Consider the following 56,904-nt stretch of genomic DNA (forward strand, 5'->3'; position numbering starts at 1 on the left):
CTTTGCCTGGCGGATCGGGATGATCGTGATGCTGCTGATCGGTCTGGCCGTGGCGCTGGTTTATTCGACCCTGCCTGACGTGACCGCATTGCTGGACGGACGGGCGCGCGGGTCGGTCACACTCCTCGACCGCGAGGGAGATGTTTTTGCCTGGCGCGGCGACCAGTTCGGCGGGGTAATCACCACAGATACCGTCTCGCCACATCTCAAGAACGCGGTCGTCGCGACCGAGGACAAGCGGTTCTACTACCATGTCGGCATCAGCCCCCGCGGGGTGGCCAGCGCCGTTCGCATCAACCTGCGCGAAGGGCGCGGTCCGCTGTCTGGGCATGGCGGATCGACCATCACCCAACAGACCGCGAAACTTCTGTGCCTGGGGGTGCCTTTTGATCCCGACGAATGGAAATCCGAAGCGGAGTACGAATCCGACTGCCGTCGCGGTTCGCTGTGGCGCAAGGTCAAGGAGGCCGTTTATGCCCTCGCGATGGAGGCCAAGTACAGCAAGGACGAGATCCTCAACATCTATCTGAACCGTGCCTTCCTGGGTGCTGGCGCGCGTGGTTTCGAGGCCGCCAGCCAGCGTTACTTCGGTAAATCATCGGCCCAGGTGGACCCGGCGGAGGCGGCTATGCTGGCCGGGCTTCTGGTGGCGCCGACCCGTTATGCGCCCACCAACAGCCTCACGCGCTCGCAGGAGCGGGCACGCGTCGTCGTGGCACTGATGGAAGAGCAGGGATACCTGACCTCGGCTCAGGCCGATGACGCCCGCGCCAATCCGGCCCGCCTGTCCGAGGCCGCCGCCGCCCAGGCGGGGGGCTATTTCGCCGACTGGGTGATGAGCGAGCTGCCCGACTATTTCGGCGGCAACACAACCGAAGACGTGATCATCCGCACCACGCTTGATCAACGTATCCAGACCTCGGCTGAAGAGGCGATGCGTTTCGTGTTCCAGGAAAAGGTGCGCGACGGGTCCAAGGCACAGGCCGCAATCGTGGTGATGTCTGCCGACGGGGCGGTGCGCGCCATGGTCGGTGGGCGCGATACCAGGGTAACGGGCGCGTTCAACCGCGCCACCCAGGCCGCACGGCAGACCGGTTCTTCGTTCAAGCCGTTCGTCTATGCGACGGCGCTGGAACTTGGGCATTCACCGCTCGATACCGTTGTGGACGAACCCTATTGCATCAACATTCCGGGATCGGGGCAATGGTGCCCCAAGAACTATACCAACAAGCATTATGGCCGGGTCACGCTGGCCGATGCGCTCAAGGACTCGCTGAACGTGCCCGCGGTCAAGGTGGCCGAGGCGATGGGGCTGGACAATGTGCGCAAGGTGGCCAGTGATTTCGGTATCGAAAGCGATCTGGCGGCGGGGCCGGCGCTGGCGCTGGGCGCCTCGGAAAGCTCGCTGATCGAGATGACAGGCGCCTATGCCGGCATCCTGAACGGCGGTTCGTCGGTCGAGCCCTATGGCCTGACCGAGTTGCGCCTTCAGGGCGAGAACGAGGTGCTGATGGCGACCGGAACCGGCATCGGTGAACGGGTGATCAACAAGGACGCCGCCGCGCAGCTGATCTGGATGATGGAAAAGGTGATCTCCGAAGGCTCGGGCCGTCGCGCCGCGTTGCCGGGGCGTCCCGCTGCGGGCAAGACCGGCACCACCCAGGCCGCCCGCGATGCCTGGTTCATCGGCTTTACTGCCGACTACGTGGCCGGTGTTTGGATGGGATATGACGACAACACGCCGCTCAAGGGGGTTACCGGCGGCGGATTGCCGGCCGAGATCTGGCACGAGACCATGATCCGTGTACACGAGGGCACCCCTGTGAATCCGCTGCCGATGCAGGCGCCACGCCAGCCCAAGCCGATTGCCCAACCCAAACCGCAAGAGCCCAAGGGTGGGTTTGGTCAGGCGGTGGATCAGCTGTTGCGGGATCTGTTCGGGAACTGACCGGTCCGGGCCGGGCGCGGGGTTACCCCGCGCTGGCCAGATCGCGGATCAGCGCGTTCAGGTCGCCCTTGCGTCGATCCAGCATCGAGCCGATCTCGGTACGCTCGGTCAACAACAGGTTCACCCCTTCGATGAACATGTTGAAGAACTTGTCCTTGCCGGATTTGTCCGAAACCAGAAAGGTCACGTCAAACGGTGCCTGACCTTGCAGCTTGACCGAGGTCTTGACCTCGTAACCTGCCTTGATCTTGCGCGCGGTCTTGACGGTCACCTCACCGCCGATGAACTCGCGGAACCGTTTGCCATATTTGCGCGAGATGTACCCCTGAAACGCCTGGGTAAAGGACCGCAGCTGTGCAGGAGAGGCTGTGCGTGCGTCCGGCCCCAACGCATAGCGCGCCATGATCGGCACATCGCCGTAGCGAACAAACAGTTTCTCGAAATCGCGGATCATCGCACTCTCGGATTTGCCCGACGCGATCACTCGGTTGATTTCTGTCACCACCTCGTTGACCAGCGATGCCGCGCGTGCCTCGGTCAATGCAAAGGCCGGCAAAGGCAGTGCCAGAGAAGTCAGGCCAGCACAGACGGTAGTGACGAAGGAGCGGCGGGAGAAGAGCTTACTCGGCATAAGGGTCCTCGTAGGGGTCGGTCGCAGCGGCAGAGCCGGGATCCGCATAGGGGTCGGTGTAGAGACCCAGATAGGCATCCTCGTCGTCGCCTGCCAGTTCAAATCGGCGGTTTTGCAGATAGATCAGGCGAAGCTGGGCGTAACTGTCAGAGCTGCCATAGAGAATCGAATCGACTGTGTCAGAGTACAGGCCGCGGTCACCCAGGCGCCGGACGATTTCGGCATAAAGACCAAGGTTGTTGATCGGGCGCGTCGGGGCAAAGTCCACGGGATTGGTGAACAGATTGACAAAAACGCCGACTGCATCGCGTGTGGTGGACGGGCCATAGAGCGGCAGTTCCAGATAGGGGCCTTCGGCAAAGCCCCAGGCATGCAGGGTTTCGCCGAAATCGGTATCGGCGCGCGGGATCTCGAAATCGCTGGCCGGATCGGCCAGGCCGGCAAAACCGACGGTCGAATTCACCAGAAAACGGGCCAGGGTCGTGCCCATTTCCTTGGGCTTTCCCTGCAACAGATAGTCCACCGCCTGTCCGGGCAGCGACAGGTTTTCCGCGAACATGTTGAATGAATTCACCATCGGACGGGGCACAACCGTGACATAGCCTTTGGCCGCTGGGCGGAAAAACGCCTTGTCGACCCCCCGGTTGAAGTTGTGTATCGCTCGGTTTGTGTTTTCATAAGGGTCGTGGACCCGCCCGCCGCCGTTCGAATCCGGGGCCGGCCCGGCACAGGCGGTCAGGACCGCAAGCAAAGGGACAAGGCTGAACCGAAAGATGGAGATTGAGAGTTTGGGCATGGCGGTCTCGGTGCGTAACCTGCGAGCTGATATTCGATTCGGGCTTGAAATGAACGTGGCTAGGATGTGTTTCTACGGATGCATTGGAGACACATAGTTTATCTTCCCGGGATTTGAAACAGGGTCGGTTCTATCCCGCCCTGTGGATATCGTAATTGTGTCCCAGTCTAGGATGCGCAAAGTTGGAACCAAGGTGACATGAAACCAAAATCATATCTTCACGGTGCCGAGGAGCTGCGCGCCGCGCGCCGGCAAAGCCGAGGACTCTATTGGTTCGTTGCCTTGTTCAGCTTCTTTGCCAACCTTCTGATGCTGACCGGGCCGCTCTATATGTTGCAGGTCTACGACCGCGTGCTGGGCAGTCGGTCGGAACAGACCTTGGTGGCGCTGTCGCTGCTGGTGGTATTTCTCTATGGCGTCATGGGCATACTGGATTACACGCGGGGCCGGGTGATGTCGCGCGCCGGCGCCCGGTTTCAGGAGGCGCTGGACCAGCGCGTGTTCGACGCCATGGTGCGGCGGTCAGCGGTGGCACAGGATCCGGTGGCGCAAACCGGGCTGGCCGATCTCGAATCGGTGCAGCGGTTCATTGCCTCGCCGGTGGCGATGGCGATATTCGACATGCCATGGACACCGATCTTTTTGTTCGCGATCGCGATTTTTCATCCCTGGCTTGGCCTGTTGGCCGTCGTCGGCGGAGCGTTGCTGATCGCGATTACGGGATTCAATCAGCTGTTCTCGCGCAAGCCCGCCCTGCACGCCGCCATTGCGAACAATCGCGCCAGCAAGATGGGAGACGAGATTCGTACCGAGGCTGAGACGATCCAATCCATGGGCATGCGCGGTGCGGCGTTTGGCAGGTGGCGCAAGGCCCGCTTGGCATCGCTGAACGACGGGCTCACTGCTGGCGATGTCATGGGGCGGTTTTCGACCCTGACCAAGACGCTGCGCCTGTTTCTGCAATCGGCGATGCTGGGGCTTGGGGCCTATCTCGTCTTGCAGGGAGAGGTGACACCGGGGGCGATGATCGCCGCCTCGATTCTGATGGGTCGGGCGTTGGCGCCGGTCGAGATGATGGTGAACCAATGGCAGGTGGTTCAGCGCGCGCTCAAGGGCTGGTCGGGCCTGAGCGAGTTGCTGGAAAAGGTACCGCCAGAGAACAAGCGCATGGACCTGCCGAAGCCCAAGGCGAAACTGGACGTGCAGTCGCTGACCGTGGTGCCGCCGGGGGACACGCGGGCGCAGTTGAAGACGGTCAGTTTCACGGTACAGCCGGGACAGGCGGTCGGGGTGATCGGTCCGTCGGGATCGGGCAAGTCGACGCTCGCCCGTGCGTTGACCGGCGTTTGGCGGCCTGCGGGTGGTACGGTGCGGCTCGATGGTGCCGCGCTCGACCAGTACGACGCCGATGTTCTGGGCCAGCATATCGGATATCTGCCGCAACGGGTGCAGCTGTTCGAAGGAACGATCGCCGAGAACATCGCCCGGCTCAGCGGGACGCCGGACCCCGAAAAGGTGGTCGCTGCCGCGACCAAGGCCGCCGTGCATGAAATGATCCTGCAACTGCCGGATGGCTATGACACGCATATCACCGCCGGGGGCGGGCGTCTGTCGGGCGGCCAGATGCAACGGGTCGGCCTGGCCCGTGCGCTTTATGATGATCCGGTGATCGTCATTCTGGACGAGCCCAATTCGAACCTCGACAACGAAGGTTCGGTCGCCTTGAACAAGGCGATCAGATCCCTCAAAGAGGCCGGAAAATCCGTATTGATCATGGCCCACCGTCCCGCCGCTATTGCGGAATGCGACATGCTTTTGGTTCTCGATCACGGTACGCGCGTGGCCTTTGGTCCCAAGGACAAGGTGCTGCGTGAGATGGTGACCAACCATCAGGTTATTCAGCAGAACAAGACGATGGGGGGCGTCCGATGAGCGCGCAAGACTTCTCGGCCCGTAAACCCATCATTCTGGGCCTGATCGGGCTGCTGGTGCTGGTCGGCGGGTTCGGCACCTGGGCGGTGCTCAGCCAGATCGCAGGTGCCGTGGTTGCCGGTGGTCGCATCGAGGTCGATCGTAACCGGCAGGTGGTGCAGCATCTCGATGGCGGTGTGGTGGCCGAGATTCTTGTGGACGAGGGCGACACCGTCGCCGAGGGGCAAACGCTGATCCGGCTCGACGCCAATCTGCTGACCTCGCAATTGCTGATCACCGAGGGCCAGTTGTTCGAACTGATGGCCCGGCGTGGCCGTCTTGAGGCCGAGCGCGATGGCAACACCGAGATCGTGTTCGACGAGGAACTGCTGGAGGCGGCGCGCGGTCGCGCCGAAGTGGCCGAACTGATCGATGGTCAGGAACGTCTGTTCCGGGCGCGGCAGGAATCGGTCACCAAGGAAACCGAACAGCTTGAAAAGCGGCGCGGCCAGATCGGTAATCAGATCGAGGGGATCGTGGCGCAACAACGCTCGCGCCGGTCGCAGCTGGAACTGATCGAACAGGAACTGATCAGCCAGCAATCGCTGCTGGACAAGGGTTTGGCACAGGCGGGGCGTGTTCTCAGCCTCGAAAGGACCAAGGCCGAGCTTGAAGGGGAGCTGGGCGAGTTGATTGCCTCGCAGGCGCAGCAAGAGGGGCGCATCACCGAGATCGACATCGAGATCCTGAAGCTGGGCACGACCCGGCGCGAGGAGGCGATCACCCAGCTGCGCGATCTGCAATATCGCGAGCTGGAAGTGGCCGAACAGCGCCGCTCGATGCGGGAACAGCTGTCGCGGCTGGATATCAAGGCCCCGGTCTCGGGTATCGTATATGGCTTGCAGGTGCATACGCCGCGCTCGGTCATCCGACCGGCCGATCCGGTGCTGTTTCTGGTGCCGCAGGACCGGCCGCTGGTCATCGCGGCGCGGGTCGAAACCATCCATATCGACCAGATTCACGTGGGCCAGCCGGTGACCTTGCGGTTTTCCGCGCTGGATCAGCGCCTGACGCCCGAGTTGATCGGGACCGTGACGCAGGTTTCGGCCGATGCCTTTGTCGACGAGGCCAGCCAGGCGTCTTACTATCGCACCGAAATCCAGCTGAACGAGGGGGAGGCGGACAAACTGCCCGAGGGGGCCGTGCTGATCCCCGGCATGCCGGTCGAGGCCTTTATTCGCACTGCGGACCAATCGCCGATCTACTATCTGGTCAAGCCGCTGGCGGATTATTTTACCAAGGCGTTCCGGGAAACCTGATCTTTGGCCCTTTTCGTGGCGGACGTTCCCGGCTAGCGTCCGCCCGTCAATGCGAACAGGAGGACGCACGCCATGGGATATGAGGACAAGCTGGCCAGCCTGGGGGTGACCCTGCCCAACGCGCCGGCACCGGCGGCCAACTATGTGCCTTTCGTCAAGGTCGGCAATATCGTCTATGTCTCGGGTCAGATCTCGAATGACGAGAATGGCCTGATCACCGGCAAGCTGGGCGACGACATGGAAGTCGATGCCGGTGCCGCCGCCGCGCGTCGTTGCGCGATCAATCTGCTGGCGCAGGTCAAGGCGGCCTGTGGTGGAGACCTCGACGAACTGGTGCGGGTGATCAAACTGACAGGTTTCGTCAACTCGACCGCCGATTTCACCGCGCAGCCGCAGGTGATCAACGGCGCCTCAGATTTCCTGGTCGAGGCGCTGGGCGAAGCCGGGCGGCATTCACGTTCCGCCGTCAGCGCCGCTGCGCTGCCGCTGGGCGTTGCGGTCGAAATCGAAGGTATCTTCGAGGTCAAATGACGCCAGCACTGCCCGCCGCCCTGCTGGGGCGGCCCATCGCGCATCGCGGATATCACGACATCGCCGCCGGACGGCCCGAGAACAGCCGCGCGGCCATCCGCGCGGCAATCGGGGTTGGCTATGGGATCGAGATCGACCTTCAGTTGACAGGCGACGGGCAGGCGATGGTGTTCCACGATTATGACATGGGTCGGCTGACGGGCCGGCCCGGCCCGATCCGTCAGATCTCCGCTGCCGAGGCCGCTGGAATTGCGCTGTTGCATGGCGATGGCGAGGGCATCCCGACGTTGACCGAAATCCTCGACCTGGTGGCGGGTCGGGTGCCGCTGCTGATCGAACTCAAGGATCAGGATGGCGGCATGGGGCCGGATGTGGGGCCGCTGGAACAAGCCACCGCCGAGGCGTTGAGTGGATATCACGGTCCGGTTGCGGTCATGTCCTTCAACCCGCACAGTATCGCGGCCATGGCGCGGTTCGCCCCCGATCTGCCGCGCGGGTTGGTGACCAGCGCCTACGATCCCGCCGAATGGCCGCTGTCGCTGGCGACCTGCGAGCGGCTGCGCGACATCCCTGATTACGACCGGGTTGGCGCCAGCTTCATCAGCCACGAGGTCGAGGACCTTGCCCGCCCGCGCTTGGCCGAGTTGAAGTCTCGTGGTGTGCCGGTTCTGTGCTGGACGGTACGCTCGGCAGAGCAAGAGGCCGAGGCGCGCCGGGTCGCCGACAATGTCACCTTCGAGGGCTACGCGGCTTGATCCCTTCGCGCGCCAGCACAGATTAACCGGCAAGGAGGCCGGCATGGATCAGGCGCAGATCGAGGTTCAGATAGTGCCGTCGCTGACAGCGATCGCGGCGGCGGACTGGGATGCCTGCGCCTGTCCCGAAAGTGCCGATGGTGGCCCGCCGCATGACCCGTTCACCACCCACCGCTTCCTGAGCGCGCTGGAGGAGAGCGGATCGGTCGGACGCGGCACCGGATGGCAGCCGCAATATCTGACCGCCCATCTGGACGGCATGATGATCGCCGTCGCGCCGATGTATGTGAAATCCCACAGCCAGGGCGAATACATCTTCGACCACAGCTGGGCCCATGCCTATGAACGGGCAGGCGGGCACTATTACCCCAAGCTGCAGATTACGGTTCCGTTCACACCCGCGACCGGCCGGCGCCTGCTGGTGCGTCCGGGATATGAAGGTATCGGCCAATCGGCGCTGGTGCAGGGCGCGGTACAACTGGCGACCAACAACAATGTCTCCAGCCTGCATGTCACTTTTTGCACCGAGGCAGAGGCCGAAGCAGGCGCCGAAATGGGGCTGATGCACCGGGTCTCGCAACAGTTTCACTGGGTCAATGACGGCTATGCCGATTTCGACGGTTTTCTGGCGGCCTTGTCGTCGCGCAAACGCAAGGCAATCCGCAAGGAACGCGCCCAGGCGCAGGGCTTCGGTGGCCAGATCCGTGCGTTGACCGGCAGTGATCTCAGACCTGAACACTGGGATGCGTTCTGGCGCTTTTACCAGGATACCGGCGCGCGCAAATGGGGCTCGCCCTATCTGACGCGGGCGTTTTTCGACATCGCGCATCAGACCATGGCCGATGACATGGTGCTGGTGCTGGCCGAACGCGATGGGGTTCCGGTGGCGGGCGCGCTGAACTTCATCGGGCGCGAGGCGCTTTTCGGCCGTTATTGGGGCTGCGTCGAATATCACCCCTGCCTGCATTTCGAACTGTGCTATTATCGCGCCATCGACTGGGCCATCGCCCATGGTCTGGCCCGGGTCGAGGCCGGGGCGCAGGGCGAGCACAAGCTGGCGCGCGGCTATCTGCCGGCGGTGACGCACAGCCTGCATTGGGTTGGCGACCCGGGCTTTGCCGATGCGGTGGCCCGGTATCTGGAGGCGGAGCGCGCGGCAGTGGATGAAGAGATCGAGATCTTGACCGATTACGGCCCATTCAGACGGGCACAAGTAGAGGAGCGGGAATGACCGAACGTTTGTCCGAAGAAACCCGGGGGCCGCTGTTGGGGCCGCTCTTTGCCAATGGCTGGACCATGGTCGATGGCCGCGATGCGATCACCAAGACCTTTGCCTTTGACAATTTCGTCGAGGCGATGGGCTGGATGATGCGGGTGGCGATCTGGGCCGAGAAATGGAACCACCATCCCGAATGGTCCAATGTCTATGGCCGGGTCGCGGTGGTGCTGACCACCCATGATGTCGACGGGCTGAGCGCGCTGGACGCCAAGCTGGCACGCAAGATGGACAGCCTCTGCTAGCGCGTCGCGTGTTTCCCACCCCGCGCTGCCGTCCGCTCGGCCTGGCGAATCAGCTTCTGAAAACTGCGACAGTCCAGATGTGACGGCGCCGGGCAGTCGGCGACGTGTCTGAGTGTATCCTGTAACAGTTGCAGGCGCCGGATTTGGCGGCCGAGATCGTCGGCGCGCGCGTGCAATTCGTCGCGGGGCAGGTCGGGGCGCCCGTCCGGGCCCAGCATCTGTGCAATCTCGGGCAGGCTGAACCCGGCCGCCTTGCCCATCGAGATCAGGGTCAGCCGCAGCAGGGTCTGTGGTCCGTATTGCCGCCGCAGTCCCTTGCGCCCGATGGGTGCAATCAGCCCCTGTTCCTCGTAATAGCGCAGCGTCGAGGGCGGCACGCCCGATTGCGCGGCAACCTCGCCGATATCCAGGATTTTCACGCTTGACCTCAAGTTGGCTTGAATTCGCAGAGTGCGCGCCTGATGCGAATGGATCAAGAGGTCGATCATGAAATCCCCTATCGAAATCCCCCCTGCCCAAGCGATCTGGCACGACCGGCGCGCGCAGGCGCTGCTGTTGGCGGCGACGCTGACCATCATGGCAAACGCCACCATCAGCCCGGCGCTGCCCGGTCTGGCGCGCGAGTTTGCGGCTCATCCACGAGTCGATTTGTTGACCCGCCTGCTGGTGCCTGCGCCCTCGCTTGCGGTGGTGTTCGTCGCGCCGCTGGTTGGGGTGCTGTCCGACCGCATCGGGCGGCGCGGCTTGCTTGTCTGGGGCATCGCCCTCTTTGTTCTTGCGGGCAGTGCCGGGTTGGTGCTGCCGAGCTTGGAGAGCATGCTGGTAAGCCGCTTGATTCTGGGTATCGCGGTGGCCGCGATCATGACCACCCAGACCGCGCTGATAGGGGACTACTTCAGCGGCCCGGCGCGGGCGGCGCTGACCGGTTTGCAGACCTCGGCGCGCAATTTTGGCGGCTTTGTCTTCATCTCGACTGCCGGGGTGTTGGCGGCGCTGTCGCCGCGGTTGCCCTTTGCCATCTATGCCTTGCCGCTGTTGGTCCTGCCCTTTGTCCTGCAATCCTTGCCGCGTGCGGTCCGCCTGGTCGCCGCGCAGGTCGGTAAGGCCTCGGCGACAGACGGGCACCGAAGCTGGCTGTTGATCCTGACTGGCCTCTTGCTGCTCCAGATGGTCACGAACATGACCTTCTTCATCATGCCGACGCAGATCCCGTTCTATCTGGACGCTATCGGCCATGACAGCGCGGTAATGACCGGCACGGTGCTGGGCCTGCTGACGCTGGCCGGGGGGCTGGCTGCGCTGGTCTATGGCCGACTGGCCGCCCGGGTGGGTGTGAGCGGGAGCTGGGCGCTGGGATATGGTGCCATGGCGACGGGCATGGCCTCCATCGGGGCCCAGGCAGGGCTTCCCGCTATGCTGGCCGGGGCGGTGTGCATCGGGATCGGCTTTGCCTGGGTGCTGCCCGCATTTGTGACTGTGATGCTGGCGATTGCCCCGGCACGGCGTCGGGGGGCCGCCGGTGGTCTGCTGACCACGGCCATCTTCCTGGGCCAGGTCCTGTCACCTTTCCTGAGCCTGCCCATCATCGCCGCCATAGGCTTTGACGGGCTCTACCTGGGGGCCGGAGTGCTGCTGGCAACGATCAGCGCGCTGGCGCTGATCGCGGGTATCTTGCAGCGCAGGCGCATTCGCGGCCACGCGGTCTGAGATGTCAGATCTGCTCCAGCAGTTCTTCGCCCACGGTCAGCTTGCAGGCGCCGGCCTCGGTTTCGAGGTTCAGCACCTTGATCACGCCGTCCTCGGCCATCAGGGCAAAGCGCTGGCAGCGGTCGTAGAGGCCGACCACCGGCGCGCTGAATGCCAGCCCGATGGCCTTGGTGAACTCGGCAGTCGGGTCGGCCAGCATGGTGATACCGGCCTCGGCCGCGCCGCTTTGCTGGCCCCAGGCCGTCATCACGAACGGGTCGTTCACGGAAACGCAGATCACCTCGTCCACGCCCTTGTCGGCCAGGGCCTGACGGGTACGGATGAAGCTGGGCAGATGCGTCATGGAACAGCCACGGGTAAAGGCGCCCGGCAGGCCGAACATCACCACCTTGCGGCCCTTGAGCTTGGCTCCGAGATCGACCGTCTCGGGGCCCTTGTCACTGAAGACCATGAATGTGGCGTCCGGCAGCGTATCTCCGACTGAAATCATCCTCGTGAACCTCTCTGTTGGATTTGCGGAACTCGTCCCTCCGGCATATAGCTGTCAGCTATGACAAGGCCATGGGAAAAAGCGGGGCGGGCAGAGTGATGAGCCATATCGTTGTGATCGGTGCAGGACAGGCGGGGGCGTCTCTGGTCGCGCGGCTGCGCAAGGACGGGTTTGCCGGAGAGATCACCCTGATCGGCGCCGAAGCGGTGCCACCCTATCAGCGCCCGCCGCTTAGCAAGGCCTATCTGCTGGGCGAGATGGAAAAAGAGCGGCTGTTCCTGCGGCCCGAGAGTTTCTATGCCGAGCAGAACATCACACTCCGGTTGGGCACGCGGGTAAGCGCAATTGATCCTGCGGCCAAGACCGTTTCGCTGGGTGACGAGGTCATCTCTTACGACCAGCTGGCGCTGACCACCGGGTCCGAACCGCGGCGCCTGCCCGCCGCCATTGGTGGCGATCTGGCGGGTGTGCATGTGGTGCGCGATCTGGCCGATATCGACGCCATGGCGCCTTCGGTGACCGAAGGCGCCCGCGCCCTGATCGTGGGCGGCGGGTATATCGGGCTTGAGGCCGCTGCTGTCTGCGCCAAGCGCGGCGTGAAGGTGACGCTGGTCGAAATGGCCGACCGCATCCTGCAACGGGTGGCGGCACCCGAAACCAGCGCCTATTTCCGCGCGCTTCATACCGGCCACGGCGTCGATATCCGCGAGGGCGTGGGCCTGACCCGACTGACCGGAGCGCAAGGCAGTGTAACCGGCGCGGTGCTGACCGATGGAAGCGAATTGCCGGTCGATTTTGTGGTGGTTGGCGTCGGTATCGCGCCCGCCACTGCCCTGGCCGAAGCGGCAGGGCTGGAAATCGAAAACGGCATCCGCACCGATGCGCAGGGCCGCACCTCGGACCCGTCGATCTGGGCGGCGGGTGATTGCGCCTCTTTCCCGTACAAGGGCGGGCGCATCCGGCTGGAAAGCGTACCCAACGCCATCGACCAGGCCGAAACCGTGGCACAGAACATGCTGGGCGCGGGCAGGGACTATGTCGCGCAACCGTGGTTCTGGTCCGACCAATATGACGTCAAGTTGCAGATCGCCGGGCTAAACACCGGGTATGACCGGGTGGTAACCCGTCCAGGCGAAGGGCAGACGGTGTCTTTCTGGTATTACACCGGTGACCAGCTGGTGGCGGTCGACGCCATGAACGACCCGCGCGCCTATATGGTGGGCAAGCGGCTGATCGACAGCGGCAAGACCGCCGATCCAGCCGTCGTGGCCGACCCGTCGGCGGACCTGAAGCCGCTGCTCAAGGCGTGAGGATCATCGCAGGCGCATTCCGGGGCCGGGCGCTGGCCTCGGTCGGCAAGGGTGATGCGGGCGCGCATCTGCGCCCCACCACCGACCGCGTCCGCGAAAGCCTGTTCAGCGTGCTCACCCATCTGGATGTTATCGAGGGCGCGCAGGTGCTCGACCTGTTTGCGGGTACCGGCGCGCTGGGGCTCGAGGCGCTGTCGCGCGGGGCCCCGCATGTCACATTCGTCGATGACGGACGGATGGCGCAGGGGCTGATCACCAAGAACATCTCGCTGACCGGCAGCGGTGACAGCACCACGCTGATCCGCCGCGATGCCACCCGCCTTGGCCCCAATCCCGGTGCGCCCTGCGGCCTGATCTTTCTCGACCCGCCCTATGGCAAGGGAATCGGCGCGCGCGCCCTTGCGGCAGCGTTGGCTGGCGGCTGGGTGGCTGATGACGCCCTGATCGTGTGGGAGGAAAGCGCCCCCATGCCCGCGCCCCAAGGGTTCACCCTTCATGATACCCGCAAATATGGCGATACCCACATATCTCTGATGTGGAGGGATGTTTCAGGGTGAAACAGGATCGGCATGCCGTCGCTTGCTGCTGATTTGCCCCTACGCCCTGGCCGCGATAGACCTCGTTTGGATAACTCGGAGCACCTCATGCGACATGAACTGGTGATATTCGATTGTGACGGGGTTCTGGTAGACAGCGAGCCAACGTCCAACCGGATAATGGCGGAAAACCTGACGCGGCATGGGCTGCCGCTGACCGCGGAACAGTCGATGGAACTGTTCGTTGGCTGTTCCATGGCCGGGGTAAAGGAAAGGGCGATCAGCCTGGGTGCAGAACTGCCAGACGATTGGGTGGAGCAGGTCTATTCCGAGGAATACGCCTGTCTTCGAAAGGGCGTGCCGCTGGTGTCCGGTATCCCGGAATTGCTAAAAAGGTTGGATACCGCTGGCATCCGATGTTGCGTGGCCTCCAACGGCAGCGAAGGCAAAATGCGCATCACCCTTGGCCAAAACGGGTTGTGGGAGCGGTTCCATCCCAATGCCATGTTTTCAGCGCATGAACTAGGTGTTTCCAAGCCCGATCCGGGTCTGTTCCAGACCGCTGCCAGACAATTCCAGGTGCAGGCAAGGGATTGCGTGGTGATCGAGGACAGCACCAGCGGTGTGACCGCCGCAATTCGGGCTGGAATGCGCTGCCTTGGCTATGCTGCCCATGACGACGGCGCGCGGCTGCGCGAACTCGGGGCCGAGGTGTTTCACGAAATGGCCGAGGTTCCGGCGTTGCTGGGGCTCTGACAGGTCCGAGCGCGCACCCTTCCAGCGGCTTCGCGCCTTGTTTTTCCTCTTGCCAAAAATATCCCGGGGGTCCGGGGGCTGGCCCCCGGTTCCGCCCTGGTCAGGCATAGGTCGGATGGAATTTGCCGCCCGGCGACAGGGTAAAGATTTCAACCCCGTCTGCCGTCACGCCCACCGAATGCTCGAACTGTGCCGAAAGCGACTTGTCGCGGGTGACCGCGGTCCAGTCATCGGCCAGGGTCTTGGTCTCGGGACGGCCCAGATTCACCATCGGTTCGATGGTAAAGAACATACCCTCTTCCAGCACCGCGCCGGTACCGGGACGGCCGTAATGCAGCACGTTGGGTGGGGCATGGAACACCTGGCCCAGCCCGTGCCCGCAGAAATCGCGGACCACCGACATGCGATGGGCCTCGACATAGGCCTGGATCGCGTGGCCGATGTCGCCGAACGTGTTGCCCGGCTTGACCATCTCGATGCCTTTGAACAGCGCGTCATGGGTGACCTGGATCAGTCGCTCGGCCTTGCGCGGCAATTTGCCCGCCACATACATCCGGCTTGTGTCGCCGAACCAGCCGTCGACGATCACGGTCACGTCGATGTTCAGGATGTCGCCATCGCCCAGACGCTTGTCGCCGGGAATACCGTGGCAGACCACATGGTTGACCGAGATGCAGCTGGCGTGCTGATAGCCCTTGTAGCCGATGGTCGCCGATATCGCACCGGCCGCTTCGACCATCTCGGTGATGATCCGGTCGATCTCGCCGGTGGTCTGTCCCGGAAAGACATGTTCCGCGATATCGTCCAGGATGCGCGCCGCAACCGCTCCTGCGGCATGCATGCCGGCAAAGTCCGCGGGTTCGTAGATGCGGATGCCATCCTTGGTCAGGCGGCCACGATGTTCTTTCATCGGTGCGGGGCTCCATTTGTTGCGCGCGGACCTTTGTTTACGCTGCTTGCGCAGAAAGTGCCAGAGGGCGCAGGGTCGCAATATGTCAAAGCATATCGGCGATTTCGACCTCTTCGGGCGAGATATGGGTGGTAAGGATCAGTTTTTCCACACCCTGCGCATGGGCCGTATCAAAGGCACGTGCATAGGTCGGGTCGATATCGGCGGCCAGCGCGAACCGGTCGCAATCGGTGCGCTGCACCAGATACAGCATGATCGCCCGATGCCCCTGCTGTGCCATCATGGCCAGTTCCGCCAGATGTTTGGCGCCGCGCGCGGTCATGCTGTCGGGAAACTCGGCCAGGCCGGGCTGTCGGCTGAGTGTCACGCTTTTGACTTCGACATAGGCATCCGGCAGGCCCGGCTGGCTGAGCAGAAAGTCGATGCGGCTGTTCTGGCCGTATTTCACCTCGGGTCGGACCGTTTCGTAGGCGGCCAGCGCTGGAAGCGCGCGACGTTCCAGCGCAGCCTTCAGCGCCCGGTTCGGAACCGAAGTGTCGACACCGGTGAAATGGCCGTTTTCGTGATCGACCAGCCGCCATCCGAATTTCAGCTTTTTCTTCGGATCGTCATTCGGCTCCAGCCAGATCTTCATCCCCGGTTCGGCCAGCCCCATCATGGAGCCGGGATTGGCGCAATGGGCGGTCACCTCGCGCCCGTCCTCCAGCCGGCAATCGGCCAGAAAGCGTTTGTAGCGGCGGATCAGGCGGGCGGGGACAAGCGGGGTCGCAAACTGCATGACCCCTCGCATATCGCAGCCCCGCCCGCTTGCAAAGGGTCAGGCCACGCCCGCCATCACCCCGCCATCGACATCCCAGATCGCGCCGGTGACCCAGGCGGTATTGTCCGACAGCAGATGCTGAATGGTGGCTGCCACATCTGCCGGTCGGCCGACACGCCCAATGGGGTGAAAGCCGTCGAAGCCACCGGTCAGCGTTGCCTCGATCTGTTCGGGCTCGATGAAGGCGCCATAGATCGGCGTGACCACCACCGCCGGAGAGACCGCGTTTACCCGGATGCCATGCGGCGCCAGTTCCATCGCCAGGTGCTGGGTCAGCGCGTGCAGGCCGGCCTTGGCCATGAAATAGGCCGAGGACGGCGTGGCGCGTACGGCCTGTTTGGCCCACATAGAGCCGATATTCACGATCGCGCCGCCGCCATGGGCCACCATGTTGCGCGCCACCGCCTGGGTCAGCAGAAATGTCGCCCGGTTCAGGCTCATGTAGCGGTCATAATCGGCGGCCTCATGCTCCAGAAAGGGTTTCGGTGCAAAGACACCGGCGGTGTTGACGAGGCCGTGGATATGGCGCGGCTCGGCGCCGATGCGGGTGATCAATGCCTCGACAGCGTCGGTGTCGGTCAGATCGGTGCGGATGATATCCGCCGCCGCGCCAAGCTCGGCCTTGGCCGCCTCCAGCTTGGCCGCCGAGGATCCGACCAGCGTGACATGGCCGCCCTGGGCCACGATACGCCGGGCGGTTTCCAGGCCCATACCGCTGCTGCCGCCGATGATCAGGGTGGTTTTGTTGTTCATGAGATGAATCCCTATCTACTGATAGGTAGGTAAATTGACATTGGCACGGGTAATTGCAACCCCTATCTATAGGTAGGTAAAAATATTCCGATCACGAGAGCGTGGGCAGATGAGCCAACCCGACACGGTGACCCGCATTCTGGACAGTGCCGAGCGACTGGCGCGGCAGGGCGGCTATAACGCGTTCAGCTTTCGTCAGATCGCCGCCGAGATCGGCGTGAAGCCGGCCAGCATCCACTATCACTTTGCCACCAAGGAGGATCTGGGGGCCGCCCTGGCGGAACGCTATGCCAACAGGTTCCTCAAGGCGCTGGGCGACCCCGAGGAGGGGGAGCCGCCGCAATTGCTGCTGCGCTATATCGACGCCTATCGCGCGGCCCTGGTCACGGACGAACTGATGTGTCTGTGCGGTATGTTCGGGGCCGAGATCGGGTCGCTGCCGAACCCCGTGGCGAGGCAGACGCGCGGGTTCTTTGAACGCAATCTGGCATGGCTGACACGCGTTTTTACCCGTGCGAACAGGGTCGATCCGGACAGCTGCGCCGCCCGCACCATCGCCACGCTCGAAGGCGGGATGATCCTGGCGCGCGCCATGGGGGACATGGCGCTGTTCGACAAAAGTGTTCGCGCGCTGAGCGCGGAAATGCCGGTGGCGTGACGCTGCTCTCTTGCAGGCGGGCACAGGACCGATATTTTCGGTTCAGAACTCAGGGAAGGGGCCCATCATGCCAAACCCAACTGCCGCCATGCTTGTCATCGGGGACGAGATCCTGTCGGGCCGCACCCGCGACGCCAACATGTACCATCTGGCCGGGGAACTGACCAAGCACGGGATCGACCTGAAAGAGGTGCGGGTCGTCAGCGACGACGCTCCCGCCATCGAGGCGGCGGTGAGGGCGCTGTCCGACGGGTTCGACCACGTGTTCACCAGCGGTGGCATCGGCCCCACCCATGACGACATCACCGCCGATTGCATCGCCCGCGCCTTTGGCGATCATATCGACATCCGCGCCGATGCGCGCGCCCTTCTCGAGGCGCATTATGCCAAGACCGGGCTGGAGTTGAACGCGGCCCGCCTGCGCATGGCCCGTATCCCTGATAGTGCCACGCTGATCGACAACCCGGTCAGCACGGCGCCCGGTTTCACCATCCGAAATGTGCATGTCATGGCCGGTGTCCCCAGCGTGTTTCAGGCGATGGTCGCCAGTATCCTGCCGACACTGACCGGCGGTGAGCCGTTGTTGTCGCAGACCCTGCGCATCGACCGGGGCGAGGGCGACATCGCCGCCACCCTGACGCAGCTTGCTGCGGATTTTCCCGATCTGACGATCGGGTGCTACCCGTTCCAGATCAACGGCGCGTTTGGCGCCAACGTGGTGGTGCGGGGCACCGATGGCGCGCAGATCGACGCCGCGGTCACCCGGCTTGCTCGGGAGACCGCGCAATGACGCCTGACTGGTTCGCGGTGGTCGATGCGACCTGGCCCGCCGCCGAACGCCGAACCGCAGGCAATCTGACCTTGCGCGAGGGGCGCGGTGGCGGCAAGCGGGTCTCGGCCGCCTCTGCCCTGGACCTTGTTTCCGAAGGCGAGATCGACGCCGCCGAGGCCGCGATGCGGCAAATGGACCAATCGCCGCTGTTTCAGCTGCGTCCCGGTGACGAGGCGCTGGATATGGCACTGGAAGAACGCGGTTACACTATAATCGACCCGGTCAATATCTATGCTTGTCCCGTCACCCAATTGACCGATATCCCGATCCCGCGTGTGACCGTCTTTGCCCTGTGGGAGCCGCTGGCCATCATGCGAGAGCTATGGGCGCAGGGCGGCATCGGACCCGCCCGCCTCGCCGTGATGGACCGGGTCACCGGGCCAAAGACCGGCCTTCTGATGCGGCATCGGGACAAGCCGGGCGGTGTGGCGTTTGTCGCCATCCATGACGGTGTCGCCATGTTGCATGCGCTGGAGATTCCGCCGCATCAGCGCCGTCAGGGCTTGGGCCAATGGGCGATGCGCGGCGCGGCCTTTTGGGCGATGGACAACGGCGCCCATACCCTTAGCGTGATCTGCACCAAGGCGAACGAGGGCGCCAACGCGCTCTACCGCTCTCTCGGCATGCAGTTGGTCGGAGGGTATCATTATCGCCTGCTGGAGGAGAAAGAGACCGTATGACCGACCAGACCCGCCCCACCGCGCTGGACCTGCCGATGGTGGACCCGTTGCCGCCCGAGACGCAGAAGTATTTCGACATCTGCGTGGAAAAGCTGGGCATGGTGCCCAATGTGCTGAAGGCGAACGCGTTCGACATTGCCAAGCTCAATGCCTTTACCGCGATGTATAACGACCTGATGCTGGCACCCAGCGGCCTGAGCAAGCTGGAACGCGAGATGATCGCGGTTGTGGTTTCGTCGATCAACAAGTGTTTCTATTGCCTGGTCGCGCATGGCGCTGCCGTGCGGCAGTTGTCGGGCGATCCGAAACTGGGTGAGATGCTGGTGATGAACTATCGCGTGGCGCCGCTGGATGCGCGTCAGCGCGCGATGCTGGATTTCGCCGCCAAGATGACAACCGCCAGCGCCGAGATCGAGGAGGAGCATCGCCAGGCCCTGCGCGATGTGGGGTTCAGCGACCGCGACATCTGGGACATCGCCAATGTCGCCGGTTTTTATAACATGTCGAACCGGGTCGCCAGCGCCACGGCGATGGTGCCCAATGACGAGTATCATTCACAATTCCGATGATCGTCAGGCTTGCCCTCTGCGCCGCACTGGCGGCGACACCTGCACTGGCGCAGGAGTTGAGCCTGACCTTGCCGCAGGGTAGCCGGCAACTGACCGAGCGTATTCGCGCGCTTGACAGCTATGCCTTGCCGACCGGTGTACACGGGGCCGAGGGGGTGCCCTCGGTTCAGCTCGAGGGGCGGATCGAAAAGCGCACCTGGCGGATCAGCATCGGCTCCAAGACCACCTTGCAGGTCTTCGCCCCGCTGCGCGACCAGATACTTGAGGCCGGATACGAGATCCTCCTCGATTGCCCGGCCGAGAACTGCGGCGGCTTCGATTTCCGCTTTGCGACCGAGGTGGTGCCCAGCCCTGACATGTATGTGGCGGTGCGTGACTATCGGTTTTTGTCGGCGATGCGCGGGGACGAGGCGCTGAGCCTTTTGGTCAGCCGCAATCCGCCCGATGCATATGTCCAGCTGATCCAGGTGTTTCCAGCCGGGTCGGTGGCAACCGATCCGGTCACGGTCGAGAAACCCGCTGCGGCGACGGTGCCGCTCGATCTTGCCGGGAGGTTGCAGACTCGGGGCAGGGTGATCCTGTCGGGGCTCGACTTTGCCACCGGGTCGGATGCGCTGGGCGCCGGGCCTTTCGATACGCTGGCCGAACTGGCGCAGTTGCTTCTGCGGAATGGTGACCTGCGGCTGGTTCTGGTCGGGCACACCGATACGGTCGGCGGGTTGGAACCCAATATCGAGTTGAGTCGAAAACGTGCTGTGGCGGTGCGCGCGCGGCTCATTGAGGAATACGGCATCCCTGCCGCACAGCTTGCCGCTGACGGGGTGGGCTATCTCGCCCCGATTGCCAGCAACCTCACGCCCGAGGGCCGCGAGGCCAACCGCCGGGTCGAGGCGGTACTGCTGTCGCGATAGCCTGTCTCGGGACACCAACCCATCGACTGACCGGGCTCGTTTGCGCCCGGAGCGATATCAGTGCCGTGGATGCAGCGAACCGGGCAGATCATCCTTGCCCCGAGGCGCCCTCATCTGTGCGGCAAGCCAGTTAGGACCGGCCAGAAACGGTTTCAGCAGCGGGTTCTTCTGCACATCCGCCTTAAATTTTTCGAACTGCATCACATTGTCGATGCGCCGGTCGAGGAATTCCCAAGTCGCCTCGTGCGCCGGGCTCTCATCCCCCAACCAATAGAGCACGGTCGCCGAATAGACCGCCGATAGCGTGGCACGTTTGGTATACCAGTTCACGTCGTCCGAGGTATCGCCCAACGCGGTCCAGATCGCATCGCAGGTCTGCCAGATCGCCTTTGCCCCTTCGCCCGCATGGGCGGGCAGGGCAAACAGGGTCACACCACGGCGCACCGCCTCTTTGTCCTCGACCGCCTCAAGCCGGAACCGCACCGCCGCCGCAATCCGGTCGCGGAATCGGAGGTCCGAGAGATCCTCCGCAGCGAGCCGTTCCAGCATCGCCGCATCGCCCCGCGCATGATAGGCCAGCGCCAGATCGACCGCCCCACGCGGGCAGATGGCGCGGGCGAAATCCATGTCCAGCCCGGCATCGGCGACCGCCGCACGAAAGGTTTCCTCGGTCCAGCCGTCAAAGGCGACATGGGCCAGCGCCGCATCCAGCAGGCGGTTCCGGGCCTCTTCATAGGTCAGGGACATGGGCGATCTCCTTGTTCTGATCCCTATCTAGACAACTTGGTCCCGCTTTGCTATACGGCGGGCTCCTGCAAATCCTTGCAACTCAACTTAGAAAGGTGGTGAAAACCACATGCAGGTTAGTGTTCGCGACAACAACGTCGATCAGGCGCTTCGTGCCCTGAAGAAAAAGCTGCAGCGTGAGGGTGTCTTCCGCGAGATGAAGCTCAAGCAACATTTCGAGAAGCCGTCCGAGAAAAAAGCGCGCGAGAAGGCTGAAGCGATCCGCCGTGCCCGTAAACTGGCACGCAAGAAAGCACAGCGCGAAGGCATGCTCTAAGGCATTCGCTCTCGTCCGGCTTTGGATGACACTATTTGACGACCCCCGTGGCCCGGCCTCGGGGGTTTGTCGTTTTTTGGGGTTTTGACCGTTTTGTACAGGCTCCGGCATCACATTTCAGCCGCTCTTGCCGCGTCGTCGCTGGTGCAAAAGACCTGACGCGCCGCGCGAGATTGGGCTAGGCTGGGCGCATTCGATCAAGGAGGCGCCGGATTTGGCGGAGGTTCAACCCGAGTTCACATCGCGATTGCCGCGCTGGCTGGCGTGGTATCTTGAGTATGGGCTGGAGGGGGAAGGAAAGCGTCAGCGGCGCAAACACTTTGCTCTGAACGTTATTTCACTTACCGCAGGTTTAAATACATCGGCCTTCGTAGCCGGTTATTTGCTTTTTGACTGGCGTCTCTGGCCAGCTGCTTTCGTCGCCAGCCTTGTTACAATTTTTTACCTCAGTTTGCCCGCTGTTTTTCATGCTCTGCCTAAAACACTGACCTTGCTTTACGTCGTATTGGGGTCGTGCGGCTTTTTCTTTTGGCTCACCTATCTTCTTGGATCGGGGTCTGGCCTATACTTTTTTCTCTTGATCGTTCCCGGCGCAATACTTGTGGTTCTCGGACCAGCGTGGCGCACGCACCTAACCACAGCTGTAGTCATTTGCTCTGGCACTATTGTAGCGATTCTTCTCATCAATGGGGAACCGGCACTTGCAGCAGGCAATTCAAAGAGCCTGCAGACCACATTGATCATTCTTTCTGTTTTTGGGACGTGCATACTTTCAATAGCGGTCGCTTATGTCGCTTTTCTTCAAGCCGAAACCGCCGAAGACGCGCTCGAAGCCGAACATGCCCGCTCCGAGGCCCTGCTCTACAACCTGCTCCCCACCGAGATCGCCGCCCGGCTCAAGGACGCGCCCGATCAGACCATCGCCGACAGCCTCGACCACACCGCGATCCTGTTTGCCGATATCGTCGATTTCACCCCGCGCTCGGCCCGGATGACGCCCGAGGAACTGGTGAGCTTTCTCAACCGCATCTTTTCCACCTTCGACGAGCTGGCCGCCAAACACGGGCTGGAGAAGATCAAGACCATCGGCGATGCCTATATGGTGGCCGCCGGTCTGCCCCAGCCCGTCGACCGTCCCGTCCATCGCGTCGCCGAGATGGCCTTCGACATGCTCGCCGCCCTGCGCGCCCTATCGGACGAGATCGACGAGGCGATCGAGATACGCATCGGACTGCACGCCGGCCCCGTGGTTGCGGGCGTGATCGGGCACCAGAAGCTGTTCTACGACGTCTGGGGCGACACGGTAAACACCGCCTCCCGAATGGAAAGCCACGGAGCCGCAGGTCGCATCCAGGTCACCGCCGCCGCACGCGAGGCGTTGCAGGACGCCTATGATTTCGAGCCGCGCGGGGCGGTTGAGATCAAGGGGATCGGCAGGCTGGAGACATGGTGGCTGGCGCAAAGGACCTGACTTGCAAAGCGAGACTGGGGTAGGCTGGACGCATTCAATCAAGGAGGCGCCGGATTTGGCGGAGGTTCAACCCGAGTTCACAACCCGATTGCCGCGCTGGCTGGCGTGGTATTTGAGCTATGATTTGGCAGGCAAGGAAAAGAGGGAAAGACGACAGCAGCGGGCTTTGAATTTCGTGGCTTTGGGCGGAAGCCTGTCCGCATCGTCCTATGTCATCGTTTACTTGCTTTTTGATTGGGGGCTCTGGCCAAGTGCCTTGGGCGCCGCGATCAATGCGCTCATCTTGATCAGCCTGCCTTTCATTCGCAAACGCAGTAGGACGTGGACCTTTTTTGCGGGCGCGATTGTGGTAAGCCTCAACCTCGTTTTTCTTACCTATCTTATCGGTATCTCATCAGGAATCTACCTGCTGTTGTTTATTGTCCCTGGGGCGGTCATGCTGATTTTCGGCCCAGCGAGCACCGATCTTCTCGCAATCGCATTCGCCACGAGCTTGGCTGGCGCGATTTTTTGCACCGTGTTCGTCTCTGAGCCAGCTCTAAGTGCTGCAAACCATGATGGCTTACAAAAGGGCCTCATGATTACTTCCATTGTCAGCGTATTGGCACTCGTTGTCTTTCCTGCCTACCTAGGCTTCCTGCGCGCCGAGCGCGCCGAATCCGCCCTCGAAGCCGAGCACGCGCGCTCCGAGGCCCTGCTCTACAACCTGCTCCCCACCGAGATCGCCGCGCGGCTCAAGGACGCGCCCGACCAGACCATCGCCGACAGCCTAGATCACACCGCGATCCTGTTTGCCGATATCGTCGATTTCACCCCGCGCTCGGCCCGGATGGCGCCCGAGGACTTGGTGAGCTTCCTCAACCGCATCTTCTCTACCTTCGACGAACTGGCCGCGAAACACGGGCTGGAGAAGATCAAGACCATCGGCGACGCCTACATGGTCGCTGCCGGTCTGCCCCAGCCGGTCGACCGCCCCGTTCATCGGGTGGCCGAAATGGCGTTCGACATGCTGGATGCCCTGCGCGATCTCTCCGCCGAACTGAACGACCCCATCGACATCCGCATCGGCATCCACGCCGGCCCGGTGGTGGCCGGGGTGATCGGCCACCAGAAGCTCTTCTACGACGTCTGGGGCGACACCGTGAACACCGCCAGCCGGATGGAAAGCCACGGCCAGCCTGGCCGTATCCAGGTCACCGCTGCCGCGCGTGAGGCGCTGAAGGACGCCTATGACTTCGAACCGCGCAGGGCGGTCGAGATCAAGGGGATCGGCAGGCTGGAGACCTGGTGGCTGACCGCGCGCGGTGCGCCTATCGCTGACGCATGACGCCGAGGCCGCGCCGGCGGACGAGGCGGCGACCGCGCATCGTCTCGCGGAACAGGATCAGAAGGCCCGAGCCAACGATCAGCAAGAGCCCGATCCAGGTGGACATCACCGGCAGCACCCCGAACACCACATAGCCCCATAGCACCGCCCAGGGCAGATAGGTGTATTCGAACGGGGTGACGACGCTGGCCTCGGCCATGCGATAGGCCTGGCTGAGCGCGAAGAAGCCGATGCCCGAGGTCACGCCCAGCGCCGCCAGCGCCAGCCAGTCCATCGGCGCGGGCGCGATCCAGTTCCGGTAGAGAAAGGCTAGGCTGGGGTGCGGCGAGGCGGTTTCCAGCCCCGAGAACACCAACCCCAGCACGGTGCCCCCGACGATATAGACCAGCAGGGTCACCAGCGTCATGGTGCCGCCATTGGTACGGTTGCCCAGACGCCGCGTGGCGATGATCGAGACCGCATAGAACAACGCCGCCGCCAGTGCCAAAAGGGCCGCCGGTTCGAACACCGACGCCCCCGGCTGCACGATCACCAGCACCCCGGCCATGCCGAGAAACACCGCCAGCCAGCGCCAGAGGCCGATCTTCTCGCCCAGAAACACCGCCGCCAGCAGGGTGACGAAGATCGGAGTGGAAAAGGTGATGGCAGCCGTCTCGGCCAGGCCGATGGCGGCCAGCGCCATGTAGTAGACCAGGTAGGATAAGAAGGCCGCCACCGCGCGGGTCAACTGCAACGACCACGACCCGATCTTGAGCGGCCAGAGCGAACCTTCGTACCGGGCCATGGCCATCGCGACCGGCAAGGCGAAGACCGAGCGCCAGAACACGATCTGATGCACCGCGAAATCGCTGCTGAGGCTTTTGATGATCACGTCCTGGATCGGAAAGATCGTGGTCGCAAGGAGCAGGAACAGGATGCCAGTCAGCGTGGTTGCGCCCTCTGGCTGATCCGCCCCGGCGGAGAGATTCGGATCGGCTGCGGTCATCGTATCTTTCCCTTGGCGCCTCTCCATGTCGCCCCGGATCGAATCGTCGGTCTTGTCGAGGGACGACAGAGAGGTCGCGAACCGGCCCGATCGTGGTCTGCAAAACCAGTTTTCTGCCAAAAGTCGGGTTGGGCACGCGCGGCGCTCCGCCGGAGCTGGAAACGGGGGTTTGGCCGTGCGCCTTCCCGCCCAGTGTCCTGACCTCATCCGGCAAGGCGGCGCCGCGAATCCCCCCTTGGCGCCCGCCCTTCTATGCCGACGTCCCGTCCTGCGCCAAGACATGGCCACTCGACACAGCAACAGGACTTTTGACCATGTCACAGGCAAGTACTCTCGAAAGGGAAATGCTGGAGCTTATCAATAACGAGCGGACCTCGCGGGGGCTGAACCCGGTCACGCTCGAGCTCAAGCTCAACGATGCCTCCGAGGATCACAGCAAGTGGATGCTGGAGCGCGATGTGTTCTCGCATACCGGGGTCAATGGCAGTTCTCCAGGGGATCGCATCGAACAGGCCGGGTTCCAGTTCGAGGGCAATTCGATCTGGGCCGAGAATATCGCATGGCAGAGCGAGCGCGGCGCGCCGGGCCTGTCGGATGATGTGCAGAACCTGCATGAATCGCTGATGAACAGTCCCGGCCACCGGGCCAACATCCTCAACCCCGATGTGACCCTGGTGGGGATCGGGATCGAACGCGGTGAATTCGAAGGCTATGACGCTGTCATGGTGACTCAGAATTTCGCGCGTACCGATGCAGAGGTGGAATTGGATACAGGTGCGCCGACGCCCGCGCCCGAACCGACGCCTGAGCCGACACCCGAGCCGGAGCCGACGCCCGAGCCAGAGCCGACGCCTGAGCCAGAGCCGACGCCTGAGCCGACGCCTGAGCCGGAGCCGACGCCCGAGCCGGAGCCGACGCCGACGCCGACGCCCGAGCCCGAACCGACGCCGACGCCCGAACCCGAGCCGACGCCGGAACCCGGAAACGCTTGCGACGGGGGCGATGGGCCGGATTTGATCATTGCCGATAAGGCCGGCGGACAGGCCCGTGGCAATGGCGGCAACGATATCATGATCGGTAGTCGCGGCATGGACATCTTCTGGGGTGATGCGGGCGATGACATCCTGATCGGTGGCCACGGCAAGGACAAGCTTGCTGGGGGTGACGGCGATGACATGCTCTTTGGCGGTCGGGGCAAGGACATGCTCGCCGGTGGCAAGGGAGATGACTTCATAGCCGGTGGTCGCGGCAAGGACGTGATCGATGGCGGCGAAGGCGACGACCTGATGCTGGGCGGCGCAGGGGCGGATACCTTCCGCTTCTCGATCGGCAAGGATGTTGCACGCGATTTCGGTGCGAGGGGTCAAGCCGATCAGATCAATCTGGGCAAGGCCGATGGTATCGCCGATTTCGATGATCTCAGGTCTAACCACCTGACCGAGGTGGATGGTGATGCGGTGATCACCGATGCGGCGGGCAACAGCCTGATCCTGTGCGGTGTCCAGATGGACATGCTGGACGCGCAGGACTTCCTGTTCTGATCAATCCTCCCGCGGTGCCGGATCCCAACGGGCCGGCACCGTGATCGGACCACGGAAGGCCCAGCCGCCGAACCGGGCCTCGCCATCCAGTGCGAGGCCCGGTAACCGCTTGAAGAGGAGCGGCAGCGCCACTTCTCCGATCAGCGCTTTTGATGCCCAGGCCCCGGCGCAGAAATGCGGCCCGGCGCCAAAAGAGATCGCCGCAGCAATATCCTGATCCAGATCGAAGCGGTCTGGATTGGTGAAAACGCTTTCGTCGCGATTGCCTGATCCGAACATCAGAAACACCCGGTCCTCGGGCTCCAGTGTCACACCCTGCACCGTGGCGCGCTGCGCCACCCGGCGCGGCGACATGCCAATGGGCGAGATCCAGCGGGCATATTCCTCGAACGCGCGCAGCCAGGGTACGGCGCCCGACCGCAGCCGGGCCAGCGCCTCCGGGTGGCTAAGCGCCGCCCAGGCGGTGCCGGCGATGGCGTCGCGCGGCTCGTTCTGGCCGCCCGATATGGCCAGCTTGATATTGGCGCGGGTCTGCGCGTCGCTGAGACCCGCGCGGCGCTGGACCGAGAGCAACGAATGGTCGGGGCTGGCATCCAGCACCGGGATCATCGCGTCAATATGGGAGTCGATCGAGGCGGTGCAGTCGTGACAGCGCGCCTCGACCGCTGGATCACCCGCGTAATTGGCGCAGCCGTCGATCATGCCCTGACTGACCCGGTCCATCTCGGCGGCGCTCATGTTGGTCAGCCCGGTGATCACCTTGAGCGCCTCGGCCGAGACCGGCATGGCATAGTCGCGCACCAGGTCGCAGGCGCCGCGCGGCGCCAGATCGTCCAGAACCCGCTCGGTGGCAGCGCGGAACTGCGCGGTCCAGATCTGTTTCACCGTCTTGGGCGAGACGGTGGGAAAGATCGCCTTGCGCTCGGCCATATGGGCCGCGCCATCCTTGCGCATCATGTTCTGACCCATCAGAACGGTCATCAGCCCCTGTGGCTGGTCCGAGGAGAAAACCTCGACCCGCTTCTCCTGTTCGAAAATGTCATCGCGTCGGGTAATCAGCGTCGCGCCGAGTTGCGGCACATAGGCGATGGGTATCTCGACCCGCATCCGTTTCAAGTCGGGATAGGGATCGGCCCAAAAGGCGCCCGGGTCGATTTCATAGATGGGTGCGTCGGACATGGTTCCTCCGCCGGACAGAGTGACCTGCGCGCCGCGCCTTCGTCAACTGCGTCCCGCACCCTGCTTCTTTCTGGTTCGAAATACTCCGGGGGGAGCGCCGCAGGCGCGGGGGGCAGCGCCCCCCTGCGCAGCCTATTCCAGCGCCTTGGCAAAGGTCGCGGTCAACCGTTCATCCAGCATCGCATGCGGCGGCGCCGAAGTGCCGTAGTGCAGTTCGGCCAGCGCCACGATACTGTTGAACAGTACCACCGAACCGCCTTCGGGCGCGGCATGGACAAAGAGCTTCTGGCAAAAGGCGTCGACGCCGATCGACGGGAACTTGGCCATGGCAACGCCACCGGGTGCCGGTCCGCCAAAGAGCAGCAGCACAGCGGGCGGCAGATCGACGCCAAGCGCCGCCGCCTCGGCGGTGAAATCGACCTCGCCGAACCAGACGGTATCGGATTGCGCCGCGACGATGGCGCGCAGGCGGGCAACGGTTTCAGGTACGTCGTGGGCGCTTTGCAGGGTGAGAATGCCGTAACCGTCGGCCAGACCTTCGGTCGGCACCGGCACTGGCTCGACCCCATCCAGCCCCTCAAGCGCGGGGGCCAACGCCGCGTCAAATCCGGCCAGCGCCTCGGTATCTTCGAGGCCATACCGACGTTTCAGGAAATCGCCGGATGTATAGACCACCTGCACCGCGTCGGCCCCGGCATAGGTCAGCGCCCGGAACGGCAGATCAAGCCCGGTGCTGAGGTCCTGCGCCAACAGGGCAGAGTTGACTGCGGCGTCCGAGAACAGTTGGACCCGAGAGGGTGGCATCTCGACCCCCGCTTCGGCAGCGAGGCGGGCGTGGTCGATATCGACAACCGGTTCTAGCCCAGATCCGCTCACACCCGCAGCAATCTGTTCGAAGGTCCGGTCCACAGCCTCTTGTGCCGGCGCCGCAAATGCCGGCGTCAGAAATGCCCCAATTGCCAAACCCACGATGGCCACCTTGCTTGCCTGAAATATGCGCGTTCTACCGGTTTGATCGCTCCGATCTGCCTGTGGCGATGGCGCGAAATGACAAGGACATTCGAGGCAATGAAACGCTCTGGGTCAATAGACCTTTGGAACGTAAAGCTCGTCCGGCAGCACCTGGCGCTCGTAGTCGGGGTTGTAACGGCGGTCGGGCAGCGTGACCTTTTCGTGCGGGATGTCCTCGTAGGGTATCTTGGACAACAGGTGCTCGATACAGTTCAGCCGCTCGCGCTTCTTGTCGTTGCCCTCGACAATGTACCACGGCGCCTCGGGGATGTTGGTGCGCGCGAACATCTCTTCTTTTGCCTTGGTATACTGTTCCCAGCGGATCCGGCTTTCCAGGTCCATGGGCGACAGTTTCCACTGTTTCATCGGGTCATGCACCCGCATCAGGAAGCGCAGCTGCTGTTCCTCGTCGGTGATCGAGAACCAGTATTTCAGCAGGATGATCCCCGACCGCACCAGCATACGCTCGAATTCGGGAACGTCCTGGAAGAATTGCTCGACCTGATCCTCGGTGGCAAAGCCCATCACCCGCTCGACCCCGGCACGGTTGTACCAGGACCGATCGAACAGCACCATTTCCCCGCCCGAGGGCAGATAGGGCACGTAGCGCTGGAAATACCACTGGCTCTGCTCGCGGCGGGACGGGGCGGGCAGGGCGACCACCCGTGCAACACGGGGGTTCAACCGCTGGGTAATCCGCTTGATCACCCCGCCTTTACCGGCCGCATCGCGGCCTTCCATGATGATCAGCACCTTGGAATTCGTATGCTGGACCCAATCCTGCAACTTGATCAGTTCGGCCTGAAGCCGCAGCAGGTTGCGAAAATAGACCTGCCGGTCAAGCAGGTCAGGGCGCTGATCCTTGTAGATCCGGCGGATTTCCATCGACAGCATTGGCTCGCTGAATTCGATCTCGAAATCCTCGTCCAGCGAATCCTCCAATTCGGCCTCAAGCCAATCCAAGCTGGGGTCGTCGGATTCATGGGTCAAAATGCGCTCCTCTCAATACAGTTGATCCGTCTGCCCTTGCTGGGCGCGTATGACCCTTGCATGTCACAGACAGATGGCAATTTCGTTGCGGGAAATCAAAAACCGGCCACTGTTGGTGCAAATATGCGCCTGCTCCTTGTGGATGCAAGGGTGCTGCAATGCTCAGACCGGTAGCGCCGTTGTCTTGAAGACGGTTCGAAGTGCGAACGAGCTTTGCATCTGCGCCACCCCCGGCAGGCGGGAGAGGTGCTGGCGGTGAATGCGGGCGAAATCCTCGGTGTTTTCGGCCACCACCTTCAGGATGTAATCCGCCGTGCCGGCCATCAGGTGGCATTCCAGCACATCGGGAATGCGGGCCACCGCCTTTTCAAAGGCGTCCAGCACCTCGTCGGCCTGACCCTGAAGGGTGATCTCGACGAAAACCGTTGTGGGCAGGCCCATCTTGCGGGCATCCAACAGGGCCACGTAGTTGCGGATATAGCCCTCGGATTCCAGCCGCTGGACCCGCCGGTGACAGGCCGAGGGTGACAGGTTGGCCTTGTCGGACAGTTCGGCATTGGACATCCGTCCCTTTGCCTGAAGGGCGGTGAGAATCTTTCGATCTGTCGCGTCCAGGCTCATTGACGCACATCCTTTGCAACTCTTGGCTCAGAGTTCGAAGAATATCCCGAAAATTCTCTAAATGGCGAGTGGAGTTTCACAGAAATTGTTTCCCGTATCTGCCACATATTTGGGCAGATTGCGAACGGAGGACGCAGAAATGAAAATCGGATGCCCCAAGGAGATCAAACCTCAGGAGTTCCGTGTCGGCATGACCCCGAATGCAGCGCGCGAGGCTGTCTCGCACGGGCATGAGGTCATCATCGAAACCAATGCCGGTGCCGGTGCCGGGTTCGACAACGCCGCCTATGTCGATGCCGGCGCACGGATCGTCGACAGCGCGGAAGAGGTGTTCGCCACCGCCGACATGATCGTCAAAGTCAAGGAACCGCAGGCGATCGAGCGCAAGATGCTGCGCGAGAACCAGCTGCTGTTCACTTACCTTCATCTGGCCCCCGATCCGGACCAGACCCATGACCTGCTGGCTTCGGGCGCGACCTGCATCGCCTACGAGACAGTGACCGACCGCAATGGCGGCCTGCCGCTGCTGGCCCCGATGTCCGAGGTTGCCGGCAAGCTGGCGCCGCAGGTCGGCAGCTGGACCCTGCAAAAGGCCAATGGTGGCCGTGGTGTGCTGATGGGTGGCGTACCGGGTGTGGGCCCGGCCAAGGTTGTTGTGATCGGCGGTGGCGTTGTCGGCACCCATGCGGCACGTGTGGCTGCCGGCATGGGCGCGGATGTGACCGTTCTGGACATGTCGCTGCCGCGTCTGCGCTATCTTGACGACACCATGCGTGGCGAGTTCAAGACCTCGTATGCCTCCAAAGGCAACACCGCCGAGCTGGTGTCCGAGGCCGACATGGTCATCGGTGCAGTCCTGATCCCCGGTGCCGCGGCGCCCAAGCTGATCAGCCGCGCGCAACTGTCGACCATGAAGCCGGGTGCGGCGCTGGTCGATGTGGCCATCGACCAGGGCGGCTGTTTCGAGACCTCGCGCGCCACCACCCATGCCGACCCGATCTACGAGGTCGACGGCATCATGCACTACTGCGTGGCCAACATGCCGGGCGCTGTTGCACGTACCTCGACCATCGCGCTGGGCAATGCCACCATGCCGTTCATGCTGGCATTGGCCAACAAGGGCTGGAAACAGGCCTGCGCCGACGATGTGCACCTGCTCAACGGTCTGAACGTCCATGCCGGCAAGCTGACCTATTACGCGGTCGGCGAGGCGCTGGGTCTGGACGTCGTTTCTCCCAGTCTGATCGTGAAACAGGCGGCCTGATCGTCTGATCCCGATTGGTTCTCACTCCCCCCGTCGGCCCCGGCCGGCGGGGTTTTTCTTGCCGGTATGTGACTGGCGCGAGGCTTCGGCCCGAAGACGACTACCAGCTATATTGGTTCCCCATTCCGGTCCCTTGTGATCCGTTGCCGCGTCGGATTCGCGCGCCGTCACATCAGCCGGGTCATGCAAATCAGAACATTCCCATCGCCAGACCCGCACCCAGCGCCTGACCCAGCTCGCGGCATTGATCAAGCTCGGCTTCGGGGATGTGCTTGGGCGCCAGAATCGCCTCGGGCGTTTGCGCATGGGAGCACAGGATCAGCGGCGGCTGAACCTCTTTCAGGCGCCAGCCGGTGGCGATGCGGGCCACCTGCCGGGCGGCGTTCTGCCCGTCCGATCCGGCACAGATCATCTGCGCATAGGCGCGCCCCTCGATCCGGCCCAGAACGGGGTAATAGCAGCGGTCAAAGAAATCCTTCATCACGCCCGAGATCGCCGCCAGGTTCTCGGGGCAGCAGAACACGTAACCACTCGCGCGCAGCAGGTCCTCAGGGCCTGCCGCCTCGGCTGTCAGCAGCGTTGTGGCCAACTCGTTCTGCGCGCCTGCGGCGCAGGCTTCGGCCATCTGGCGGCTGCCGCCGGTGCGCGAGTGATAGACGATCAACAGCTCTGCCATAGCTCACACCCGGTGATAGGGGCTACCGGCCAGGATGGTCGCGGCGCGGTAAAGCTGCTCGGCCAGCATCACCCGAACCAGCATGTGCGGCCAGACCATCGCGCCGAAAGAGATCGAGAGATCCGCCTCGGCCCGCAGGCTGGGATCAATCCCATCGGCGCCGCCGATCACAAGCGCCAGATCCTGCCGGCCCGTGTCGCGCCAGTTGGCCAGCCTGTCCGCGAAATCGGGAGAGGATAGCTGTTTGCCACGCTCGTCCAGGGTGCACAGAACCGCGCCCGACGGCAACGCCTTGCGCAGCAGTGCCGCCTCGGCGCCCATGCCGGCGTTCTTCTTGTCCTCGACCTCGATCACGCGCGCGGGCCCCAGGCCCAGCGCGCGACCGGTTCTGTCGAACCGGGTCAGGTAGTCGTCGATCAGGGATTTTTCCGGTCCTGCCCGCAAACGGCCGACCGCGAGGATGCTGACACGCATGGGTCATTCGCCCACCGGCCCCGGGATCAGGGCCGGGCGGACGCCTTTAGTTGGCCGATGTCTTGGCGCCTTGAGGCATCCACATCTTTTCCAGCTGATAGAACTCGCGCACTTCCGGGCGGAAGATATGCACGATCACATCGCCGGTATCGATCAGTACCCAGTCGCCGGCATCCTTGCCCTCGATCTTGGAGTTGAGGCCGAAATCTTCCTTCAGCCGCTGCACCAGCTTCTCGGCCATGGCCGAGACCTGACGGGTCGACCGGCCCGAGGCGATGACCATGTAATCGCCCATCGAGGTTTTGCCCCGCAGGTCGATCTGCACGAGGTCTTCGGCCTTGTCATCGTTGAGAGAGGTCAGAATGCGGTCCAGCAGCTGTTCGCTGGTATAAGTGCCTTGGGCCATCATCTTGGCCCCTGCATGGGCGGGCATGGCCGCCTCTGTATGAGGTAACAGGACATCGTCCTCCTATAGGGCGCGCCGACCGATCCCCGGCGCTGGGTCAGGTCGAATTTAGCAACCCGTCTGTGACTTTTCAATGAACCGCCATACGGTATGCATGGTACTGGGGTCAATCGGCACCACCCTGTCCGGCTGCCGGGACAGGCGTGGCCGCATCCTCCAGCATCCGAACCTCGCGTTGAGGGAAGGGAATCGAGATACCCTCGGCCTGGAACGCATCCCAGAGTGCCAGGAACACATTGCCGCGAATATTGGTCAGTCCAGCGGTCGGGTCGGTGATCCAGAAGCGCAGCACGTAGTCCACACTGCTGTCGCCGAAGCCAACGATATGGCAGACCGGATCGCGCCCGCTTCCGGCCAGGACCCGCCCGACGGACCGTGCGGCGGCAATGGCGACCGCGCGCACCTTGTGCGGGTCGTCGCCATAGCTGGTACCAAAATTCAGGTCGAGCCGGACAAACTGGTCCGAATGCGACCAGTTCACCACCTGGCTGGTGATCAGATCCTCGTTCGGGATCAGGTATTCGCGCCCGTCGCGCGTGACCACCGAGACATAGCGCGCGCCCAAGGCGTTGATCCAGCCAAAGGTCTCGCCCAGCGAGATCACGTCCCCCGGTTTGATCGAGCGGTCCATCAGGATGATGATGCCCGAGATCAGGTTCGACACCACCTTTTGCAGACCAAAGCCGATGCCGACACCGATTGCACCGGACAGAAAGGCCAGCCCGGTCAGGTCGAACCCCAGCGTGCGGATCGCAACGATGAAGACCCAGCCATAGAGCAGAACCTGCACCGCCTTGGCCAACAGCACCTGCATCGAGGGCGAGATATCGTCGTTGCGGGCCAGCGCGTTCGATGCGCCCTGCGACGCCAGCCGAACCAGTACCAGCAACGCGCCGACCAGCAGCACCGCCTTCATCACTCCCAGTACCGAGATATGCAGCGCGCCGATCTCGATCGATATGCCATCGAGGAAGCGGGCCACATCGTCGGTCAGGTTCAGTGCCACCAGCGTGGCATAGACCCACATCGACCAGCGGAAGACCAGCCGGATGGTGCGATTGCGCACCGCCCGTGCCACCAGCGCGATCACCAGCAGCGCCGTGGCCAGAGTCGCCACCACCCCGATCACATAGCTGCGCGAAGGCCAGGTCATCTGTTGCATGACCAAATAGGTCAGCCAGCTCAAAGCCACGAAATAAAGCAGCGACAGCCGCCGCATCAGCAGCACCAGCGTTCTGAGCCGCCACTTAGGCCAGCCCTCGCGCGAGCGGGCCCAGGCATCCCAATGGGTGCGCGTCAGCAGCGAAAGCAGCAGCGCTGCGCCGATCAGCAGCGCGATGATCAGCAACTGATACTGGCGCCAGCCGGGCGTCAGGAAAAGACCAACCAGCCTGTGCCCCTCGGTCAGCAGGGTCGCGATCAGTTCGTCCAGCGAGGCCGGGAGAATGTCTTCGTTCATATATAGGCTCCGCCGCCAGCTTGGCAGGCTTGCCGCCGGAAACGCAAGACCTTGCGAGACTCGGGACGGACATGTATCTGGACAGAATGACACCCCACGACGCCTCGACCATGGACCTGCAAGACCGCGCCCGCCTGCGCGAGCGGTTCTTTGGCGCGACCCGTTCGGTTCTTGCCCGCCTATAGGCAGGGTGCAGCCACGTCTTTACAGCCAATTCTCAAGAACGGGAGAGGACACATGTCCCCCAAGACACTCTATGACAAGATCTGGGATGCCCATCTGGCCCACGAGGCCGAAGACGGCACCTGCCTTCTCTATATCGACCGTCACCTCGTGCACGAGGTGACCAGCCCGCAGGCCTTCGAAGGTCTGCGCATGGCGGGCCGCAAGGTGCGCGCGCCGGATAAGACCATCGCCGTGCCGGACCACAACGTGCCCACCACCGAGGGCCGCGAAGACCCCGCACAGATGACCGAGGAAAGCCGCATCCAGGTGCAGGCGCTCGACAAGAACGCGCGCGATTTCGGCATCCACTATTACCCGGTCTCGGACATCCGTCAGGGCATCGTGCATATCGTCGGCCCCGAACAGGGCTGGACCCTGCCGGGCATGACCGTGGTCTGCGGTGACAGCCACACCGCGACCCATGGCGCATTTGGCGCGCTGGCCCATGGCATCGGCACCTCCGAGGTCGAACATGTGCTGGCCACCCAGACGCTGATCCAGAAGAAATCCAAGAACATGAAGGTGGAGATCACCGGCAAGCTGAACCCGGGCGTCACCGCCAAGGACATCACGCTGGCCGTGATCGGCAAGACCGGCACCGCCGGCGGCACCGGCTATGTCATCGAATATTGCGGCGAGGCGATCCGCGACCTCTCGATGGAAGGCCGCATGACCGTCTGCAACATGGCCATTGAAGGCGGCGCCCGCGCTGGCCTGATCGCGCCGGATGAAAAGACCTTTGCCTATGTGCAGGGCCGCCCGCATGCGCCCAAGGGCGCCCAGTGGGAAGCAGCACTTGCGTGGTGGAAGACGCTCTATTCCGATGACGACGCCCATTGGGACAAGGTGGTGACGATCAAGGGCGAGGATATCGCCCCCGTCGTGACCTGGGGCACTTCTCCCGAGGACGTTCTGCCGATCACCGCGACCGTCCCCAACCCCGAGGATTTCAAAGGCGGTAAAGTCGAGGCCGCGCGCCGTTCGATCGAATACATGGGTCTGACCCCTGGCCAGAAACTGTCGGATATCGAGATCGACACCGTCTTTATCGGATCCTGCACCAATGGCCGGATCGAGGATCTGCGCGCTGCTGCCGCGATCCTGAAAGGCAAGAAGATCAAGGACGGTATCCGCGCCATGGTCGTACCCGGCTCGGGCCTTGTCCGCGCCCAGGCCGAGGAGGAAGGCATCGCCGACATCTTCAAGGAGGCGGGTTTTGAATGGCGCCTTGCGGGTTGTTCGATGTGCCTGGCGATGAATCCCGACCAGCTGGCACCGGGCGAGCGTTGCGCCGCGACTTCGAACCGCAACTTCGAGGGTCGTCAGGGTCGGGGCGGTCGTACTCACCTGCTCAGCCCCGCGATGGCCGCCGCCGCCGCCATTACGGGAAAGCTGACGGATGTGCGGGAAATGATGTAGGCTTCGCTCATACTTCATTTCTAGGGAGAGAATGAAATGGGTGACTGGCTGAAACTGATGTTGCTGGGCCTGTTGTCGGTCGTGTTCGGGATTATCATCCTGGGCGCGCCGGTGATGGCTTCGGTGGCCATTACCACCCTGACTGGAATCATGCTGCTGATAGGTGGCGGGCTTCAGGCAGTGGGTGGTTTCACCGTCGAAGGGGCGGGCAACAAGATCCTGTCGATCATCATGGGTCTCATCATGGTGTTCCTCGGCTGGTCGTTCCTGTCGAACCCGCTCGAAGGCACGCTGACGCTGGCCTCGGTTGTGATGATCCTGTTTGCCGCCGGCGGCATCGCCCGGATCATTCTGTCGTTCCAGATGCGCGGCACCGGCCTGTTCATGCCAACGCTCATTTCCGGCGTCCTGTCGCTGGGTCTTGCTGCCTATGTCATGGCGAATGCAGGGGTCGGTCTGGCGCTCAGCCTTCTCGGTATCCTGATGGGAATCGAGATGCTCTTCAACGGCTTTGGCCTGATCTTCGCCGCGCTCTTCGTGCGCAGCGCGGGAAAACACGCGTAACCGGGGTCACGGGGCCGGGGACTGTCCGTCCGCACCTGTGACTCTTTGAAACTGGATCGGGCTGCGCACACGCGCGGACCCGATCCGCAATCAAAGATACAGCGCCCGCTGCGAACGCGGGCCCGAACCAGGAGACTGGAAATGGACAAGTTCACCACGCTTACAGGCATCGCCGCGCCGATGCCGCTGATCAACATCGACACCGACATGATCATCCCCAAGGTATTTCTCAAGACAATCAAACGGTCGGGCCTTGGGGTGAACCTGTTCGACGAAATGCGGTACAACGCAGACGGGTCCGAAAACCCGGATTTCGTCCTGAACAAGCCGCAATACCGCGAAACCGAAATTCTGGTCGCGGGTGACAATTTCGGCTGCGGTTCGTCGCGCGAACACGCCCCTTGGGCGATCAAGGATTTCGGCATCAAGTGCGTGATCTCGACCTCGTTCGCCGACATCTTCTTTAACAACTGTTTCAAGAACGGCATCCTGCCCATCGTCTTGCCGCAAGAGCAGGTCGACCTGCTGATGAAGGATGCCGAGAAGGGTGAGAATGCCCGCATGACCGTTGATCTGGACGCGCAGGAAATCACCACCTCGGATGGTGAGGTCATCGCGTTCGAAGTGGACGCGTTCAAGAAGCACTGCCTGCTCAATGGTCTCGACGATATTGGCCTGACCATGGAAAAGGCCGCCGCGATCGACACGTTCGAAGCGCAGGCCGCACAGGCGCGGCCCTGGGTCTGATCCTGTTTCGGTGCTGGAAGGGGGCCGTTTCCGTTGGGAACGGCCCCGTTCCGTTGTTGCTGCCCGAACCAACAGTGGCTGATTGCGATCAGGGTCCGCACAACCACAAAATGTAGTTGTCCCGAATAACTTGCCAAAAAATTACGCCATCTCTGATGCAAGAAGGCACCAGTTGCGCCATGTTTTTGCCTTAAATCGGCGGTCTCGTGACTCGATGACTTGAGTGGGTGACCGAATGGCGGCACAAATGAGGCCAAAATGAGGCACTCCGCCCCACCGGGTGGACTCAAGTTGGAACAAAGGCTCGGCAACGCATCGGCCTGTCCAGTTTGAAGGGATCGGACAGTGATTGCACGCATCACAGGCGCGGCTCTGCGCGGAATCTTGGTGGCGCTTGTCGTCGTGATTCCGGCGCTTTATCTGCCCAGCGCCGCCACGACAGCGACCGAGATCGTCGTCCTTCTGGCGATCCTTGGATTTGTGCTTACCTTTGCCGAGTACAACTCGACCTTTCCCAGCTTCATCGAATTCCGGGACGCGCCACCGCTGAACCGGATGCGGTTCATTGCCTTGATGACAATGATCACCTTTCTGACCTTGATCTGCAAGGAACGGATCGAACCCAGCAATATCACCGCGCTGTTTTCCGGTTTTGGATTGATCATCGCGAATATGGCCGATTTTCCCTATTCTCCGGTGCGGCTGGTAGTATTGATGCTGCCGGCAGGGGCCGCGCCCGAGCTTATCTATGATGTGCGGGTCACTGCCGCCGTGGCCTATGTGATCGCATTGCTGACGGTTCTGGCCTTTTGGTTCGCCGTGCGGGTGCGTGGATGGCCGACCGCAAACGGCGCTTTCAACGTCTGGATCAACCTGCCGTTGTTCGACCCGACTACGGGCGGCGATGTCGTCGCGCGGCTGCAACGTGACGGCCGGATCAACATGATCCTGGGCGTGCTGTTGCCATTCTTCATCCCTGCCTTGGTCAAGATGGCCTCGGACCTATTCGATCCGATCAGCCTCTACAGCCCGCAAACGCTGATCTGGACCATGAGCGCCTGGGCGTTTCTGCCTGCCTCGATGATCATGCGCGGGCTTGCGATGATGCGCATCGCTGAACTGATCGAGGAAAAGCGCCGCCGGGTCTATTCCAACGCCGAGGCGATGCAGACCGCATGATCCGGCTGGCCGCCCTGGTCTTGTGCCTGTTGCCGGAGGTGGCGGCGGCCGAGACGCTGCGGGTGGCGACCTTCAACACGGAACTCAGCCGCAAGGGCCCGGGCCTGATGCTGCGCGATATTGTCGGTGGCCGTGACAAGCAGGTCGCGGCGGTGGTCTCGGTGATCGCTTCTGCCCGCCCTGACATTCTGGCACTCCAAGGGGTTGATTGGGATCACGAGGGCCGGGCACTGGATGCGCTGCGCGTGCGGCTGGGCAAGGCGGGGTGGGACATGCCCTACAGCTTTGCCGCACAACCCAATAGCGGACGTGCCAGCACGCTTGACCTGGATGGTGACGGGCGCATGGGCGGCCCAGGAGACGCGCAAGGCTATGGCAGCTTTACCGGTCAGGGTGGTATCGCGGTGCTGTCTCGTCACCCGATCGCACGGGACGAGATACAGGATTTCACGGCCTTTTTGTGGCGCGATCTGCACGGTGCTACCTTGCCAGCGGTCGCAGGACGTCCCTTCCCCTCATCCGAGGCGCAGGCCGCGCAGCGCCTGTCCTCCACCGGGCACTGGCTGGTCCCGATCGACACGGGGCAGGGGCGGATAACGCTCTTGACCTATCAGGCCGGGCCGCCGGTCTTTGACGGGCCCGAAGACCGCAACGGGCTGCGCAACCGGGACGAAACCCGGTTCTGGCAGCTGTTGCTGGATGGGGCAATCGGTGAAATGCCCGCCCATCCCTTTGTCCTTGCCGGAGGCGCCAATCTGGACCCGCAGGATGGCGAGGGCCACCATGGCGCCATCGAAACACTTCTGACCGACCCCCGGCTGCAGGACCCGGCGCCAGTAAGTCCCGGCGCCGCCAAGGCGGGTTCTCACGGTCACAGGGGGCCGGATGCACAGGACACGGTCGATTGGCCGGGGATCGGCAGGTTCCGGGTCGATTACGTGCTGCCTTCGACCCATTGGCGCGTGACGGGATCGGGTGTGGTCTGGCCGGCGCCGGAGGATCCGAGCGCAGGCCTGGTGTCACAGGCCAGCCGTCACCGCCTGGTCTGGGTGGACCTGATCCGCGAGTAGCTCGACGGGGATCGCAGAAGCAAGCGCTTGCCCGAACGGTGTTGGCACAAACGTCGGCAGAACCTTTGCAAACGCGGCCCCGTCCAGACCGTGCGGTGTGTTCCAGAGATAGCGCATCTCCAGCAGTGAACGCGCCATCGGCCAGACGGGCCGGGCCAGATGCAAGGGCAGCCAGTTCATGCGCTTGAGCGTGATGCGCCGGCCCGTCACCTGTTCCAGTGCGGCCGCTATCTGGCGACCTGTCAGCGTGTAGCCGGGATAGGTGAGATCGCAGAACACCGGCAGCGTCTCGCGCTGCTGGGACAGGGTAACGGTGACGCGGGCGAGATCGGGCAGATAGGCCCAGGCATGTGCTATGTCTGGATCGCCCGGATAAATGAACCGCCCCTTGGCGAGCCGCTTGATCATCACCTGATCGAACCAGTTGCCCGAGGCGCAGGTATCGAGGAAATCCCCCGCGCGTAGAAGGATTGTACGAACGCCCGAGGCGCGATAGGCGGCCTCCATGTCGATGCGAATGCGGCCCAGCGGATTGGTCGCGGCATGCGGACTGTCAGGCCCCCAGGGAGCAGGAGTGTTGGGGCCAAAAACATAGACATTTCCGGGAATGATCACCGTGGCGCCCGTTGCCCGCGCCGCCTTGATCACCCGCGCGTGCAGGCCGGGGACCGTAGCGGCCCAGTCGGGATAGGGCGGGTTCCAGGCGTTCACGATCACATCCGCACTGCGCGCGGCAGCGTCCAGATCGTCGCGCTTTCGGTCGAACGGGCGCACTGTCCAACCCGCTCGTTCAAACGCCTCGGCCGCGTTGCGCCCGAACCGGCCCGAGGCCCCGAGAACAAGAACTGTCTGTGTCATGCTGGCTCTCCTATCACTGTTCATACTTAAATAAGCATTCAAATGAATGGAGAGAATTGCCCAAAACCGCAGATCATGTATTCATTGATGAATGGATGAACTCTCGGATATTGGCGACTGGTCCCTGATCCAGAGCTTTCTGGCTGTGGCCGAGACCGGCACTTTGTCAGCGGCGGCGCGGCAGCTCGACCGCAGTCAACCCACATTGGGCCGACATGTGCAGGCGCTGGAGCAGGCGCTGGGCCTGTCGCTGTTCGATCGGCACGCGCGCGGCTTGAAGCTGAGCGCGGACGGCGCCCGGATCCTGCCGCTGGCGCAGCAGGCGCATCGGGCGATGACGGCGATTTCGGTCACCGCCGCCGGGCAATCGCAATCGCTGGCAGGCACCGTGCGCATCACCGCCTCGGTCTTTGCCTCGCATCATATCCTGCCGCCGATCCTGGCGAGTATCCGGGCCGCCGAACCCGCGATCGAGCTGGAGCTGGTGCCCAGCGACACTACCGAGAACCTGCTGTTTCGTGCCGCCGATATCGCCGTGCGCATGTACCGGCCCCGGCAGGTGGATATCGTTGCCCGGCATATCGGTGACATACCGCTCTGCGCCTGCGCCGCCACCAGCTATCTGGAGCGCAAGGGTCGTCCCGCGCGGGCCGAGGACCTTCTCGATTTCGATCTGGTGGGCTATGACGCGGACCCGATCATCGTAAAGACGATGCAGGCGCTGGGCTGGCCGGCGACGCGGCACAGCTTTGCCATCCGTTGCGACAATCAGAGCGCCTATTGGCAGTTGATCCGGGCCGGGTGCGGCATCGGTTTTGGCCAGCGCAGCATCGTCGCCGCCGATCCGCTGGTCGAAGTGCTGCCCTTTGACCTGCCGGTGCCACCGCTCGAAATGTGGCTCGCCGCGCCGCAGGCGATGCGGCTGACGCCCCGGATCCGCCGGGTCTGGGACCTCTTGGCCGAAGGCTTGCTGGCCGCGCCCCTTTGATCCCCGGTTTTCCCCTGTCAGGACAGCGCAGATCACTCGCGCCACATTGACCGTCCGCCTCTGGCGCGCTAGGGCCATTGCGACGAAACGCAAGGAGAGTTCCATGTCCAATCCCTCGCTCCTCATCCTGCCCGGTGACGGAATTGGCCCCGAAGTCATGGCCGAAGTGCGCAAGATCATCGGCTGGTTCGGCGACAAGCGCGGCCTGAATTTCGACGTCAGCGAGGATCTGGTCGGCGGTGCCGCCTATGACGTGCATGGCGTGCCGCTGGCGGACGAGACCATGGCCAAGGCGCAAGAGGTCGATGCCGTGCTGCTGGGCGCCGTTGGCGGCCCGAAATACGACGATCTCGATTTCAGCGTCAAACCCGAACGCGGCCTGCTGCGCCTGCGCAAGGAGATGGACCTGTTTTCCAACCTGCGCCCGGCCCAGTGTTTCGACGCGCTGGCCGATTTCTCGTCGCTGAAAAAGGACATCGTTGCCGGTCTGGATATCATGATCGTGCGCGAGCTGACCTCGGGTGTCTATTTCGGCGAGCCGCGCGGCATCTTCGAAGAGGGCAATGAACGGGTGGGCATCAACACCCAGCGCTATACCGAAAGCGAGATCGAACGGGTCGCGCGTTCGGCCTTCGAGTTGGCGATGCGCCGCAGCAAGAAGCTGTGCTCGATGGAAAAGGCCAACGTGATGGAATCGGGCATCCTGTGGCGCGAGGTGGTGACCCGCGTGGCCAAGGACTATCCCGAGGTCGAACTCAGCCACATGTATGCCGACAACGGTGCCATGCAGCTGGTCCGCGCGCCGAAACAGTTCGACGTGATCCTGACCGACAACCTGTTCGGCGACATCCTGTCGGACTGCGCCGCGATGCTGACCGGCAGTCTGGGCATGCTGCCCTCGGCCTCGCTGGGCGCACCGATGGCCAACGGGCGTCCCAAGGCGCTGTATGAACCCGTGCACGGCTCGGCCCCTGATATCGCGGGCCAGGGCAAGGCCAACCCGATCGCCTGTATCCTCAGTTTTGCGATGGCGCTGCGCTACAGCTTTGACCAGGGTGCCGAGGCCGATCGCCTTGAAGCGGCAGTCGAACAGGTTCTGGCCGACGGTGTACGCACCGCCGACCTGCTGGGCGAAGAGGGCGTGACCCCGGTTTCGACCACCGAGATGGGGGCGGCGATCCTGGCGAAACTCGACGCCAGCCTCTAATCCGTTTCTGCCCGCGGCGGCGCGTCTGCCGCGGGCAGTCGTGCTGCCGCCGCGCGGTGGTAATGCGCCACCCGTTCGGCATGGTGCAATACCCGGTCCAGCCAGCGCATCGCGTCGGTATGGGCAAAAACCTGGTCCAACGCAAACAGCCCCGCATGTTCGCCCAGCATCATCGCCCGGCGATGGCGCTTGCGTCGCGCGGCGATCAAGAGACGCAACCGCTCCAGCCGCTTTCCTTCGGGCACCCCGCCCACTGCCCCGCCAGAGCGCCGCAGCGCCGCCCCGGCCCCAAGGGCAGAGCGCCGCAACAACCTGTCATGCAGCAGGGTGTCGATATTGCCGGTCTGCCGCGCCCGATCCAGCAGCCGGGTCAGATGGTCGATCTGGTGCAGGATGTCCGAAAAGGTCTCGATATCCTGTGCGCGATCGGGTGGCAGCCGGATCTCGGACAGAAAGGCACGTAGATCCTCGAGCGCGCGCGTGCACGGCGTCAGTGCCGCGATGCGCCGGTAATCGGGCGCGGGGGCCAAGCCGGCACCCAGAGCGAGAAACAACCGTTCGGCAATTGTCCGCGCGCCGGACTGTGCCGCCAGCAACGCGGCGTTTGCGTCCTTGAGCAGGCTGCGGTCGGGAACGAACAGCTGTTCGGTCTCGCGTTCGGGCAAGAGCCGCGCCACCAGCCCGGCAAAGCGCCCGGTCAGCGGCAGGAACAGCGCCGTTCCAACCAGATTGAAGCCGGTGTGAAAAATCAGCAGAACACTCAGATCGTCACCCAACTGCGTCGCGCCATCGAAGACCGGCCGCAGAAGAAGCAACATGGGAAAGGCCAGGACCGAGGTCACGATGTTGAAGATCAGGTTCGCCAACGCGGTCTGCCGCATCGGCACCGAGCCACCGGTCGAGGCCAGAACAGCGGTAAAGGTGGTGCCGATATTCATGCCGATCACGATTGCGGCTGCCTGCAACAGCGTGATCGCGCCCCCCGACAGCATCACCAGCGCCAACGCCATCGCCGCGCTGGACGATTGCATGACGATGGTTACCGCTGCCCCCAATCCCACGAGGAGGAGCAATCCTCCGGGCCCGCTTCCCGGCAGGCGTTCGGGCGTCAGAAACGAAGTCAGGTCGCTTGCCCCCGATTGCATCAGGTCAAGCCCGATCAGCAACAAGCACAATCCCGCGACCGTGCGTCCGGCCCGGGCCAGCGGCCCGCGCGCCAGCAGATCGGCAAGGGCCGCCGGAAACAACAGCAGCAGCGCCAGATTGCCAAGTTTGAGCTTGAAGCCCAACAGCGAGACCAGCCAGCCGGTTGCGGTCGTGCCGATGTTGGCCCCGTAGAGAATGCCCAATGCCTGCGGCATCGTCATCAGCCCGGCCCCGACAAATCCCACCGTCATGACTGTCGTGGCACTGGACGATTGCACCACGGCCGTCGCGGCGGCGCCGGTCATCACACCGCGTAGCGGAGTGGTGGTGAAACGCGTCAGCACGCCGCGCAACTGACTGCCCGCCGCATCGCGCAAGGCAGTAGTCATCAACTCCATTCCCAGCAGGAACATGCCGATGCCACCAATCAGGTAAAAGAGATTTCCCACCATTTCCCGAGCTCGCCGGACCCTCTCCGGACCCGCAGTCTTGCCAATGATCGGCGCCGGGACAAGTCGATGTTTTTCAAACTGCTGCGGCGGAATCCCTCTTGCATGTCGTCCGGGGCGGGTATAGATCACCCGCCACGGTCGGAGTGTAGCTCAGCCTGGTAGAGCACTGTCTTCGGGAGGCAGGGGCCGGAGGTTCGAATCCTCTCACTCCGACCAGTATTTTCAATTACTTACAAGCCCTCAACAATTGTGCTTACTACTACGGTAAGCAAATAGTAAGCACGGCGTGGGTAAATCCGGGTCATTTCGGGTCGAATCTGACCCTCTCGACTACCGGTTCAGCAGCTTCGGCATGTTCGCTGTCATCGCTGAACGGAACTTGGCCTGCCGGCCATTGCCCGGAAACGGCACAATCTCAAACCGACACGGTGTTCCCGAAGCTGCAATTTTTGCTTTGACAGGTGCCGCGATCCCTTTCATGAGCACCACGACAAGCCGCGCTTCATAGGTCCTCATCCTCGCAGGCCGCGAGATCATCTGACCGGCTGTAATGCTGTGCGTCGGATTTACGCTATCCGCGCGGAACGACGAGGATCCGCGGCAGGGGCGAAGTATCGATGATAGCCAGGAAGCCGTTCGTATTGCCCGAGCGAGATGTCTCAGTCCTGCGGGGGTGCATCTACCTCGCTACCGAAGGTAACCTTGCAACGATGTCCGGCCGGAATGGAAAGGTCCGGATTGTCCAGCCGAAGATGAAGGCCGAATGTACCGCTGGCGACGTCGAAGACCCGGTCGATCCGCAGAATTTCTGCCTGATAGACCCCGTCTATGGGCGGGGCCGGGCGGACCTGCGCCATGTCACCTTCCTGGATCGTGCCGTATTCCGTGACTGGCAAGAAGGTGATCACATCCAGCGGGTCCAGTCGGACGATCGTTGCAAAGCGGCCTTCCTGGGGCAGGTATTCGCCGTCGTCGAAGTACCGCTCCAGCAGGATCCCTTCGATCGGGCTGCGGATTTCAAGTAGAGACAGCACCGCCTCTGCGCGCTTCAATTCTTCCATCGCCACGCGGCGGGCGAGTTCCACGCGGACAAGGACCGACCGGGCGGCTTCTACGGCTGTCTGGATTTCCTCCAGAACCTCGCGGCTGACGACGCCGCGTGTCGAAAGCTCCTGCGTCCGCTTCAGGCGCGCCTCCAGGAAGGTAAGCTGAGTCTTCTGCGCCTCTATCTCCGACGTGTCGTCGGCACGCAGGCGCAGCATCTCGACCGTGGCACGCTGGATGGTCGAGTCCAATTTGGCTAGGAGTTGTCCCCTCTCAACCTGTTCGCCAGGTTCGACGTGTACCTGCGCGACGACGCCGCCAGAGGCGCCGGCGACATCGACGGTCTCGGACGGGTCGATCACGCAGTCATAGACCTCAGCGCTACAAGGTGCAGCGGCCAAAGCCGCTGCGAAGTAGATTGCTGTGCGCATGGCAGGCGTCAGGTCTCTGCCATCGGTTCGGCTGCGTCTTCGGTGTCGGCCCCGGTCTCTGCCTCTTTGGTTTCGGTGTTGGCGCGCTCCAGCATCTCGCGGAAATGGCGCAACGACGACAGGTGCAAATAGATGCATTCCAGTTCGTCCTTGCGGCACAGATCGGCCAGCGTGTCGCCTGACAGTGCCTTCAACTTTTCCCGATCAACGACCTGAAAGCCGCCCAGAGTCCGCTTTTGACCTGCGCCCAGCGAAAACTCCGCCTGCATCGGCACCAGAAGATCCAACTCCTTAAGGCGCTTGCAGAAGGCCTGTGTACGGGCAAACCCGGCCTGATAGTCCTGAAGGAATTTCAATACCGATTTGAGATAGCCGGTCTGTTCGCCGTCCGTGTCGAACAGGCGCTCGCCGCGACCGTCGCGGTTCGCGCCCTCGAACTCTTCGTCGACCAGCAGGGTGAACTGGTTCTTGTCCTTGTCGAGTGAGAAGATGAACGGATAGCGCCGCGCGAAGGCGGGAATGTAGGTGCCGTGCCAGTTACCGTCGGCGTCTACCGCTAGGTTCTCGTCGTCACGGGTGCCGACGATAATGGCGGGAACCACTTCGTCGCCTGTCCCCGCAAATACGATCGGATGAGTGCCTGCAGCCGGGCCGAATTCAAGCGCGGTGAGCGGGATGGAGTTGGAGTGGCGCGCGAAGGCATAAGTCTTTCCGCTGATGATTGAAAGATCACCATGCCGTTTGGCGCTGACCGGAACGGCCGTCTTATAGAAAAGTTGCTGCACGGGCATGGTCAATCATTCCTCTCGAATGTCATTGTTTTTCCTTCCGAAACTATCGGGGCCCCGAAAGAAATTGTAGCCAAATGGGCCGGTTATGTCTAAGCTTTTTAGTATTGCTAAACACGCTGCTGCACACTGCGTCACCCTATTCTTGCGAAAAAATGTGTCGCTGCCAGAGGGGATTTGTCCATGTCTTTCCCATTTGTTCGGGGCTTGAAGATACCTGGTTCGCGACGCGACAGTCGGTCACTATTTGCCCGGAAATCAGGAACTAGCGGGCGCAAAGTTCATGTGGAGCAGCTTGAGCCAAGACTCTTGCTGGCAGCTGATTTCGCGGTCTCGATGGCAGACGCGATGCAGGCTGATACGGCCGCCCTGCGACTCGAAGGTTTCCAGTCAGAATCAGGGGCCGCCCTGCGGGCTTTGAATTCCAGCGGCGCGCAAATCGCGCAGGCGTTTGGCGGGGCTGATGCGGTCCCGCTCACCTCTCAGATCCGTGTTATTTCGACGGAAAAAGACGACCGGATCGAGATAGACGCCCTTTCATTGTTCGAAATATCGAAACAATCATCGAATTTACCGCTCTTTGAAGTCGAGGGCGGAGAAGGTGCCGACACTTTGCGAGTCGTCGGGGGCGATCTGGAGAACGGATTGCGCACCTATACCGACTGGCACATCGACGATGTCACCGAAGAGGGCGCTGCGGGTGTCGCGTCGGTCACGCTGCGCAACGGCGATGACGTAGAAGTTGCGACGTTCGATATCGCGTTCAGCGGCATCGAGGTGCTATCGGGCACCCAGGGCGACGACACATTCTATCTCGCGGCCAGCGAGATGCGCAAAGGCATCACCATCGATGGCGGTGATGGCGACTTCGACAGCCTCGTTCTGGATGGCAGCTATTCCAGCGTGTCCTATCAGGCCGCGACGGCCAACGATGGTCAGATCCTGCTGGACGGCACCGCGCTGGTCTATCAGGGGCTGGAACCGATCACACAGAATTCCGCCTCGGACGATCTGGTGATCGACCTGACGGACTTTGACGATGATGCAGTGCTGAACGCCTTCAATGCGGGCACTATGTACATCGGCACAACCGGTGGTCTCATCCCGACATTCGAGAATATCACCTTCGTCAACCCGACCAATTCGCTGACCATCAACCTGAAATCCGGGTCCGATACACTGACAGTCGAGAGTCTTTCGGCCAACTGGGACGCATCGCTGTACATCTACGGCGAATACGAGGGGGCAGAGACCTTTCTGGGCGACAGCGGCGAAGATGACGTGACCTTCTCGGGCAGCATCGACCTTGGCAGCAGCGGGTCGATGCAGGTCATTGCCGAGACGATCACGGTGAACGACAACGTCTCGATCACCGGTGATACCTCCGAAGATGGCTTTATCGAATTCCGCAGCCGCCGTCTGGGCACGGCCGAGCTGGAAAACCTGTCGCCGATCTTTCCGGGTATCCCCAAATACGCTTCCGTCGATATCGGAGAGAATGCCAGCATCGAGGCGGGCGGCGTCTACCTGATCGCCCAGGCCGAGGAACGCGGCTATGCCGAACAGCTGGAAATCTCGCAAGAGTTGGACACTAATCTGGTCGGCCCGCTGCTGGATCAGGTCACTTCGGTTCTGGGCCTGCCGTTTCAGGTTCTCGTCAAAAAGACCGATGCCAAGGTAACTGTTGCTGACGGCGCCAATATTGTCGGCCATTCCGGGGTGGGCATCTATGCCAACTCGGTCACCAACGCCTCCGGCTCGGCGGGCTTCGCGATTGCCAGCCTCGGCTGGGCGGATTCAACGGCCAATGCCGAGGTCGATATCGGCGACGCCAACATCTATTCCGACGGCTTCGTCGTCGTCACCTCCGACGCCTCTTCGACCGCCAACATGTCGGTCGAGACGAATACAAGCCTTGGCACCGTTCCGACGTCTTCCAGCAGTCAGGTCTCGCTGTCGCTGGCGGTGGCGCGGTCGACGCTGTCTTCGACGCTGACGGTAGCCGATGGTGCGAGGATCGAGGCGGGTCTGACGGCCAATCTGCTGGCCGGCGGAGAGGTCGATTCCCAGGCCTCGGCCTCATCGGGGCTGTTCTCTTCCGGTGCGGCCGGGGCGGCACTGTCGATCGAATTGTCGAATGCCGATGTTCACACAAACATCTATGGCACGGTCATCAGCCGTAACGAACCGGGCGCGGTGGTCAAGCTGGAGTTCGATCCGCTCGCAGCACCGGGCGAGCGCGGCTATGTCGATCTGGAAAATGACAAGATCTTTGTCGGTCCGAACGCGCTGGCGACCGAGGATACGGTCGTCTACACCTCCAGCCGCGGGCAGAACATCGGCGGCCTGATTGATGGCGCCACCTATTACGTGCTCAAGGATGCGGCCGATCCCAACTACATTCAGCTTGCCAAGTTCGAGGACAGCGTCTTTCGTGGCGACGCCATCGACCTGGTCGAGTTCAACGGCACGGCCAGCAGCCCGCTATACCCGGCGACCAACAACAAGTCGTTCACTGGCGCCGACGTCAATTCCGAGACGGGTGAGATCAGTCTGCCGAACGGCGCCTTTACCGGGACCGGAACCGATTTCACGACTGTCGACCAGACTTACCCGCTGGGACAGGCGGTGATCTACGAGGCGGCAGCGGGCTCTGAAATCGAGGGGCTGGTCAGCGGCAATACCTACTATGTCATCACCGGCACCAACCAGTTCAACCTGGACGGTGGCGCCCGCTCTTTTGTCGGCGCCGACGGCCAGACCATCCAGCTTGCCGAGACCGAGAACGAGGCTTACGCGGGCGTCGCGATCGAGCTTGGAAACGTGACCGGCGACGATTTCACGCTTCGGGCCGCGCATATTCTGGACCCGGGCTTTGCCACCGGCGTCGGTATCGGCGCCAACCTGGAGGTCGAGACCACGACAGAGGCCGGCGCAGGCCTCAGTTCGGCGTCCTCCAACGGGTCGAATTCCCCCGATGGCTACAATCTCAGCGACTCGTTGCTGGGCAACATCTTTTCGAACCTGATGGGGCGCATCTCGACCGAGTCTTCCTCCAACTCGGCCATGAACAGCGCCGGCGCCAGCCCCAACAGTCTGAGCGCGGCGGTCGCACTCGCCTTCGCCTATAACGATCACGATGTGTCGGCCAATGTGCATCCGACGGCGCGGATAACCTCGGGTGAAGATCTGGAGGTCAAGGCCGAGATCGAACACCTGAACAAAGGCTTTGCGTCATCGAGTACCGAGCCGCAGGAACAAAACTCGACAGGAGAGCAGAGCGCCCCGAACACCGTGAGCGCCGCGGTCATTCTGACGATCACCGACAACGACGCCCAGTCGACGATTCACAGCGGCGCCGAGATGAACGCCAAACGGGCCACCCGCGTGATTGCCGGTGTGACCTATCCCTTTGCCCAGACGCTCGATCAGTTCCTGCCGACCACGGCCGGAGAGGTGGTCGACCTGTTCAAGACCGAGGGCTACGGCGCCATCACCCAATATGTCGATGACACCTTCGGTTTGTCGAGTTTCCTGAACACGTGGTCGTCCTCGACCTCGAAGGGTGACAATGTTTCTGTTGCCGGTTCGATCAACTTCCAGGTTCAGGATACGTCGGCGATTGCCACTGTTAAGGACGGCGCGCTGATCAACCAGGACGCCTCGTTCAACGCAGACGAAACCGATCCCTACTTCGGTCAGGAGGTCGTCTCGGTCGAGGCAACGTCCTATATGCAGCAGATCGATATGGCCGGGATCTTCGGCTGGTCGCTCGGCTCGCTCGGGCTGAACGATCTGTATGTATCCAGCGGCGGCGCTTCGTTCGATGGTGGGACGCCGTTCGACACGAATTCGCCCAGCGTCGCTGGCAATAGTGGTGGCAAGGCCGGTATTGGCGCCACGCTCTACGTCAAGCTGGTGGACAACACCACTCAAGCAATCGTCGAGGATAACGCACGGATCTTCACCGGTCGCTCGGGCGGTTTCAACATGAAGGCCGAAGAGGCGCTCTTCAACCTTGGCTTTGCCCAGTCCGGCGCAGCCTCGGATTCGGGATTTGCGGTTGGCGGCACCATCTCGGTCATCAAGCAGGACAGCGACACGCTGGTCCAGTTGGGCAACCGAGCCCATGTGACGGGCGAAGATGCGCGTTTGTATGCCGGTTCGCTGGACACCCATATCGGCATCACCGGTGGCCTTTTCCTGGGGGAATCCATCGGCGTCGGCGTCTCGGTCGCGGTCAACGACGTGACCCGCAACACCCGCGCCGTGATCGGCCCCGAGGAACCGGATGCCGAGGCATCCTATACTGCGGCTAGCGCCAATTACCTCGACCTTGACGGCCAGTTGTCGGTCCGGGCTATCAACGACGGCGCGATCTGGGGCTTTTCGATTGCGGGCGCCATCCAGTCCAATGAACAGCATCCCGACCGATCTGACGATCCGCTCGACGGCGTGTCTCTGGGCATTTTGTTCGGCGATACGCCGGTGGAGAACCCTGTCACCACCGGGGTGGGGGTTTCTGGCTCTGTCGCGTTGAACTTCGTCGACGACACCACCCGCGCCGCGATCACCGATGCGGGGATGGTGAATGCCGGCTCTCTGGAGGTCACGTCTAACAACGAAACGCAGGTGGTTTCGGTTTCTGGTTCCTTCGCTATTGCCGTTTCACGCGGGCAGACCGGAAATTCCGGCACGCAGACTGGCGTCGGCGTCGCAGGCGCTGTCAGTGCCAACACTCTGGACGGCAACACCGAGGCACTGGTGCTCGGCACCGATTTTTCAATCGCCCAGGATCCGGATCCTAACGATGACAGCGTCGAAGCGACCGGCGATGGAGGCATGATCGTCGACGCCTATCGGGTGGGCGACATTTTCTCGCTCGCCGGCAGCCTGGGAGGCGCTGTTACCACCTCGCAGAGTAACAGTACCATTTCGGCTGGCGTCGCCATTTCCGTCGGCGTTAACCTGCTGTCGGGCAAGGTGCGGTCATACATGTCGGATTCCGACGCCACGGTCTACAAGGGCTCCACCCAGGTTCTGGCCACAGCCGCACCCGACATCCTGTCGATTTCCGGCGCGCTGGCGTTCTCGTATTCTGGTGGGGTCAGCGGCAGCAGCACCTCCGCCGCGGTCGGAATCGCGATTAGCGTCAACGAAATCGGCACTGAAGATGATCCGTTCGAGGTTATCGCCCGCGTACACGACTCTGATATCGAGGTAATGGACGGAGACATCACCGTTAAGGCCGACGATCTCTCCGAGATTGAGAACTACACCTACGGCGTCGCGCTGGCGATCTCGAACAGCTCTGGCGGTAGTTCCTATGCATTCAGCGGCGTCGGGTCGGTATCTGTCAACAACCTGCATACGGTCGTTTATGCCGAGGTGACCGAGGACAATGACGAAACCAAACTGAAGGCGACCAAAGGCGCCGTGTCCATCATTGCCAAAGAACATGCCGAGATCGACGCCGATGCCGGCGGCTTTGGCCTGGCTTTGGCTCTTGCAGGGAGTAGCGGCGGTGGATTTGCGGGTGGGCTGGGCCTCTCGCTTGCGATCAACAACCTCAGCTCGGACACTATGGCAGTAGTGGAAGGAGCGGAGATTACCGCGGGTACCGTGTCCAACGACGGTGACGACGACGTCGTCATCCAGGCCGACCTGACGCCCAAGATCACCGCGCTGACAATCGCCGGGGCGGGTACCGCCTCGCAGGGGGATGCCGCGCTTGCCCTGGCCGGGACCGGGTCGGGCAACCGGCTGCGCATCCGTGCGCTGGCAGATGTGGACGGCGCCACGATCACTGGCGGTGATAAGGGCATCCGCATCGAGGGCGGTTTGGGAGATGACTCGAAGATCAAGGCCGACGCGGGCGGCGTCGGGATTGCACTGGGTCTCAGTTCAACCGCATCGGTCTCGCTCGGCATTGCCGTGGCGGTCAACGATATTGAAGGGCTAGAGAACGTCACCACCCCCGCAATCGGTGCGACGATCAACGATTCCACAATTGTGACGGATGAAGGTGACCTGTCGATTGGCGCGATTTCCGGCGCCGATATCGATACATTCGTGCTGGGCGTGTCGGTGTCCGCCGATATCGGCCTCACCGACAGTACCTCCATCGGTTTCTCTGGCGCGGGCAGCGTTGCGATCAGCCGGATTGGCTACGACACCGAGGCATCCTTGACGAATTCCTCCTTCACCAGCAACGTTGGCGGCAACGCGACAGTTCTGGCGCAGGATGGCTCGACCATCGACACTTTCGCATTGGCCGGGTCCTTTACCCTGGCCGTGGCCAGTGGCGGAACAGCGGTTGCGGCGAGCATCGCCGCTTCGGTTTCGGTCAATGAGATAGAGAATGGCATCCTGGCCCGGGTCTCGGGGTCGGACATCCTGACCAGCGGCGACGTGACAGTCAGCGCCAGCACGGTACCGACCTCATCGCAGAACGCGCAGGATCAGCTCGCCGGCATTGCCGAGTTTGACTATGTCGCGACCGAGGATGCAACGATCAACGCCATCGCCATCGGCGTGGCGGGTGCGGTCGCCATCAGCCCTGGCGACGCCTCGATCTCGGCGAGCCTTGCAGGCGGTTTCGCCTTCAATGACATCGACAACACGATCACTGCCGAGATCATCGCAGACAGCACCGTTGCAGGGGTGAACGACGGCGACAAGGTCGGCAAGGTCGATGTTCTGGCCTATGACCAGGCCAACATCTTTGCCAGCGCCGACGGCGGCGCGATCAGCCTGTCCTTCGGCGATCCGGCGATCTCGATCGCGCTGGCCGCCTTCGTGTCGGTCAACGATATCGACAATGTGGTGACCGCGCGGATCTCGGATTCCACGGTTCAGGCGACCGAGACGATCAGCGTGCACGCCAGGACCACCTCGTCCATCGAGTCGATTTCGGTCGGCGCTGCGGCCTCGATTTCAATCGGCCAACAAACCGCCATCGCGATCAGCGGCGCGGGCGGTTATGTCGCCAATACGATCGGCAACACGATCACGGCCGAGATCGTCGATTCCACCGACAACTCTGGCACGCCGCGTGTCTCCGGCGGCGCAGTCGACGTCTATGCAGAAGACACCTCCAGCATGGATGGCATTGGGGTCGCTGCTTCGATAGCGTTCAGCGTCGCACTGAATCTGAAGGACGGTGTGTCCGTGTCCGTGTCGGGCGCCGGGGCGGGGGTCTACAACACGCTCAGTTCGACGCTGGATGCGAACATCACCAATTCAACCGTTTCGGCGACCGGCATCGACGAAGATACCGCAAGCATCGACAATCTTTCCGGGGATGTCCGTGTTCAGGCGGACTCCAACGTCACTTTCGACGACACCACCGTCGCCGTGTCCATTTCTGGCGCCATCTCGTTGATCTCGATCACTTTGAACGCCGCCGTGGTGATTGTGCAGAACCACGCGCTGGGTTCTGTCACCGCATCGATCGATGGAAGCACCATCAGCGCCACCGGTGATGTGACGGTGGATGCATCGGATTCCACCTCGCTCGACAGCGAAGCCGTGGGCGTCACCGTTTCGATCAGCATGGCGGGTCTTGCCGGGGCCGGTGTTGCAATCGAGAACAAGATTGATCGCGATGTCACAGCCGAGATTGTCGCAGCCAGCACTGTCACCGCTGCTGACAACGTCACAGTCGATGCCTACGCGTCGCAGAACGTGCTGAAGTCCACGGGCACCGCGGCATCCATTGCTGTGGTCCCGCTGTCGATTTCCGGTGCAGGTGTATCCGCCGAGGCGTTGGTGAACAGCAATGTGACCGCTGTTATCGACGGATCCACTGTCACCGCGACCGACGGCGATGTTGTGGTCGACGCACAGATCCATTCGCTGGCCTATGCCACTGCCCAGGGCGGCGCTTTCGGTGCCGTGTCGATCTCCGTCATGCTCGCCAGTGCCGAAGTCACCGGCCTTGTGCGGGGTGCGATCACGGGTACGTCCACCGTCACTGGCCGCAACGTTCGGGTCAACTCGGAAAGTACCGCCACTGCGGACGGCGAGCTGATTTCGGTGGGTGTCGGCCTGCTCACAGGTGCCGGTATCGGTGCTGCTCCGGATGCAGAAGAGGGCGCCAGTGGCAACGTGATGGTCAGCCGCAGCGTCGAAGCACTGATCGGTATACCAGAGGCCAGTGCGCGCCAGACGGTCACCGCGACCGGCACCGAGGAAGGCTCTGGTGAAGTCGAGGTCGAGGCCGACGCCACGCATTATGCCAACGTCGATGCGACCGCTGTCACGGTCGGCGGCGGCGCGATCAGTGCCTCGCTATCAGGGGCCGACATTTCCGGTGACATCCTGGCCGTCGTGGACGAAGGCGCGATTGTCAACGCCCGTGCTCTGATTGTGGATGCCGACAGCTATCTGGACGCCTATGTCGAGATCACGGGTGCTGCTGTGGGCTTGCTGGCTGGTGCCGGATCGAACGCCGTGGCATCGATCTCCGGCACCACGCGCGCTACCGTCGGGTCCGACCGCGACCGGGCGTCGTCGACTGTCCCCACCGCTCTGACAATCGGGGCCGGCGGTACCACTGTGCGGGCCGAGTCCGAGGCCATCGCCGAGTCCCTGTCGGACGGCGGTTCGGGCGGCGGCTTGTCGATCACAGCGCTGCTGGCCAGCACGACCATAGACACCGACGTCATCGCCAACGTCGGTCAAAGCACCCAGATCAACGGCGGCGACTTGACCGTCACCGCCGACGCTTTCCGCGATGCCGACAGTGAAGTGCTTGCTGCGGGTGTCGCTGCGATCACTGGCAGCGGCGGTTCGGCCGACAGCGCCATCATGGGAGAGACCTCTGCCAGCTTCGGCCCCGGGGATGGCACGACTCCTGGAAGCAACGCGGCCGCCACCACGATGATCAATGGCGGTGACGTCACCATCACCGCGATCGAAGACAGCGACAGTTATGCCTATACCCATGGTGGATCGGGTGGCGCCATTGCCATCGCCGCTCTTATTCCCACTGCCTACGTCACCACGACATTGGAAGCCTACGTCGGCGCGGGTACGGATATCGGGGCCGACAACCTGACGGTCACGGCCGATGCCGAGCAAAGGAAGGCTTCGGTTGATCTTCTTGTCGTGGCCGTGAGCATCGCTGGCGGCGCGGGCAGCACAGGGACTGCCTATGTTGGGTCTGCTGACAACTCGACCTACGCAACCTCCCAGGCTTGGGTCGGCGACGGGGCAGCGATCGATCTGACCGGCGACCTGACGGTAAGAAGCGTCACTTCGTACGATTATGCGTCTGTCGACGGCGATGTGGGATCAGGCGGCGGGCTGGCCATTTCGGTCCTGTTGTCCGATTCCGACCTGAGCGCCAGCTCGTTCGCCTGGCTTGGCGACAACGTCGATGTGACCGGTCGCAATGTCACAGTCGAGGCTACCAGCCAGGCAGGTACTTTCTCTGACGTGCTGGTCGGTACCGGCGCCTTGTTGGCCGGGGGTGGCGCGCAAACCAGCGCCTACACATACACTCAAACTGCCGCCTATACAGGCGATGGTGCCTCGCTGGACCTGACCGGCGATGTGAACGTCACCGCGTCGAACATAGTCGGCGAAGCCAAGGGCAAGGCCAGCGCCTATGGTGGTGGTGTGATCCTTGTCGGGGCCTCCGTATCGGATGCCTATGCGAAGAACGACGTCGAGGCCTTCCTGGGCGAAAACGGCGTGGTCATCGCCGACGATGTTACAGTAGGTGCTGTCGTCGATGATGGGGATTCCAGCCCGCCGTCCGACGCGCTGACGATGGATGGCAGCGACGATACGATCAATTTCGAACGCCACGGTTTGCAGGAAGGCGATGCCATCGCCCTGACCGGTGCGGGGTCGGCAAATGGCACCTATACGGTGATGGAGATCGCCGGAAACTCGCCCGACCCAACC

51 protein-coding genes, 1 tRNA gene and 1 pseudogene (2 of these 53 running past the window's edge) are annotated in these 56,904 nt (G+C 62.7%); 32 read left to right on the forward strand and 21 right to left on the reverse strand.

The genetic code is table 11. The annotated features are described in order from the left end of the window. Positions 1-1,948, forward strand: partial view of a transglycosylase domain-containing protein gene (locus AC2FLM_RS15410; RefSeq protein WP_496859038.1) — the 3' portion only. The gene continues 200 nt to the left of window position 1, outside the view; the window shows 1,948 of its 2,148 coding nt (coding positions 201-2,148); its start codon lies beyond the left edge, outside the window; its stop codon occupies positions 1,946-1,948. A 22-nt stretch (positions 1,949-1,970) separates the two neighbouring features. Here AC2FLM_RS15410 and AC2FLM_RS15415 read toward each other — a convergent pair whose 3' ends face one another. Together AC2FLM_RS15415 and AC2FLM_RS15420 are read right to left on the reverse strand one after the other, a co-directional pair. Further along, entirely contained in the window at positions 1,971-2,579 is a 609-nt protein-coding gene (locus tag AC2FLM_RS15415) for an MlaC/ttg2D family ABC transporter substrate-binding protein (RefSeq protein ID WP_234219861.1), read from the reverse strand. Continuing rightward, positions 2,569-3,375, reverse strand: coding sequence for an MlaA family lipoprotein (locus AC2FLM_RS15420; protein ID WP_234219862.1), 807 nt, complete (start codon positions 3,373-3,375; stop codon positions 2,569-2,571). Before AC2FLM_RS15420 ends, AC2FLM_RS15415 begins: the two co-directional genes overlap by 11 nt. A 198-nt stretch (positions 3,376-3,573) precedes the next feature. Between AC2FLM_RS15420 and AC2FLM_RS15425 the strand changes: the two genes are divergently transcribed. From AC2FLM_RS15425 to AC2FLM_RS15450, 6 genes are all read left to right on the forward strand, one after another. Beyond that, entirely contained in the window at positions 3,574-5,307 is a 1,734-nt protein-coding gene (locus AC2FLM_RS15425; RefSeq protein WP_234142343.1) for a type I secretion system permease/ATPase, read from the forward strand. Beyond that, positions 5,304-6,605, forward strand: a complete 1,302-nt coding sequence (locus AC2FLM_RS15430) for an HlyD family type I secretion periplasmic adaptor subunit (protein WP_496859039.1) — start codon at positions 5,304-5,306, stop codon at positions 6,603-6,605. The genes AC2FLM_RS15425 and AC2FLM_RS15430 overlap by 4 nt, the downstream gene beginning before the upstream one ends. Before the next feature lie 72 nt (positions 6,606-6,677). Beyond that, positions 6,678-7,136 carry a RidA family protein gene (locus AC2FLM_RS15435; RefSeq protein ID WP_234219865.1) on the forward strand — a complete coding sequence of 153 codons (459 nt, stop codon included), beginning with the start codon at positions 6,678-6,680 and terminating at the stop codon, positions 7,134-7,136. Next, entirely contained in the window at positions 7,133-7,891 is a 759-nt protein-coding gene (locus tag AC2FLM_RS15440) for a glycerophosphodiester phosphodiesterase family protein (protein ID WP_234219866.1), read from the forward strand. The genes AC2FLM_RS15435 and AC2FLM_RS15440 overlap by 4 nt, the downstream gene beginning before the upstream one ends. A 43-nt stretch (positions 7,892-7,934) precedes the next feature. Further along, complete coding sequence (locus AC2FLM_RS15445; protein ID WP_496859040.1) at positions 7,935-9,122, forward strand: GNAT family N-acetyltransferase; 1,188 nt, start codon at positions 7,935-7,937, stop codon at positions 9,120-9,122. Next, positions 9,119-9,412 (forward strand): 4a-hydroxytetrahydrobiopterin dehydratase, encoded by a 294-nt coding sequence (locus AC2FLM_RS15450; RefSeq protein ID WP_234142348.1) that lies wholly within the window; start codon positions 9,119-9,121, stop codon positions 9,410-9,412. The genes AC2FLM_RS15445 and AC2FLM_RS15450 overlap by 4 nt, the downstream gene beginning before the upstream one ends. Here AC2FLM_RS15450 and AC2FLM_RS15455 read toward each other — a convergent pair. Then, on the reverse strand, positions 9,409-9,831 hold the full coding sequence (locus tag AC2FLM_RS15455) for a helix-turn-helix domain-containing protein (RefSeq protein WP_496859041.1): 423 nt from the start codon (positions 9,829-9,831) through the stop codon (positions 9,409-9,411). The genes AC2FLM_RS15450 and AC2FLM_RS15455 overlap by 4 nt on opposite strands. A 67-nt stretch (positions 9,832-9,898) precedes the next feature. On the opposite strand from AC2FLM_RS15455, the gene AC2FLM_RS15460 reads away from it, so the two are divergent. After that, the gene (locus AC2FLM_RS15460; protein ID WP_496859042.1) at positions 9,899-11,119 is read left to right on the forward strand and encodes an MFS transporter; all 1,221 of its coding nucleotides are present in this window, start codon (positions 9,899-9,901) and stop codon (positions 11,117-11,119) included. Positions 11,120-11,123: 4 nt separating this feature from the next. Here AC2FLM_RS15460 and AC2FLM_RS15465 read toward each other — a convergent pair whose 3' ends face one another. Then, positions 11,124-11,609, reverse strand: a complete 486-nt coding sequence (locus AC2FLM_RS15465; RefSeq protein ID WP_496859043.1) for a peroxiredoxin — start codon at positions 11,607-11,609, stop codon at positions 11,124-11,126. 98 nt (positions 11,610-11,707) lie between these two features. On the opposite strand from AC2FLM_RS15465, the gene AC2FLM_RS15470 reads away from it, so the two are divergent. The 3 genes from AC2FLM_RS15470 (at position 11,708) to AC2FLM_RS15480 (ending at position 14,211) form a co-directional block, all read left to right on the forward strand. After that, positions 11,708-12,919 carry an NAD(P)/FAD-dependent oxidoreductase gene (locus tag AC2FLM_RS15470; RefSeq protein WP_496859044.1) on the forward strand — a complete coding sequence of 404 codons (1,212 nt, stop codon included), beginning with the start codon at positions 11,708-11,710 and terminating at the stop codon, positions 12,917-12,919. Beyond that, entirely contained in the window at positions 12,916-13,476 is a 561-nt protein-coding gene (gene rsmD / locus AC2FLM_RS15475; protein WP_496859045.1) for a 16S rRNA (guanine(966)-N(2))-methyltransferase RsmD, read from the forward strand. The genes AC2FLM_RS15470 and rsmD overlap by 4 nt, the downstream gene beginning before the upstream one ends. Before the next feature lie 87 nt (positions 13,477-13,563). Next, on the forward strand, positions 13,564-14,211 hold the full coding sequence (locus AC2FLM_RS15480) for an HAD family hydrolase (RefSeq protein ID WP_496859046.1): 648 nt from the start codon (positions 13,564-13,566) through the stop codon (positions 14,209-14,211). Positions 14,212-14,311: 100 nt separating this feature from the next. On the opposite strand, the gene map is transcribed toward AC2FLM_RS15480, so the two are convergent. The 3 genes from map to AC2FLM_RS15495 all read right to left on the reverse strand — a co-directional run bounded on the left by map (position 14,312) and on the right by AC2FLM_RS15495 (position 16,694). Further along, entirely contained in the window at positions 14,312-15,121 is an 810-nt protein-coding gene (gene map / locus AC2FLM_RS15485; RefSeq protein WP_496859047.1) for a type I methionyl aminopeptidase, read from the reverse strand. Positions 15,122-15,206: 85 nt separating this feature from the next. After that, positions 15,207-15,899: a DNA/RNA nuclease SfsA gene (gene sfsA / locus AC2FLM_RS15490; RefSeq protein WP_496859048.1), complete on the reverse strand. Its 693-nt coding sequence runs from the start codon at positions 15,897-15,899 to the stop codon at positions 15,207-15,209. A 39-nt stretch (positions 15,900-15,938) separates the two neighbouring features. Beyond that, positions 15,939-16,694 carry an SDR family NAD(P)-dependent oxidoreductase gene (locus AC2FLM_RS15495; RefSeq protein ID WP_496859049.1) on the reverse strand — a complete coding sequence of 252 codons (756 nt, stop codon included), beginning with the start codon at positions 16,692-16,694 and terminating at the stop codon, positions 15,939-15,941. 109 nt (positions 16,695-16,803) lie between these two features. Between AC2FLM_RS15495 and AC2FLM_RS15500 the strand changes: the two genes are divergently transcribed. The 5 genes from AC2FLM_RS15500 (at position 16,804) to AC2FLM_RS15520 (ending at position 20,344) form a co-directional block, all read left to right on the forward strand. Then, complete coding sequence (locus AC2FLM_RS15500) at positions 16,804-17,352, forward strand: TetR/AcrR family transcriptional regulator (protein ID WP_496859050.1); 549 nt, start codon at positions 16,804-16,806, stop codon at positions 17,350-17,352. Positions 17,353-17,419: 67 nt separating this feature from the next. After that, a complete protein-coding gene (locus AC2FLM_RS15505; protein ID WP_234142359.1) occupies positions 17,420-18,142 on the forward strand; it encodes a molybdopterin-binding protein in 723 nt (240 codons plus the stop codon). Continuing rightward, the gene (locus tag AC2FLM_RS15510) at positions 18,139-18,864 is read left to right on the forward strand and encodes a GNAT family N-acetyltransferase (protein WP_496859051.1); all 726 of its coding nucleotides are present in this window, start codon (positions 18,139-18,141) and stop codon (positions 18,862-18,864) included. Before AC2FLM_RS15505 ends, AC2FLM_RS15510 begins: the two co-directional genes overlap by 4 nt. Continuing rightward, on the forward strand, positions 18,861-19,433 hold the full coding sequence (locus tag AC2FLM_RS15515; RefSeq protein ID WP_234142361.1) for a peroxidase-related enzyme: 573 nt from the start codon (positions 18,861-18,863) through the stop codon (positions 19,431-19,433). Before AC2FLM_RS15510 ends, AC2FLM_RS15515 begins: the two co-directional genes overlap by 4 nt. Beyond that, positions 19,430-20,344 (forward strand): OmpA family protein, encoded by a 915-nt coding sequence (locus tag AC2FLM_RS15520; protein ID WP_496859052.1) that lies wholly within the window; start codon positions 19,430-19,432, stop codon positions 20,342-20,344. Before AC2FLM_RS15515 ends, AC2FLM_RS15520 begins: the two co-directional genes overlap by 4 nt. A gap of 57 nt (positions 20,345-20,401) precedes the next feature. On the opposite strand, the gene AC2FLM_RS15525 is transcribed toward AC2FLM_RS15520, so the two are convergent. Continuing rightward, a complete protein-coding gene (locus AC2FLM_RS15525) occupies positions 20,402-21,091 on the reverse strand; it encodes a COQ9 family protein (RefSeq protein WP_496859053.1) in 690 nt (229 codons plus the stop codon). 109 nt (positions 21,092-21,200) lie between these two features. Here AC2FLM_RS15525 and rpsU point away from each other — a divergent pair, with 109 nt between their 5' ends. The 3 genes from rpsU to AC2FLM_RS15540 all read left to right on the forward strand — a co-directional run bounded on the left by rpsU (position 21,201) and on the right by AC2FLM_RS15540 (position 24,205). Then, positions 21,201-21,407, forward strand: coding sequence for a 30S ribosomal protein S21 (gene rpsU / locus AC2FLM_RS15530; protein WP_008207378.1), 207 nt, complete (start codon positions 21,201-21,203; stop codon positions 21,405-21,407). A gap of 214 nt (positions 21,408-21,621) precedes the next feature. Beyond that, positions 21,622-22,878 (forward strand): adenylate/guanylate cyclase domain-containing protein, encoded by a 1,257-nt coding sequence (locus AC2FLM_RS15535; protein WP_496859054.1) that lies wholly within the window; start codon positions 21,622-21,624, stop codon positions 22,876-22,878. Positions 22,879-22,933: 55 nt separating this feature from the next. After that, a complete protein-coding gene (locus AC2FLM_RS15540) occupies positions 22,934-24,205 on the forward strand; it encodes an adenylate/guanylate cyclase domain-containing protein (RefSeq protein ID WP_496859055.1) in 1,272 nt (423 codons plus the stop codon). On the opposite strand, the gene AC2FLM_RS15545 is transcribed toward AC2FLM_RS15540, so the two are convergent. Beyond that, a complete protein-coding gene (locus AC2FLM_RS15545; protein ID WP_496859056.1) occupies positions 24,189-25,190 on the reverse strand; it encodes a DMT family transporter in 1,002 nt (333 codons plus the stop codon). The genes AC2FLM_RS15540 and AC2FLM_RS15545 overlap by 17 nt on opposite strands. 344 nt (positions 25,191-25,534) lie before the next feature. Between AC2FLM_RS15545 and AC2FLM_RS15550 the strand changes: the two genes are divergently transcribed. Then, on the forward strand, positions 25,535-26,731 hold the full coding sequence (locus AC2FLM_RS15550; protein ID WP_496859057.1) for a CAP domain-containing protein: 1,197 nt from the start codon (positions 25,535-25,537) through the stop codon (positions 26,729-26,731). Here the strand turns inward: AC2FLM_RS15550 and AC2FLM_RS15555 are convergent, their stop codons facing one another. The 4 genes from AC2FLM_RS15555 to AC2FLM_RS15570 form a co-directional block, all read right to left on the reverse strand. After that, the gene (locus AC2FLM_RS15555) at positions 26,732-27,910 is read right to left on the reverse strand and encodes a cytochrome P450 (RefSeq protein WP_496859058.1); all 1,179 of its coding nucleotides are present in this window, start codon (positions 27,908-27,910) and stop codon (positions 26,732-26,734) included. A 132-nt stretch (positions 27,911-28,042) separates the two neighbouring features. Then, the gene (locus AC2FLM_RS15560; RefSeq protein WP_496859059.1) at positions 28,043-28,879 is read right to left on the reverse strand and encodes a DUF302 domain-containing protein; all 837 of its coding nucleotides are present in this window, start codon (positions 28,877-28,879) and stop codon (positions 28,043-28,045) included. Positions 28,880-28,993: 114 nt separating this feature from the next. After that, positions 28,994-29,911: a polyphosphate kinase 2 gene (gene ppk2 / locus AC2FLM_RS15565; protein ID WP_234140417.1), complete on the reverse strand. Its 918-nt coding sequence runs from the start codon at positions 29,909-29,911 to the stop codon at positions 28,994-28,996. A 162-nt stretch (positions 29,912-30,073) separates the two neighbouring features. Then, the gene (locus AC2FLM_RS15570; protein WP_234142369.1) at positions 30,074-30,532 is read right to left on the reverse strand and encodes an Lrp/AsnC family transcriptional regulator; all 459 of its coding nucleotides are present in this window, start codon (positions 30,530-30,532) and stop codon (positions 30,074-30,076) included. A gap of 139 nt (positions 30,533-30,671) precedes the next feature. On the opposite strand from AC2FLM_RS15570, the gene ald reads away from it, so the two are divergent. Beyond that, a complete protein-coding gene (gene ald / locus AC2FLM_RS15575; protein WP_496859060.1) occupies positions 30,672-31,796 on the forward strand; it encodes an alanine dehydrogenase in 1,125 nt (374 codons plus the stop codon). 190 nt (positions 31,797-31,986) lie between these two features. Here the strand turns inward: ald and AC2FLM_RS15580 are convergent, their stop codons facing one another. The 4 genes from AC2FLM_RS15580 to AC2FLM_RS15595 form a co-directional block, all read right to left on the reverse strand. After that, the gene (locus AC2FLM_RS15580; protein ID WP_496859061.1) at positions 31,987-32,472 is read right to left on the reverse strand and encodes a flavodoxin family protein; all 486 of its coding nucleotides are present in this window, start codon (positions 32,470-32,472) and stop codon (positions 31,987-31,989) included. Positions 32,473-32,475: 3 nt separating this feature from the next. Next, a complete protein-coding gene (gene rlmH, locus AC2FLM_RS15585) occupies positions 32,476-32,946 on the reverse strand; it encodes a 23S rRNA (pseudouridine(1915)-N(3))-methyltransferase RlmH (protein WP_496859062.1) in 471 nt (156 codons plus the stop codon). A gap of 46 nt (positions 32,947-32,992) precedes the next feature. Beyond that, positions 32,993-33,379 carry a ribosome silencing factor gene (gene rsfS / locus AC2FLM_RS15590; RefSeq protein WP_234164944.1) on the reverse strand — a complete coding sequence of 129 codons (387 nt, stop codon included), beginning with the start codon at positions 33,377-33,379 and terminating at the stop codon, positions 32,993-32,995. Positions 33,380-33,518: 139 nt separating this feature from the next. After that, positions 33,519-34,871, reverse strand: a complete 1,353-nt coding sequence (locus tag AC2FLM_RS15595) for a mechanosensitive ion channel family protein (RefSeq protein WP_496859063.1) — start codon at positions 34,869-34,871, stop codon at positions 33,519-33,521. Between the two features lie 86 nt (positions 34,872-34,957). On the opposite strand from AC2FLM_RS15595, the gene AC2FLM_RS15600 reads away from it, so the two are divergent. The 6 genes from AC2FLM_RS15600 to AC2FLM_RS15625 all read left to right on the forward strand — a co-directional run bounded on the left by AC2FLM_RS15600 (position 34,958) and on the right by AC2FLM_RS15625 (position 40,075). Continuing rightward, complete coding sequence (locus tag AC2FLM_RS15600) at positions 34,958-35,056, forward strand: isopropylmalate isomerase (RefSeq protein ID WP_496859064.1); 99 nt, start codon at positions 34,958-34,960, stop codon at positions 35,054-35,056. 52 nt (positions 35,057-35,108) lie between these two features. Beyond that, the gene (gene leuC, locus AC2FLM_RS15605) at positions 35,109-36,515 is read left to right on the forward strand and encodes a 3-isopropylmalate dehydratase large subunit (RefSeq protein WP_234140405.1); all 1,407 of its coding nucleotides are present in this window, start codon (positions 35,109-35,111) and stop codon (positions 36,513-36,515) included. Positions 36,516-36,551: 36 nt separating this feature from the next. Next, positions 36,552-37,079, forward strand: coding sequence for an HdeD family acid-resistance protein (locus AC2FLM_RS15610; RefSeq protein WP_496859065.1), 528 nt, complete (start codon positions 36,552-36,554; stop codon positions 37,077-37,079). Between the two features lie 141 nt (positions 37,080-37,220). Then, a complete protein-coding gene (gene leuD, locus AC2FLM_RS15615) occupies positions 37,221-37,826 on the forward strand; it encodes a 3-isopropylmalate dehydratase small subunit (protein WP_234142376.1) in 606 nt (201 codons plus the stop codon). A 345-nt stretch (positions 37,827-38,171) separates the two neighbouring features. Then, on the forward strand, positions 38,172-39,005 hold the full coding sequence (locus tag AC2FLM_RS15620) for a hypothetical protein (protein WP_234142377.1): 834 nt from the start codon (positions 38,172-38,174) through the stop codon (positions 39,003-39,005). Next, positions 39,002-40,075, forward strand: a complete 1,074-nt coding sequence (locus AC2FLM_RS15625; RefSeq protein WP_496859066.1) for an endonuclease/exonuclease/phosphatase family protein — start codon at positions 39,002-39,004, stop codon at positions 40,073-40,075. The genes AC2FLM_RS15620 and AC2FLM_RS15625 overlap by 4 nt, the downstream gene beginning before the upstream one ends. On the opposite strand, the gene AC2FLM_RS15630 is transcribed toward AC2FLM_RS15625, so the two are convergent. After that, entirely contained in the window at positions 40,025-40,933 is a 909-nt protein-coding gene (locus AC2FLM_RS15630) for a Rossmann-fold NAD(P)-binding domain-containing protein (protein ID WP_496859067.1), read from the reverse strand. The genes AC2FLM_RS15625 and AC2FLM_RS15630 overlap by 51 nt on opposite strands. 91 nt (positions 40,934-41,024) lie before the next feature. Here AC2FLM_RS15630 and AC2FLM_RS15635 point away from each other — a divergent pair, with 91 nt between their 5' ends. Next, positions 41,025-41,921, forward strand: coding sequence for a LysR family transcriptional regulator (locus AC2FLM_RS15635; protein ID WP_234142380.1), 897 nt, complete (start codon positions 41,025-41,027; stop codon positions 41,919-41,921). 103 nt (positions 41,922-42,024) lie between these two features. Further along, a complete protein-coding gene (gene leuB, locus AC2FLM_RS15640) occupies positions 42,025-43,128 on the forward strand; it encodes a 3-isopropylmalate dehydrogenase (protein WP_234140388.1) in 1,104 nt (367 codons plus the stop codon). Here leuB and AC2FLM_RS15645 read toward each other — a convergent pair. Then, positions 43,125-44,726, reverse strand: a complete 1,602-nt coding sequence (locus AC2FLM_RS15645; protein WP_496859068.1) for a Na/Pi cotransporter family protein — start codon at positions 44,724-44,726, stop codon at positions 43,125-43,127. The two genes, leuB and AC2FLM_RS15645, sit on opposite strands and share 4 nt — an antisense overlap. Positions 44,727-44,865: 139 nt before the next feature. Here AC2FLM_RS15645 and AC2FLM_RS15650 point away from each other — a divergent pair. After that, positions 44,866-44,942, forward strand: a tRNA-Pro gene (locus tag AC2FLM_RS15650). 443 nt (positions 44,943-45,385) lie between these two features. On the opposite strand, the gene AC2FLM_RS15655 is transcribed toward AC2FLM_RS15650, so the two are convergent. Next, positions 45,386-46,201: an efflux RND transporter periplasmic adaptor subunit gene (locus AC2FLM_RS15655; RefSeq protein WP_496859069.1), complete on the reverse strand. Its 816-nt coding sequence runs from the start codon at positions 46,199-46,201 to the stop codon at positions 45,386-45,388. An 8-nt stretch (positions 46,202-46,209) separates the two neighbouring features. Continuing rightward, positions 46,210-46,992: a SapC family protein gene (locus AC2FLM_RS15660; protein WP_496859112.1), complete on the reverse strand. Its 783-nt coding sequence runs from the start codon at positions 46,990-46,992 to the stop codon at positions 46,210-46,212. 180 nt (positions 46,993-47,172) lie between these two features. Here AC2FLM_RS15660 and AC2FLM_RS15665 point away from each other — a divergent pair. After that, positions 47,173-47,307 (forward strand): annotated as a pseudogene (locus AC2FLM_RS15665) (LEPR-XLL domain-containing protein); the annotation flags it as partial. 327 nt (positions 47,308-47,634) lie between these two features. After that, positions 47,635-56,904 carry the 5' end (the start) of a CLIPPER-2 domain-containing protein gene (locus tag AC2FLM_RS15670; RefSeq protein ID WP_496859113.1) on the forward strand. The gene runs 14,439 nt beyond the window's last position, so 9,270 of the gene's 23,709 nt are visible here — the first part of the coding sequence; the start codon lies at positions 47,635-47,637; the stop codon falls past the right edge of the window.

This window comes from Ruegeria sp. SAZD011 (assembly GCF_059612545.1).

Excerpts from the sequence above, each read along its gene's own strand:
- leuC (WP_234140405.1), top strand. The coding sequence starts at position 35,109 with ATGTCCCCCAAGACACTCTATGACAAGATCTGGGATGCCCATCTGGCC.
- map (WP_496859047.1), bottom strand. The coding sequence starts at position 15,121 with ATGAAAGAACATCGTGGCCGCCTGACCAAGGATGGCATCCGCATCTAC.
- AC2FLM_RS15480 (WP_496859046.1), top strand. The coding sequence starts at position 13,564 with ATGCGACATGAACTGGTGATATTCGATTGTGACGGGGTTCTGGTAGAC.
- AC2FLM_RS15500 (WP_496859050.1), top strand. The coding sequence starts at position 16,804 with ATGAGCCAACCCGACACGGTGACCCGCATTCTGGACAGTGCCGAGCGA.
- AC2FLM_RS15520 (WP_496859052.1), top strand. The coding sequence starts at position 19,430 with ATGATCGTCAGGCTTGCCCTCTGCGCCGCACTGGCGGCGACACCTGCA.
- sfsA (WP_496859048.1), bottom strand. The coding sequence starts at position 15,899 with ATGCAGTTTGCGACCCCGCTTGTCCCCGCCCGCCTGATCCGCCGCTAC.
- AC2FLM_RS15600 (WP_496859064.1), top strand. The coding sequence starts at position 34,958 with ATGACACCCCACGACGCCTCGACCATGGACCTGCAAGACCGCGCCCGC.
- AC2FLM_RS15420 (WP_234219862.1), bottom strand. The coding sequence starts at position 3,375 with ATGCCCAAACTCTCAATCTCCATCTTTCGGTTCAGCCTTGTCCCTTTG.
- rlmH (WP_496859062.1), bottom strand. The coding sequence starts at position 32,946 with ATGCGTGTCAGCATCCTCGCGGTCGGCCGTTTGCGGGCAGGACCGGAA.
- AC2FLM_RS15635 (WP_234142380.1), top strand. The coding sequence starts at position 41,025 with ATGGATGAACTCTCGGATATTGGCGACTGGTCCCTGATCCAGAGCTTT.
- AC2FLM_RS15450 (WP_234142348.1), top strand. The coding sequence starts at position 9,119 with ATGACCGAACGTTTGTCCGAAGAAACCCGGGGGCCGCTGTTGGGGCCG.
- AC2FLM_RS15625 (WP_496859066.1), top strand. The coding sequence starts at position 39,002 with ATGATCCGGCTGGCCGCCCTGGTCTTGTGCCTGTTGCCGGAGGTGGCG.
- AC2FLM_RS15525 (WP_496859053.1), bottom strand. The coding sequence starts at position 21,091 with ATGTCCCTGACCTATGAAGAGGCCCGGAACCGCCTGCTGGATGCGGCG.
- AC2FLM_RS15445 (WP_496859040.1), top strand. The coding sequence starts at position 7,935 with ATGGATCAGGCGCAGATCGAGGTTCAGATAGTGCCGTCGCTGACAGCG.
- AC2FLM_RS15660 (WP_496859112.1), bottom strand. The coding sequence starts at position 46,992 with ATGCCCGTGCAGCAACTTTTCTATAAGACGGCCGTTCCGGTCAGCGCC.
- rpsU (WP_008207378.1), top strand. The coding sequence starts at position 21,201 with ATGCAGGTTAGTGTTCGCGACAACAACGTCGATCAGGCGCTTCGTGCC.
- AC2FLM_RS15510 (WP_496859051.1), top strand. The coding sequence starts at position 18,139 with ATGACGCCTGACTGGTTCGCGGTGGTCGATGCGACCTGGCCCGCCGCC.
- rsfS (WP_234164944.1), bottom strand. The coding sequence starts at position 33,379 with ATGCCCGCCCATGCAGGGGCCAAGATGATGGCCCAAGGCACTTATACC.
- AC2FLM_RS15430 (WP_496859039.1), top strand. The coding sequence starts at position 5,304 with ATGAGCGCGCAAGACTTCTCGGCCCGTAAACCCATCATTCTGGGCCTG.
- AC2FLM_RS15495 (WP_496859049.1), bottom strand. The coding sequence starts at position 16,694 with ATGAACAACAAAACCACCCTGATCATCGGCGGCAGCAGCGGTATGGGC.
- AC2FLM_RS15415 (WP_234219861.1), bottom strand. The coding sequence starts at position 2,579 with ATGCCGAGTAAGCTCTTCTCCCGCCGCTCCTTCGTCACTACCGTCTGT.
- AC2FLM_RS15655 (WP_496859069.1), bottom strand. The coding sequence starts at position 46,201 with ATGCGCACAGCAATCTACTTCGCAGCGGCTTTGGCCGCTGCACCTTGT.
- AC2FLM_RS15555 (WP_496859058.1), bottom strand. The coding sequence starts at position 27,910 with ATGTCCGACGCACCCATCTATGAAATCGACCCGGGCGCCTTTTGGGCC.
- AC2FLM_RS15515 (WP_234142361.1), top strand. The coding sequence starts at position 18,861 with ATGACCGACCAGACCCGCCCCACCGCGCTGGACCTGCCGATGGTGGAC.
- AC2FLM_RS15550 (WP_496859057.1), top strand. The coding sequence starts at position 25,535 with ATGCTGGAGCTTATCAATAACGAGCGGACCTCGCGGGGGCTGAACCCG.
- AC2FLM_RS15580 (WP_496859061.1), bottom strand. The coding sequence starts at position 32,472 with ATGGCAGAGCTGTTGATCGTCTATCACTCGCGCACCGGCGGCAGCCGC.
- ald (WP_496859060.1), top strand. The coding sequence starts at position 30,672 with ATGAAAATCGGATGCCCCAAGGAGATCAAACCTCAGGAGTTCCGTGTC.
- AC2FLM_RS15425 (WP_234142343.1), top strand. The coding sequence starts at position 3,574 with ATGAAACCAAAATCATATCTTCACGGTGCCGAGGAGCTGCGCGCCGCG.
- AC2FLM_RS15460 (WP_496859042.1), top strand. The coding sequence starts at position 9,899 with ATGAAATCCCCTATCGAAATCCCCCCTGCCCAAGCGATCTGGCACGAC.
- AC2FLM_RS15645 (WP_496859068.1), bottom strand. The coding sequence starts at position 44,726 with ATGGTGGGAAATCTCTTTTACCTGATTGGTGGCATCGGCATGTTCCTG.
- leuB (WP_234140388.1), top strand. The coding sequence starts at position 42,025 with ATGTCCAATCCCTCGCTCCTCATCCTGCCCGGTGACGGAATTGGCCCC.
- AC2FLM_RS15435 (WP_234219865.1), top strand. The coding sequence starts at position 6,678 with ATGGGATATGAGGACAAGCTGGCCAGCCTGGGGGTGACCCTGCCCAAC.
- AC2FLM_RS15570 (WP_234142369.1), bottom strand. The coding sequence starts at position 30,532 with ATGAGCCTGGACGCGACAGATCGAAAGATTCTCACCGCCCTTCAGGCA.
- AC2FLM_RS15610 (WP_496859065.1), top strand. The coding sequence starts at position 36,552 with ATGGGTGACTGGCTGAAACTGATGTTGCTGGGCCTGTTGTCGGTCGTG.
- AC2FLM_RS15505 (WP_234142359.1), top strand. The coding sequence starts at position 17,420 with ATGCCAAACCCAACTGCCGCCATGCTTGTCATCGGGGACGAGATCCTG.
- AC2FLM_RS15470 (WP_496859044.1), top strand. The coding sequence starts at position 11,708 with ATGAGCCATATCGTTGTGATCGGTGCAGGACAGGCGGGGGCGTCTCTG.
- AC2FLM_RS15545 (WP_496859056.1), bottom strand. The coding sequence starts at position 25,190 with ATGACCGCAGCCGATCCGAATCTCTCCGCCGGGGCGGATCAGCCAGAG.
- AC2FLM_RS15595 (WP_496859063.1), bottom strand. The coding sequence starts at position 34,871 with ATGAACGAAGACATTCTCCCGGCCTCGCTGGACGAACTGATCGCGACC.
- leuD (WP_234142376.1), top strand. The coding sequence starts at position 37,221 with ATGGACAAGTTCACCACGCTTACAGGCATCGCCGCGCCGATGCCGCTG.
- AC2FLM_RS15630 (WP_496859067.1), bottom strand. The coding sequence starts at position 40,933 with ATGACACAGACAGTTCTTGTTCTCGGGGCCTCGGGCCGGTTCGGGCGC.
- AC2FLM_RS15440 (WP_234219866.1), top strand. The coding sequence starts at position 7,133 with ATGACGCCAGCACTGCCCGCCGCCCTGCTGGGGCGGCCCATCGCGCAT.
- AC2FLM_RS15465 (WP_496859043.1), bottom strand. The coding sequence starts at position 11,609 with ATGATTTCAGTCGGAGATACGCTGCCGGACGCCACATTCATGGTCTTC.